We start from the raw sequence: 57,671 nt of genomic DNA, 5'->3' as shown, positions 1-57,671 counted from the left end.
AAGGCACACGAATTACTTCAACACCGCGGTTTGTGAAACAACGGATAATGTTATTTTTAACTCCACAGTCGATTAAAACAATTTTTACATCAGCACCTTCGTTGTAACGAATTACTTCTTTACAAGAAACTTGATCCACTAAATTATCTAAATCTGGATTGTAAAATTCTACGTCTGTATCTGCAACAATTTTTCCTAAAGTAGAACCTTGCTCACGTAATTTTTTTGTAATCATACGTGTATCAACTCCATAAATACCAGGAATGTTTTGACTTTCTAACCAAGCTCCTAATTTTTGAATAGCGTTCCAGTGCGAATAATCATCAGCATAGTAAGAAACAACTAATCCAGTCACTTGAATTTTGTTAGATTCCATCCAAGTTTCGATTGATTCGATCATTGCTTTATCATCAGGAACACCGTAGTTTCCGATCATTGGAGCTGTCATAACCATAATCTGACCTTTGTAAGAAGGGTCAGTCAAACTTTCATTGTATCCAACTAAAGCTGTGTTGAATACTACTTCTCCTGCGGCAGAAGTATATGCACCGAAAGATTTTCCTTCGATTTCTAATCCGTCTTGGAATACTAATTTTACTGTCTTATCCATTGATGATAATGTTAATTTCAGTTTCTAAAGCTGATATGAATTTATCTACGTATTGTTTTGTAATAGTAAGTGGTGGTAGTAATCTAATTACATTTGTTCCTGCGTATCCAACAAAAATGTTGTGTTTCGCTAGTAAGTTTTTCTTTAATTCCGCAATTGGGAAGTCGAACTCGATTCCGATCATTGATCCTCGACCACGAACTTCAGTTATTTTTGGGAATTTATTTAATTGAATACCGATGTATTCACCGATTTCTTTTGCGTTTTCGATTAAGTTTTCTTGCTCGATTACATCTAAAACAGCAACTGCAGCCGCACACGCTAAGTGGTTTCCTCCGAAAGTTGTTCCTAATAATCCGTAAGAAGCTTTAAATTCTGGAGAAATTAAAACTCCACCGATTGGGAATCCGTTCCCCATTCCTTTCGCCATCGTGATTAAATCAGCTTTGATGTTAGAATGTTGGTGAGCGAAGAATTTTCCTGAACGTCCGTATCCTGATTGAACTTCGTCTGCGATTAAAATCACTCCGTTTTCTGTACAAACAGTTCTTAATTCTTGGATAAATTCGTCTGAAGGTAAAATGATTCCTCCAACTCCTTGAATTGGTTCGTAAATGATAGCTGCAACATCTCCACCAGCGATAATTTCTTTGATTGCGTCGATGTTATAATCTACGAAAGAAACTTTGTGGTGTGCGTTGAATGGTGCAACAATTTTTGGGTTGTCTGTTAAAGCAACCGATCCTGATGTACGTCCGTGGAAAGCACCGTTAAATGCAATGATGCGATCTTTTCCTGTGTGAAAAGAAGCTAATTTTGTTGCATTTTCGTTAGCTTCTGCTCCAGAGTTACATAAGAATAATGTATAATCATCATATCCAGATAAACGTCCTAATTTTTCAGCTAATTCTGTTTGAATTGGAATTTGAACTGAATTAGAGTAAAATCCGATATTGTTGATCTGTTCTGTAATTTTTTGCACATAGTGTGGGTGTGCGTGCCCGATAGAAATCACTGCGTGACCTCCGTATAAGTCTAAATATTCTTTTCCGTTTTCGTCCCAAAGAATACAATCTTTGGCTTTAACCGGAGTTACGTTCATTAATGGATATACGTCGAATAGTTTCATATTAAAAGTTTTGAGTGATGAGTTTTGAGTAATGAGTTAGTTTTTTTCTCTAATTTTTTTAATTAGTGAAATTAACATGGCTTTTATTTCATTACACTCATCGGTTAATTTTGAATAATCTTCAATATTAATGTATTTTAAATCTTTGGCTAATAGAATAAAGTATGTAACTTCATTCAAAGAACCTAAAGCTATATTTAAGAATTGAGCAAAGTCTTTATTTGAGTTTCTACCACAACCTTCTGCAATATTTGCAGGCATGGAAGATACTGCTCTTTTGATTTGAGAAATTAGTCCAAATTGTTCTTCTTTAGGAAACAGATTTACAAGTTTATATAAATCTAATACTAATTGATGTGAACGATTCCAAACTGTTAATTTTCTGTAGTCTTGCATAATCTCAAAACTTATAACTCAATACTCATAACTTAATTAAAACGCTACCGTTTTAAGATTAAGTCCTAAATTCTCTTCCCATCCGAAGATGATGTTCATATTTTGAACCGCTTGACCTGATGCACCTTTTGTTAAGTTATCAATAATCGAAGTGATTAATAAAACGTCGTCTTGTTTTTGGATGTGTAATAAACACTTGTTTGTATTTACCACCTGTTTTAATGCAATTGGTGCATCTGAAACGTGTGTAAAAGGCTCGTCTTTGTAATATTCTTTGAATAATTGAATTGCTTTTTTTTCTGATAAATCAGATTTTAAATAAACACCAGCTAAAATTCCACGAGCAAAATCTCCACGCATTGGTAAGAAGTACACTTTGTTATTAAAACCAGGTTCTAATAATTTTAGAGTTTGATAAATTTCTCCTTCGTGTTGATGTGAAAACTCTTTGTAAAAAGAAACATTGTTATTTCTCCAGCTAAAGTGTGTAGAAGCAGCTAAAGCTTGTCCAGCTCCTGTTGAACCTGTTACAGCATTGATGTGAATATCTTCTGTGATTGATTTACTCGCAGCTAATGGTAACAAAGCTAATTGAATTGCAGTAGCAAAACATCCTGGGTTCGCAATGTTTTTTGCTTCTAAAATTGCAGCGCGGTTGTATTCTGGTAATCCGTAAACAAACGATCTTTCTTCATGTTCATTATTAGCATCTAATCGAAAATCGTTACTTAAATCGATCACAACAGTATGTTCAGCATATGTATTATTTGCTAAAAATTCTGCCGATTTACCATGGCCTAAACATAAAAAAACGACATCAGCATTTTCATCAATTTTGTCTGAAAATACGATATCGGTCTCACCTAATAAATCGTCGTGAACTTTAGAAACGGGGTTTCCAGCATTAGAAGTACTGTACACAGAAGAGATGTTTACATTCGGATGATAAATCAGAATGCGTAGTAATTCTCCTGCCGTGTAGCCAGCTCCACCTACGATACTAACGTTAATTTTATTTGTCATTTTTGTTTGTTGTGCGTGTTTATTGTAATCTATATTGAAATAAAGTGGATCCAAGTCAATGAACCCACTTTAACGAATCAATTAATCGAAACTATGAACAATCTTTAATTGATTACCAAATATTTTGATAAATCCTCTTGCATCTCTCGAATCCCAAGCATCGTTCTCTTCACCATATACAGCAACTTTAGACTGCATCATATCGTATGGAGATTCAATACCGATCATTGAGAAGTGGTAAGGGTTTAATTGCATTTTAACTTTACCAGTAACTCTTTCTTGAGAAGATTCTAAGAAGGCTTCAATATCACGCATTACAGGATCTAAATACTGCGCTTCGTGTAATAAAGTTCCGTACCAGTTAGATAAAGAATCTTTATGTAATAATTGCCATCTTGTTAAAGTGTGTTTTTCTAATAAGTGGTGGGCTTTGATTAAGATGTAAGCAGCAGGAGCTTCAAAACCAACACGTCCTTTGATACCTAAGATTGTATCACCAACGTGGATATCACGACCGATAGCATATTCACCACCGATTTCGTTTAATTTTTGGATTAAAGCAACTGGAGACATTTTTTCTCCATCTAAAGCAACTGGAATTCCTTTTTCAAATTCTACTTCGATTACAGAAGATTCCGTTCTTGATAATTGTGTTGGATAAGCATCCTCTGGTAAAGCTTCGTTAGAAGTTAATGTTTCAACACCTCCAACTGAAGTTCCCCAAATACCTCTGTTGATAGAGTATTTTGCTTTTTCCCAACTATAACTTACTCCATTCGCTTGTAAGTAATCTACTTCTTGTTGACGAGATAATTTTTCGTCACGAATTGGAGTGATAATTTTTGAATTTGGTGAGATCACAGCGAAAGCAACATCAAAACGAATTTGATCATTTCCTGCACCTGTCGATCCGTGTACGATGTATTCTGCATCTACATCTTTTGCGTACTGAGCAATAGCAATCGATTGGAACATACGTTCTGCACTTACAGATAATGGGTAAGTGTTGTTTTTTAAAACGTTTCCGTAGATTAAGTAGCGAACACAATCGTTATAATATTTATCTGTAATATCGATTGTTACGTGTTTAGAAGAACCTAACTCATATGCACGAGCTTCGATTTCTTTTAACTCTTCATCAGAAAATCCACCAGTATTTACAATTACTGTGTGTACTTCCATTCCTTGGTCTTTTGTTAAGTTAACTAAACAGTAAGATGTATCTAAACCTCCACTGTAAGCTAAAACTGCTTTGTTGCTCATCGTTGTTTGTTATTTGTTTATATTGGGAACTATTGTTCTTAATTCATGTGTTACTTCTTCTCTTGTGCTAGATTCTTTCATTATGATAAGTAACGTATCATCACCAGCAATTGTTCCGATTATACTTTTGAAAGCTGCATTATCAATTTCAAATGCTAAACTTGTAGCATAACCAGGTTTTGTTTTTATAACTCCTAAATTTTGTGAAAAAGTTAGAGTAATGTGATTACTATGCGTAACTGTTTGATGAGTAGGCTCAGCTTCTGTTAATTTGTAAATGTAATTTCCGTGATGATTTGGAAACTTAGAAACCTTTAATTCGCGTAAATCCCTCGATAAAGTTGCTTGAGTTACTACAATTTCGATGTCCATTAATTTTTTTAATAATTCATCTTGGCTACTTATTTCTTCTGTAGCGATTAAATCTTTAATGACTTGAAATCTGTATTTTTTATTACTCATTTTGAATATTTATTCGAATATTTTTGCAAATATACTCATTTTAGGCAAAAAAAAACCTTAGAACGAATAATTATTCATTCTTGTTATCATCATTGTTTTGTTGTCTTGCTTCCTTTGCATAATCATCATCTAAATTATCGTACACTAATCCTGTACAAATACATCTATCACGGTCGTTATCCATTAAGATGTGGTAATTTTTACAACTTTTACAACCATTCCAAAATTCATCTGATTGAGTTAATTCTGAAAAAGTTACTGGTTTGTACCCCAGTTTAGTATTCATTCTCATCACAGCAAGTGACGTTGTAATACTGAAAACTTTAGAATTAGGGAATTTCGTTCGAGATAATTTGAACACTGCATGTTTAATTTCTTTTCCGATTCCCGAACTCCTTAAATCAGTACGTACAATTAAACCTGAATTGACTACGAATTTTTCTTCTTCGTAGGTTTCGATGTAACTAAATCCTGCTACTTGATCATCGTCATCAAAAGCAATTACCGCATTCCCGTTTCGCATTTTGCGTTCCAGGTAAACCGGATTTCTTTTCGCGATACCAGTCTTTCTCATACGAGCGGATTCTTCATACCATTCGCACAAAAGCTCTGAATACTTGGCATCGTCTGCATTTGCTATTCTTACATACATAATTTAGGAGAGTTGATTAAGAAAATAGAGGTTAAAAAAAAGGATGACCAATAGCCATCATTACCATGAAAGTTTCTAAAAGTGTTAGAAACTTTTACATTAAAAGATTTTTTCTCAGAGAAGAGAAGAATGTTCTTAGAAATTTCTTCCATTAATCAACAAGATATTCAGTTATTATACTGAAGTGCAAAGTTAAATACTTTATTTTTGTCTTACCAAAAAAACACAATAAATTTTACATAATTATTAACATGCTTAAAATTATTAAGATAGGAGGCGGTATTATCGATAATCCGCAAGAGTTAACGCAATTTTTAAATGCGTTTTCTAAGATAGAAGGTCCTAAAGTATTAGTACATGGGGGAGGTAAAGGAGCTTCTAAGATGTTACAACAGTTAGGAATTGAACCAAAAATGGTGGATGGTCGTCGAATTACAGATCAACCAACACTTGACGTTGTGACAGGATTGTACGCAGGTAATTTAAACAAATCTATTGTTGCTAATTTACAAGAATTCGGAACTAATGCAGTTGGTTTATCTGGAGCTGATGGAAATGTAATTAAAGGAAATAAACGTCCAGTTAAAACGATTGATTATGGATTTGTAGGTGATATTACGTTGGACGGAATTAATGTTGATTTTTTACAATTGTTAATAGATAATGGATACACGCCTGTTTTATGTGCAATTACACACGACGGAAATTCTCAATTATTAAATACGAATGCAGATACAATTGCATCTACGGTTGCTGAAGCGTTAGCTGTGAAGAATGAAGTACAATTAAATTTCTGTTTTGATAAAATAGGAGTTCTACGTGATGTAAATGACGATTCTACTTTAATTCCAGTAATCAATAAAGAATTATACCAAGAGTTAAAAGCTGAAGGTGTAATTTTTGAAGGAATGATTCCGAAATTAGATAATGCATTCCGTGTAATTGACAATGGAGTGAAAGAAGTAACTCTAGTTCATGCAAATAATATTAACGGAGATATTAAAACTATTTTATGTTAGAATTAAGCGTTTTAAAACAAAAAGCAGTTGATTTATTGTGTACGTTAATCGAAACGCAATCATTTTCAAGTGAAGAACATGAAACTGCTGAGATTATTTTCAACTTCTTAAAAGAAAATGGAGCAGAACCAAAACGCCAAGATAATAATGTGTACGCAATACATCCTGGTTTTGATGAATCTAAGAAAACAATTTTATTAAATTCTCATCATGATACGGTAAAATTTGGATCTTCTTGGACATATAATGCATTACAAGCAACAATAGAAGGTGATCGATTAACAGGTTTAGGATCTAATGATGCAGGAGCATCGGCAGTTAGTTTATTGGCAACTTTTATTAATTATTTAAATGAAGATATTCCTTTCAATTTAATTGTAGCAATTACAGCAGAGGAGGAGAGTTCAGGAAAATTAAACGTTGGAAGTTTATTACCTTCTTTACCTAAAATTGATTTAGGAATTGTAGGAGAACCAACAAAAATGGATATGGCTATTGCTGAACGAGGTTTAATCGTTTTTGATGTTATTGCTAAAGGAAAAACTGGGCATGCAGCACGTGAAGAAGGTGTGAATGCAATTTATGAAGCTTTAGAAGTAATTAATTGGTTTAAAGAATTTCAGTTTGATAAAGTTTCTGATATGTTAGGACCAGTAAAAACTACTGTGACGCAAATCAATGCAGGAAAACAACATAATGTAGTTCCAGATGAATGTACAATGGTTGTTGATTGTCGTGTGAACGAAATGTACACAAACGAAGAAGTTGCTGATATAATAAAAACAGCTTTACCAAACGCTGAAGTTAAACCAAGATCATTACGTTTAAATTCGTCACGTATTTCAATTGATCATCCAATAGTTCAAAAAGGAATCTCATTAGGATGTTCTACTTATGGATCGCCAACAATGTCAGACCAAACGATGATGGCTTTTGATACAATTAAAATTGGACCAGGAGATTCAGCTCGTTCGCATACCCCTGATGAATATATTTTAATTTCAGAAATAGAACACGGAATTGATCGTTACATCAAATTATTAAAAGATTTCAATTTCTAATAAATAGATTTTAAAAAGGCGAATCGTAAGATTCGCCTTTTATTTTAAACAAAAAAAAATGGATATCAAATTGATATCCATTTTTTATATGATTACATCTGTTGGAAACGAACAGGGATATTAAAGTTTAAGATCGCTGGTCTACCATCATCTGATTCTGCAGGTTTAATTGTTTTACCTCTTCTTTGTTGTTTTTGCGTAATACGCTCTAAAGCTTTTTTAGCTTCAGGACCTAATTTCGCATCACCTTGTGGAGAGATTTTTACAATGTGTCCTTGTGTGTTGATTTGGAAGTTTAATTTAGCTACTGCATTAGTGATACCATCACGTTCTGCAATTTCAGCGAAATCTGCTAATTCATCTCCAATATCAGCACTTAAACGTTTAGACATACAATCAATTGCTTGTTGTTTACCTTTAGCTGCGTCTTTCTCACATCCTGGGTAAACTGCCATTACAGTTGCTGAACGAGCAGTTACTGTAGCTGGAGCAGCTGGTTTGTTGCTGTCACTATCGTTTTTAGGAGCTTGTGTTGTATTTTTAGGAGCCTCAGGATTTAAGTTAACTGGTCCACCACCAGTTTGTCCTGCTGACTCTTTACCTTCACGTTTTTCAAAAGATAAATCTTTACCTTTTAAATCTTCCGTTGGAGGAACCGTTTCCTGAACTTTAGGTTCTGGTTTTGGTTCTGGCATCACGAATTTCTCTTGTGCCGTTTCCTCTTGGTAGTGATTTTGTTCTGGTTCTGGTTCCGGCTCTTCCGGTTCTGGTTCTACTTCTTCTGGTTCTTCTACTTCAGGGATATCAATCTGAGATAAATCTACTTCAACAGAAATATCTTCATTTTTATTTCCTCCTGCTAAATCAGAAACAGAGAAAAGAATTCCACCAACCATCAATAAAATGATAAGACCTCCACGTAAAAGAGCGCGTAATAAAGAGTTTTTCTCAGTCATACGTAAATCGTACGCCCCATACTCTTTATTTCTGTTCTCGAATACGATATCGTCTAAAGATTTTATATTCTTATTGTTATCTGACATTTTAAAATTTCTTTTTTAATTAATCAATCTACGTTATTTACCTACTTTCTCGTCTAATGCAGCTTGCTCGTAAGGAGCTACTTCAACGATACCATATTTAGTAGATTTCGTAATTTCCATTTCATCTAAAACGTCAACTAAGTTTTTATAACTTGCTCCGTCTGTTGGTTTAATGATAACAGTAAACATTTCTTTTTGAGGTGCTTTCGCATAAGCATCAGTGATGGCTTTACGAATACCTTCAGCAGAATAATCTGTTTCATTTAAATCAGCTGCAGTTAAAGTTTGGTCCTTTTGATGCCAGAAGATTTTTCCTTCTTTTCCTAATACAACAGATAATGAGTTACGTAAATCAATTTCTGGTTTTACTTGTTTCTCAACCTGTTCATTTAATTTCGGAGGCATATTTAAGTTCATCACGTTCGGTTTGATTTGCGTCGCTGCGAACATAAAGAAAGTAATTAATAAGAAACCTAAGTCAACTAACGGTGCCATATCAACTTTCGTTGACTGCTTCTTGGAACGGACTTTTTTTCCGTCGCCACTATCGGCTGATGTATCTATTTGCGCCATTTCTTAAACTTCTTTTAATTATTCTTGTGATGTGATTAACTGAAACTTGTTCATGTTTTTCTCTTGCAATTGTTTGATTAAAGTCTTAAATTGTTTGTATTCAGATGCTTCATCACCTTTAATTGCTAAGAATAAATCAGGATTTGTTTCTTTTGCTTCAAAAATCCAATCAACTAATTCCACTTTAGCTCCACCAATAGTATCTAATGGAACACCTGGGTTATATGTTGCTTGTTTGTCCGCTGGAAGATTTAAGAATTGTCTCATTTCTGCCATTGGAACTCCAAATTCTGGTAAACTTTTGAATGCTTTCTTTTCAGCGTCTGTGAACTTAACACCATATTTCTCACCCATTCTTTCAAGAGCTGGAATTCTATCGTCTTCTTCGAAAGACATCAAGAAATTTCCTTTTCCATCAATTTTAGCGATCATCATGTTTTCTTCCGCCATTTTTTCGTTAGAAACAGATGTAGGAGTAACTACTGCTACAGTTTCTGGCTCACGGAAGTTAGATGTTAAGATAAAGAAAGATAACAAAAGCCAAGCCATGTCAGACATAGCTGTTAAGTCCATCGAAGGACCTCTTCTTTTCGGTTTTACTCTTGCCATTTTTCTCTGTATTTATATTAATATTCTAATTTGCTTTACTAAATCTCAAAGTGTAAACTTTGTGTCGATTTGTTGAATATTAATTGTGAGCAGAGAAAGATTGTTGGATACTCATACCTACTTCGTCAATTTTGAATGTTAAATCATCAATTTTAGAAGTAAAGAAAGCGTATGCCATAATTGCGAATGCAGATGCACCAATACCAATACCTGTGTTAATTAAGGCTTCCGCGATACCTACAGATAATGTAGCTGAATCCACAGATCCTCCACCTTCTCCTAATGCGAAGAAAGATTTAATCATACCTAATACTGTTCCCATTAAGGCAATTAATGTACCTACAGAAGCAATAGTAGAGATAATTGTCATATTTTTCTCTAAAGTTGGCATTTCTAAAGTAGTTGCCTCTTCTAAAGTTTTAGATAATTGCGCTAATTTTTGCTCTTTGTTTAAAGTTGTATCGTTTTCTAACGCTTTGTAAGTTGTTAAACCTTCTTTAACTACGTTACCGATAGAACCTTTTTGTTTGTCACATAATTCTAACGCTTTGTTAATTTCGTTTTTGTTTAATAATGCACGGATGTCATTTACAAATTTATCAGCACTTCCTGTTCCTTTCGCTTTGTTTAAAACGATAGCACGGTCAATTGAGAAAACAATTACCATAAAGAAGAATGAGATTAAGAATGGGATAATTACCCCTCCTTTAAAAATGATTCCTAACATGTTTAATGGGTGACCTTTAGCAGTGTCTCCTCCTTCGAAGTTTCCTTCAGCTCCAAATACACCGTAAAAAAGCCCCATTGCAGCGATGATTAATACGATAATAGTAATAACAGGATTTATACCTCCTTTTTTACCTTTAGCTGGTACTGATACATTCTTTTCCATTTACTAATTCTTTTAAATATTATGATTTTTATTAATGTGGGTGTAAATTAAGTGAAAATATTTTAAATCATCTATATTTTTTATTCACATATCACGTTAAATTTATAATAAATATGATTTTATATTCAATTATTATGAGAATGATAATGTGGTTAAATTATATGTATATTCGCTTTATTTTCATTTAAAATACTGATGTTTAATTATCTAAACATCTAATTTAGTTCTTTTTTCTATATGTTGTGTTTTTTAATTATTAGTTTTTAAAAAATATTTTATAATTAAATATTTTATCAGGAATTTTGTACTTCTTTAAATTAATCCCATGAAAGTTTGTATTGCAGAGAAACCAAGTGTTGCTAAAGATATCGCAAAAGTGATAGGAGCTCATCAAAAAAAAGATGGTTACTATGAAGGTAACGGGTATCAAGTGACATGGACTTTTGGGCATTTATGTACTTTAAAAGAACCTCAGGATTATGCGCCTGAATGGAAAAGTTGGGATTTAAACTATCTACCAATGATTCCATCATCCTTTGGTATTAAGGTGATAGAAAATGCAGGAGTAAAAAAACAGTTTAGAATAATTCAAGGTTTAGTAACTAATGATGCTGTAGAAGAAGTGATTAACTGTGGCGATGCTGGGCAGGAAGGAGAATTAATACAACGTTGGGTTTTATTAAAAGCTAAAAGTAAAGCACCATTACGCCGTTTATGGATTTCTTCATTAACTGAAGAAGCTATCAAAGAAGGTTTTGCTAATTTACGTTTAGGTGCGCAATACGAAAACCTTTTCGCAGCAGGGCAAGCTCGAGCAATTGGTGATTGGTTATTGGGTATGAATGCTACTCGTTTATTTACAAAGAAATTTGCTCCACCCAAAACAGTTTTATCTATAGGTCGTGTACAAACGCCAACTTTAGCGATGATTGTCAAACGACAGAAAGAAATCGACGCATTTAATTCTGAGGAGTACTGGGAATTAAAGACTATATATAAGTCAGTAGAATTTACGGCTGATATTCCACGTTTAAAATCAGAAGATAAAGCGCAAAGTGGTTTATCTTTTATTAATGATAGAGAGTTTGAGATTATCAACTTCGAAATTAAAGAAGGTAAAGAAAAAAATCCACGGTTATTTGATTTAACATCGTTACAAGTAGAAGCGAATAAGAAATATGCATATTCGGCAGAGAATACTTTAAAATATATTCAAAGTTTATATGAGAAGAAGTTTGTGACTTATCCGCGTGTAGATACAACTTATTTATCAGAAGATATTTATCCAAAAGTTCCGGGCATTTTACAGAAATTAGTTGCTTATCAACCATTGGTTGCTCCTTTATTAATGAAACCGATTCCGAAATCGAAAGCAGTTTTTGATGATGCTAAAGTAACGGATCACCATGCTATTATTCCAACAGAAATCTTCCCGCAAGGTTTAAATTTAGATGAAAAACGAATTTATGATTTAGTTGCTCGTCGATTTATTGCTGTTTTTTACCCAGAATGTAAAGTAGCCAACACGAATGTGGAGGGAAAAGTAGAGAATAATGGGAAAGATGGTAATTTATCGGCAATTAATTTTAAAGCATCTGGAAAGCAGATTCTTGAAATGGGTTGGAGAGAAGTTTACGCCAAAGACAAACAAGACGATAAAAAAGATGAGGAAGAAAAACTAATGCCAATTTTTACGATTGGTGAAAAAGGTCCTCATGAGCCATTTATCCATAAAGGAAAAACGACACCTCCAAAATTTTATTCAGAAGCAACTTTATTGCGTGCCATGGAAACAGCTGGACGACAAGTTGATGATGAAGAAATGCGCGAGTTAATGAAAGACAATGGAATAGGTCGTCCTTCAACACGTGCCAATATTATTGAAACGCTTTTTAAACGTAAGTACATCGAAAAGAAAAAACGTAATATTATTGCGACTCAAACGGGTATTGATTTGATTGATATGATTCAGGACGAATTACTAAAATCACCTGAATTGACAGGTGTTTGGGAACGTAAATTGCGTTTGATGGAAAAAGGTGAATATGAATTAGAAACCTTTAAGCAAGAATTGATTTTGATGGTAACTGAATTAACAAATTCTGTGAAGAAAAGTTATTTCCGTCCAATTGCTTCGCATACTACGAAAACGGTTGCGGAGAAAACGGTAAAACCTAAAAAGGAAAAAGAGAAAATCGTTATCGAAGATTCCACTTGTCCTAAATGTAAGGAGCATAAAATAATGAAAGGTAAAACGGCTTATGGTTGCGCTAACTTTAAGGCATGTGGTTTTATGATTCCATTTGAAATTGGTGGAAAGAAGTTAACTGACAACCAAATTCATCAATTATTAACGAAACAGAAAACAACTAAAATTAAAGGTTTTGTAGATGCAAATACGAACGAAAAATTTGATGCTAAGTTGATTTTAGATACGATGTTTAAATTAGATTTTGAACGATAATTAATTATAATATTCGTTCAAAACTCTAAGATGTGCTTTAATACGATCTTTTAAAATTTGAGGTTCAATTATTTTAATAAATTTACCCATTGATAATATTTCGCTGATAAAATCTGTTGTGATGTAGACCTTTAGTCCAAACACCATTTTATCAGCTGTTTTTTTAATTACTTTTTGAGAACTGTGCAGCGGTAGAGTTTCTAGATATGCGCCTTGTTTTAAATCTACTTCTAATTGAACATCAAAAGGTTCCTCAGAATTTGGCGCAATAATTCCGAAACAATGTTGATATTTTTCATCGTAATCAAATTCAATTTTTTTTCCAATTCGTTCATCAGAAATCAAAACTTTAGACATACGTTCAATTCCAAAGTTTTTAATTAAATTTTGTTCTTCCGCAATTAGATACCAACGATTATTGAATTCTTTAATTGCAATTGGATTTACTTTACGTGAAGATTCTTCAGTTTCTCCAAATTTTAAGTAACTAAATTCTAATTTTCGTTTCTTTTGAATTGCTTGAATTATATCTGGCAAATATTCGGCACGTTTTGGCTGACGTTTTTCTAAATAAACTACATTATCTAATGAGTTAGTTAGTTTTAATGCAGAAAAGCTATTTATTTCTTCGATTGTTTTTAAAAATAAATCAGAAGAATAGTCGTCTTGTTCGATATGATAACCTTTGTTCGATCGGCTATATACAATATCAATTCCAAGAATTGTTCTAATCTCACGGATGTCTCTTTGTAAAGTTCTTTTAGAAAAATTAAATTCTAGCGTATCATCATAGATTTGCATCATCTCGAATTGATCTTCTAAAAAAGAAGATAAATCTTCGAATGAACAATATTTTTGTTGAGATAATTTTCTTACAATATTAAAGTAACGCGCGATATATCCTTGTTTTGACATTGATTTCTGCTTTGAAACAAATTTAAAGAAATTAAAGTAAAAAAAAAGTAGTACCCAATTTTTGAGTACTACTTGAAAATAGTGTGGAATAAGAATGATAGTTAAACTATTCTACTTTTATATCTTTTTGGATAATTTCTGATTTATTTTCTTGATTCGAATTGGCTTGGTCTGAATCTACTTTCTTAATAAAGTCAGATAATGTCGAAACGATTTCTTTGTTAGATGATGAATCGTTTTTCGTTTCGATACTTACGAACAATGCTGGTGTTGCGTTATCTTGTACGTATTCCGAATCTGCTTGAAATACACCTTCGTTTTTAATAACAGCTTCGTTAAAAGAACTTGTTAATTCTTTTGCTGAAGTAAGTGAATGCTCAAAATGTTTATTTCCTTTAAAAACGACTGCTGTAACTGCATTATTCCCTTTTTCAGAATTTTTGAAATTTAGCGTTAATACAACATCTGGTTTTATACTGTCTAGTAAGACTTGCTTTTTATTTTCGTCTAATCCGCTTGTAATTTGCTTCCAATCTAAAACTTTAACTTCTTCTGTTTGGTTAATCGAATCAATAGACTTTTTAAATGAATCAGTTAAGTTTTGATTGTTTGTTGTTTCAATGTTATCAACAATATCAATAATTACAACTTTTGGATCTTTATCATCTAAAGAGGTAAATGAGAAGGAGACGATTCCTGCGATTGCTAACGCAGTTGATTTAATTAATGTTTTCATATGTTTCTTTTTTAGTTTATAACTAAGTATTTAAAAACATGAATTATTCCGTTAAATCTTAATTAATGACAAAAAATGTTATAATTATCTAAAAAAAAAGCACGCCTATTGGCATGCTTTCGAATATTTTAAAAGAGATGAAATATTTTATTTTACGATAGAGTTGAAGTAATCTTCTACTTTTTCTTTACCAGCTTCGTCAATGTTACTGTGTAATGCATCGTAAATAATTTCTAACTCGTCTTCAGAATATTGCTGTAAGATTGGTGTAGATAATTCTAAAAATCTTTCAATAGGTTCTAAGGCACGAGAACGTAAAAATTTTTCGTCTGTGTTTTTAACTTTGATGTAAATTTCTTTCAATAAATGAAACTGCTCTTTTGCTAATTCAAATTCTTCGACAGTAATTAAAGTAATCATGTAATGAAGAATTAATTGTACAGAAGGCATGTTTTTTTGTGTACCGTGGTGTGTATATTTTTCTAAAGCAACCTCAAAAAGAGCTTTACTACGGTCAAAGTTTTTATTTAATGCAGCAGAAATAACAGCATTAAAGTAATCATCAGAATTCGTAGAATTTATAGTTAAATCATAAAAAGCTTCATCTGCATTTGCATGGTCTTGCTTGCTGTAATAAGATAAAGCTATTAATTTTTTTGCATCGTATAATTGCTTAGGATCATTTGTGTCTAATAATCCTTTACAAATGTTAATACACATATCGAATGCTCCTTGACTAAACAAATCACGTGCAGAATTTAAAATTGAATTCGTAGCGTGTTTTTCATATGCTCTTTCATACATCTCACGGCGGGCGCGTAAGACATCATCGTACGTGATATAATCGTAGTTGATATTCATTTCTTAATGTGTTATGTTTTTTAAGGTCTCTAAAATAATAAAAACACTTCGTAAAATACGATATTATTGGTCCTTTTTTATTAAATGTTTGATGACAGTTTCTGCAGCATGTAATCCAAATAATGCAGGCATCCAACTATTCGTACCGTAAAAAGATTTTTTAAAGTTAGTTCCGTCCGTTAATTTAACTGAACTTTCATCTGGAACCTCAGTAGAAAAAACAGCTTTTACACCTTTAGAAATTCCAGCTTTTTTTAATCTCTTACGAACATTTTTAGCTAAAGGACAAACATCAGTTTTACTAATATCTTTAACTTGAACTTTGCTTGCTAAAAATTTTCCACCAGCTCCCATGTTACTAACAACTTTAATCTTTTTGCGCTTTGCTGCAATAATTAAGTTTAATTTTGGAGTAACCGAGTCAATACAATCCATCACATAGTCAAAATCTTCTGTAACTATTTCGTGTGTACGCTCTGGCGATAAAAATTCGTTGATACGAGTTAATTCTAATTCAGGATTAATATCCATTAAACGATCACCAACTACATCTACTTTATTCATTCCAACAGTAGAATGTAAAGCAGGTAATTGGCGATTAATGTTTGTAATGTCAACAGTGTCGCCATCTACAATTGTCATTTTACCAACTCCAGCACGAGCGATAAATTCTGCTGCAAACGATCCAACACCTCCTAAACCTACAACTAAAACGTTAGAATTTTTAAGGTTTTTTAAACCTTCTTCTTTAAATAATAACTCAGCTCTTTCTTGCCAAATTGCCATATGATAAATTTATTTTTTCTTACTTATTTTTTGAAAATACGATTGAAATTATTCTGAATAATATTCTGAATTTCATCAACAGACGTATTTCTAATTTCTGCTGCTTTCGAGTATATTTCTTCAATAGGGATTTGACTGTCATCATTTTCTAAAAAGAAATTTTCTTGCGAAAGGTTTGCAAATATAGTTTGTAAGTTTGGGTTTTGAAGTAAATTTTTTCCAAATGAAAGCAAGCAATTATTACTTATAATTTGTTGTGCTAATTGTTGATTTTTATTAAATCCATGAAAAATAAAAGGAACTGTCAATTTCATTTCATTTCGGATATGTAAAATTTCTTGATAAGCACGTACGCAATGTATAATAACCGGAATTTGATGCTGTTCTGCAATTTTAAGTTGATCTTTAAAAACTTTGGTTTGGGTTTCTAAATCTATAGGTGTTATTTTATCTAACCCAATTTCTCCAATTGCTAAACATTTTTCATCAAGAAGATGATGTTCTATTGTTAATAAATCTTTTTCAAGAGTTGATTGATCGATAAAAATAGGATGAATTCCAATTGAGTAATACGCATCGTTTTCTATAAAATTCCAAGGATATTGATTGTAAATGTCCAGAATTTTTTTAGAAGAATTTGTAAGATGATGTGTATGTGTATTGATTAACATCTACCAAAAATAATATTTTTATAAATACTTTTATAAGCTAGAAAGAGGAATAAAATTTGCGGCTATTAAATTATGAACTCAACAACTGAAGTAACACCAAAAATGTTGAAATTTTTGCCATGGTTAGCAGCTATGGCTATTTTTATGCATGCGTTGGATATTACGATTTTAAATACCTCATTGCCATCAATTGCGAAAGATTTAGGAAAATCGCCGTTAGAAATTCAATCCATTATAGTGGCTTATTCTGTAACTGTTGCGTTATTAATTCCACTCAGTGGTTGGTTATCGGATAAATATGGAACAAAAAAAATATTTCAATTAGCAATATTGGTTTTTACGTTAGGATCGGTGCTTTGTACATTTTCTACCTCATTAACATCTTTAATTATTTCAAGAGTAATTCAGGCAGTTGGAGGAGCGATGATGGTTCCGGTTTCGCGATTAGCTATTTTATATGCTTATCCCAAAAAAGAATTATTAAAAGTAATCAACTTTATTACAATTCCTGGTTTAATAGGACCTTTATTAGGACCAACAATAGGAGGTGTTTTGGTTGAAACTTTGTCGTGGCATTGGATTTTTTTAGTTAATATTCCATTCGGAATTATCGCCTTATGGATGACGAGTTTTGCAATTCCTAATTTCACCAATAAAGTATTTAAATTTGATATGATGGGATTGATTCTCTTTTCAGGAGCAGTGATTGTAATCACTCTGATGATGGAATTGGTTTCTTCTCATGGGATTAGTTGGTTATCAATATTAATTCTTTCGGTTATAGCTTTGATTTTGATTGTCTTTTATGTTTATCATGCAAGAAAAAAGAAACATCCTTTGATTGATTTGAATTTATTCAATATTAGAACTTTAAAAATTGGTATTATTGGGAATTTAATTACCCGATTAGGAATCGGAGGAATACCGTTTTTAATTCCGTTATTGCTACAAGTAGGGTATGGTTACACAGCGACAGTTGCAGGATTGATGATGATTCCGGCAGCAGCGAGTAACATAATTGCAAAATCTTTTGCTGTGCCAATTGTTAATAAATTTGGTTATCGTAATACATTAATTGGTAATACAATTATTTTAGGAATAATCATCTGTTCATTTGCTTTATTAAATTCAGAAACATCAATTACTTATTTGATTCCTTTAATGGTTTTAAATGGATTTTTTAGTTCTATTCAGTTTACCGCGATGAATACATTGTCACTTGCTGATTTGGATGAAAATACTTCAAGCGAAGGAAATAGTTTACTTTCTGTCACGCAACAATTATCACTAACTTTTGGGATATCTGTAGCGGCTTTGGTTTTAGGTATATTTAGAAAATTAGATTTTATAACGAATGGTGTCGATGTCCAAGCCTTTCGATATTCGTTTTTAACTTTAGGAATTTTAACTATTTTATCAACCTATATTTTCTTTTTGTTAAAAGCAAATGATGGTTCGTCAATGTCTGGAAAGATAGAAGAATAACAAAAAGGAGCTTATCAAAATGATAAGCTCCTTTTTGTTTTATTTAATTGTAAAAGTGATGTCTTAGTTCACCTTTTAAATTTGATTCGTATTGTGTGCGGAATTCATCTCTGGATAAATCTTGACCAAGTAGATAAATTGCTTTTGTAATGGCAGCTTCCATCGTTAAATCATAACTAGAAATTGCACCCATTTCTAACAACGCATCACTTGTTGCATAACGACCAATTTCTACCATTCCGCCTGAACATTGCGTATTAATAATTAAATGAATTCCTTGATTTACTTTTTCTTGTAATAAATCGATAAACCATTGATCGGTAAAAATATTTCCAGTCCCAAATGCTTCAATAATAAAAGCTTTTGTACAAGGAGCATTTAAAACACTTTCGATAAAACAACGATTCATACCAGGAAAAATCTTTAAAACGCCAACATCAGCACAAAGATTTTTATTGAATGATAAAGAACCAGTTATTTCTTTGTCTAATAATAAATTTTCTTTGATTTCTAGATGTACACCAGAAACACCAACGATTGGATAATTTGGAGACTCGAAAGCATCAAAGTTTTCAGCATTGATTTTTGTAGCTCTGTTCGCTCTAAATAATTTATACTCGAAGTAGATGCAAACTTCTTGAATAATAGGTTTATCATTCTTTTTGATTGCAGCTAATTGAATGGATGTAATTAAATTTTCTTTGGCATCAGTTCGTAAATCACCAATTGGTAATTGCGATCCAGTAAAGATGATAGGCTTCTCTAAATTTTCAACCATAAAACTTAATGCAGAAGCTGTATAAGCCATTGTATCAGTTCCATGTAAAACGACAAATCCATCATAATCGTTGTATTTATCTTCAATAGTATTAGCAATTTCAATCCAATATTCAGGTTTCATATCAGAAGAATCAATCGGTGTTTCAAAACTGTGATATTCAATTTTACAATCGATTAATGATAATTCAGGAATTTGTTTTATCAAATTATCAAAATTGAATGGTTTTAATGATTGGTCTCCATAATCTTTTGCCATTCCGATAGTTCCACCAGTATATACTAATAAAATTTTTGTTTGCATGTAGTCTGAAAATATGTATAAAAGTAATTATTAAAAAAAATCTGTACAACAATATTAACATTGTATGAAATTTGATTAAATTGTTTTTTGAAATAAGATTAATACATCAAGATTTAAAACAATGAGATATTTAGCTTTAGCAGTTTCGCTATTTTTTTCAGGAGTTAGTTTTGCACAAGAAAATGAAGGATTGTTTGCCGTGGAATATGAAATGAATGGAAGACAAATGAATTCGTATGCCTATTCGGTAGAAAATTGTTCGCAAACAACTGTTCATAATACTTGGCAAAACTGGGTATTAAACAAAGCGGGATCGTTTAATATTTTAAAGAAAAATGAAGCAAATAATCTTCAGTTTAAAAACTCTCAGGATAGTTATAAAATTATTTTAAGTATTGTTGAAGATTCGCCAACAAAGTTAACTTTGATTAATACATTACAAGATCAAAATGGAATGTATTTTTCTGAAAACAATCCAGATTATAATGAAATTTACGAGAAATTAAGAGATTTATCTTATCAATCAAGAAGAGCTTGTGTACGTAATAATTTGAGAGTTGCTAATGAATCTATGATTAGATTGAGTAAACAAAATGTAGAATTACAAACAAAGAAAGGTTCGTCTATAAAATCTTACTTAAAATCGAATAACGAATTATTAAAACTAGAGAATAAAAGAACTTTAGTTGGTGAAAAGTTAGAATTGATAGAAAATCAATTGGAGCGCGCTTCTGATGATAAACAAATTGATGTTTTGATGAAAAAGAAGACGAAGGAAGTGAATAAGTTTAAAACTTTGGAAGATAAAATTCAGGTTTTAACTGGTAAAGTAACAATGGCTGAAGAATATAATAACGTTTTAGATGGCCAAATAGATGTGGTTACATCGCAGTTACAAACACAAAGATCAGCAATTGATAATCTTAAATCAAAATTTGAATCTATAGAGCGTTAATAATTAGAAAAAAATCCTATATTTATAGTAACCAATATTTTAATTACATATTAACTACAAAAAAATAAAACTATGGGATTATTCTCTTTTATTAAAAACGCAGGAGAAAAAATTTTTGGAGGAGCAGATACTCCAGAAGAAAAAGCAGCTAAAGTGAAAGAACACGTAGCAAAATTTAATTTTGATTTATCTAATGTTTCTTTTTCAGCAAATGGAGATACTATTGTAGTTTCTGGACAAGCTTTAAATATTGATGAAAAACAAAAAATTTTAGCAACAGCTGGTAACGTTGATGGAGTAGAAGGAGTAGAGGATCAATTAACTTTAAAAACACCATTAAAAATTGAAATTCCAGATATTGCAGTTACTATGTATACTGTAAAAAGTGGAGATTCATTATCTAAAATTGCAAAAGAAGTTTATGGAGATCCAATGAAATATCCTGTTATTTTTGATGCAAATAAGCCAATGTTGTCTGATCCAGATAAAATTTATCCAGGACAAGTGTTATACATTCCGCAAGGATAGATTATAGAAAAATATAATTGTTAATAAAAAAGCTCTTCAATAACATGTTTTGGAGAGCTTTTTGTAATATATTAGCTTTAATAATATCATATTATAACTACATATGAAGTAATTTTACTAATTAGTATCACAACAAAATTTTAATGTATTATTCATTGCATAATGAATATATTAGACTTATTGTGATAAAGTTATAAATTCGTATTAATTAAATATTAGAATATTTATGAAAGTTTCAATTTTCCCACTAGTGTTAATCGCTGGGACAACTATGTTTAGTTGTGTGAGTCAAAAAAAGTATGACGAGTTATCAAACCGTTTTAATTCAGTTTATTCTGAAAACCAAGGATGTCAAACTGAATTAGCTGTAGCTAAATCTAAATTAGCTAATTTCGAGAACTCAAATAATCAATTCGAAAACACAGTTTCTAGCGAACGTGCACAAGTACGTGAATTACAAAAGGCTTTATCGAATTGTATTGAAGGTGGTAACAAAAATGTTGCTGAATTAGTAAAAGAAATTAACGAATCAAATAAATACATCAAGCATTTAGTTAATACTAAAAATAAGTCTGATAGTTTAAACATGGTTTTAACGAACAATTTAACTCGTTCTTTATCTCGTGAAGAAACTAAGGATGTTGATGTACAAGTATTAAAAGGTGTGGTTTATATTTCGTTATCAGATAACATGTTATACAAATCTGGTTCTTACGAAATTTCTCCAGCAGCTGGTGAGACTTTAAGTAAAATTGCAAAGATTATTAATGATTACAGAGATTACGATGTATTAATTGAAGGTAATACAGATAATGTGCCTATTAATAAAACTAATATCCGTAATAACTGGGATTTATCTGCATTACGTGCTTCATCTGTAGTACAAGCATTACAAAACCAATATGGTGTTGATGGAAAACGTATGACAGCTGGTGGACGTGGTGAATACAACCCATTAACTTCTAACGCATCAGAAGATGGACGTTCAAAAAACCGTCGTACACAAATTATTATCTTACCTAAGTTAGATCAATTTATGGAATTAATTGGTCAAGCTCCAAAAGATTAATGATTTCATAAAAATAGAATTTTATTTTTCTTTATAAATGTTAAAAGCCACTGAAAAGTGGCTTTTTTCGTATCTTTAGGCTTCATAAATTTTTAAACAATTATTTTTCAGCCAATGGAATTGTATTACTCTTTTTCTGCTTTGATTGTGCTTGCCTCGATTTTTGCTTACGTTAATCTGCGGTTTTTGAAACTTCCGGGAACAATCGGAATTATGATTATCGCTATGTTAGTTTCTGTTGTTATTCGTTTACTAGGAGATCAATTTTTTCCTGATGCAACTAAGGAATTGTACGAATTATTTACCGATTTAGATTTTAATGAAATCTTAATGGGTGCAATGCTTAATTTTTTATTATTTGCTGGGGCGCTCCATGTTAAGTTTAGTGATCTGAAAGATCAAAAATGGGCGATTATGACCTATGCAACTATTAGTGTTGTATTATCTGCATTTATAGTTTCTGGAATTTTGTATTACTTAGCACCTTATTTCGGAATTAACATTCCTTACATCTACTGTTTGTTATTTGGTACATTAATTTCACCAACAGATCCAATCGTTGTCTTAGGAATTTTAAAACAAGCTAAAGTCCCTAAATCAATTGAAACTAAGATTACAGGAGAATCTTTGTTTAATGATGGGGTTGCGGTAGTTATGTTTGCAGTTGTTTTACAAATTGCAACGAATCCAAACTTTGATGCTAATTTTGTTTCAGTTTCTAAATTATTTTTATTAGAAGCAGTCGGTGGAATTGCTTTAGGAGCATTCTTAGGATTAACAGCATCTAATTTAATGAAGAAGATAGATGACTATAAAGTTTCTGTTTTAATGACATTAGCTATTGTAATGGGAGGTTTCTTAATTGCAAAAGAAACGCATGTTTCTTCTCCATTAGCTATGGTAATTGCTGGTCTAATTATCGGGAATTATGGTAAATCGGTTGCAATGTCTAAAGAAACACAAGATTACTTAGGTAAATTTTGGGAGTTAATCGATGAGATTATGAATGCTATTTTATTCTTATTCATTGGATTCGAATTATTATTAATTGACGATTTATTAGATCAGATTTTATTAGGTGTAGCATCTATTTTTATTGTGTTATTCTCTCGTTTCTTATCAATTTTAATTCCTTTCAAGACATTGTTAAGAAGAAATCCATATTCTAAAGGTTCTCTACCAGTAATGGTTTGGGGAGGGATTAGAGGAGGTGTTTCAATTGCACTTGTAATGTCTTTGCCTAATGGTGAATGGAAAGATTTATTATTAGAAATCACATATATTGTCGTATTATTCTCAATTGTTGTACAAGGGTTAACAGTAGGAAAAGTAGCAAATAAACTTTTAAAAGATGATTCTGGTGAAGAATCTGAAGCAGAAACTTCACATTAGATAAAATAAAAAAGGCGAACCAATTGGTTCGCCTTTTTTATTTATATATTCTTCTCTTAGTTTTTAAACTTTAATAAAAGCATATTTCCTTTGTAAAAATATAATTCGTTTCCTTTGATTTCGTAACGATCAACAGATTTTAAAATACTTGTGAATGATTCTTCAGTTTTATTAGATGGACAAAGTATCTTTGTTCCTCCAATCAAATCAAATTTAATAGAAGAACCATTTAAAACACCTTCGGAAAATATTTGATTACATCCTGCATAACCATTTAATTTACCATCTTCAGTAATTGTTATATGTACATTATCTCCGTTAAAACCTTTTACGATTTCGTCTTCCTCAACTAAATTCCATTGTGTATCTGTTAATGAAGATTTACTTTTAGATAATACGTTATAGCCTGTTGATGCACCTGTTGATGTAGAACAAGCAGTTAATAGTAAACCTGATAAAGCGAAAACTGATAATACTTTTACTAATTTCATAAGCTTATATTTTATCTCAATTCAGCATTGAATTGTGTTTGGTAAACTTTGATTAATTTATTCATTACTCCATCAATTTCTTGATCGCTTAATGTTTTATTTTCATCCTGAATGATGAAGCTTAACGCGTATGATTTTTTACCTGCAGGTAATTTATCTCCTTCGTAAACGTCGAATAAATTAATATCTTTTAATAAGTTCGTTTTAACTGTACGAGCTGCATTATATAATTCTTCATATTTAACTGTATTATCTAATAATAAAGCTAAGTCACGACGAGACGATGGGAATTTAGCAATATCTTGGTATGTTAATTTTTGCTCATTAGCTAAAGTAAGAATCGCATCCCAATCTAATTGTGCGTAAAATACTTCTTGACTAACACCAATTTTCTTCGCTAATTTTTTATTGATGATTCCAACAGTTCCTAAAGAAACTTCGTTGTGGAAAACTTCAATTCCATCTGTGTAATTATCGTTATTAGCTGCTTTTTCAGCAGTGATTTCGATTTTTAAACGAACAAATAATTGTTGTACTAAACCTTTTAAATCTGCAAAAGAAGCTTTACGTAAGTTTCCTGTCCAAGATTCAGAAGTGTAGTTACCAGATAATGTAATTGCTAAACATCTTTTTTCTTCGTAAATACCATTTAATTTACGATAAATTTTTCCGAATTCGAATAATTTAACGTTTGTATTACGACGATTTACGTTGAATGCAACATTTTCTAATAATCCGTTTAATAATGTACGACGCATAACAGCTAAATCTGCTGATAATGGGTTTAACATTTCAACACTTTCTCCTTCTGGATAGAAGAATACATTTTCGTATTCTTTTTTAGTTAAAGAGTTGTTCATTGCTTCGTTGAAACCAGAAGCAGTTAATTGTCTTGCAACAAAATCTTCTGTTTTTTCAGGATCAATAGAAGTTGTAGGAACGTATGAGAATGAGAATTTAGAAGGAATCTCGATGTTATCGTATCCGTATATTCTTAAAATATCTTCGATGATATCTACCTCACGTTGTACGTCTACACGGTAAGCAGGAACTTCAATTGCTAATGTTCCTTCAGTTTCGTTTAAGATATTGATGTCTAATGCTGCTAAAATCGTTTTGATTGTTGCTTCAGGAATTTCAACACCTAATAATTCTTTAACTTTCGCTAAACGTAAATCGAATTTAAAGTTTTCGATTGTAGTTGGGTAAATATCTGTAATGTTAGAAGAGATTTCAGCATCTGCTAATTCTACTAACATCATTACAGCTTTCTTTAAAGCATCAACTGTAATTGTAGGATCAATTCCACGTTCGAAACGGAAAGAAGCATCCGTGTTTAAACCGTGCGCTTTTGCTCCTTTACGAATTGTTACAGGCTCGAAGTAAGCTGATTCTAAGAATACGTTTTTAGTAGTTTCTGAAATTCCAGAATCTTGTCCTCCAAAAACACCAGCCATACACATTGGCGCATTTTCGTTGCAGATCATTAATTCGTGACCTTTTAACGTACGCTCAACTCCGTCTAATGTTGTAAATTTAGTTCCTTCAGTTAATTTCTGAACTTTAACTTTATTTCCTTCGATTTTATCAGCATCAAATGCGTGTAAAGGTTGCCCTAAATCGTGTAAAATAAAGTTTGTAATATCTACTACGTTGTTAATTGGCGATAAACCAATAGTACGTAATTTGTATTTTAACCAATCTGGCGATTCTTTAACCGTAACATTTTTTAAGTAAATCCCAGCGTAACGAGGTGCAGCTTCTGTGTCTACAACTTCGATAGCGATTGGATTTGCTCCAAAATCTGTTGTTGGATAAGTATCAACATTGTAAGAAGTGAAAGATCCGTTGATTTCACGCGCTTTGAAAGCAGCATATAAATCACGAGCAACACCGAAGTGAGACATAGCATCTGCACGGTTTGGTGTTAAACCAATTTCAATTAAATGATCTTCTTCTTCAACAAAAACTGTTGCTAATGGAGTTCCTGCAACTAAGGCATCGTCCAATACTAAAATTCCAGAATTATCTTCTCCGATTCCTAACTCTACTTCAGAGCAAATCATTCCGAAAGATTCTTCTCCACGAATTTTAGATTTTTTAATTTTAAAATCACCAGGGAAAACAGTCCCAATTGTTGCAACAGGTACAGTTTGTCCTGCAGCTACGTTTGGCGCACCACATACGATTTGCGTTGCTTGTCCGTCACCTAAGTCGATTTTAGTAACTTTTAATTTATCAGCATTTGGATGAGGTTGAGTTTCTAACACTTTACCAACCACTACTGTTTCTAAGTATTCTTTAGCTCCACCTACTTTTTCTACACCTTCAACTTCAAGTCCGATATTTGTTAATACCGCTGAAATTTCGTCTAAAGAAACTTCAGTATCGATGTAGGTTTTAAGCCAATTATATGAAATTTTCATTGTTATTTGAAAAAAAGATTTTTATCTGTTTGATTATGCGTTTAACATTACAGGCATAACTAACATTAAGATTTCTTCACCATCTTCTAAACCATCAACTGGTTTAATGATTCCGGCACGATTAGGTTCAGACATTTCTAATGTAATCTCGTCTGATTGTAAATTGTTTAACATCTCAATTAAAAAACGAGAGTTGAAACCAATTTGTAAATCTGTACCGTTGTAATCGCAAGGTAAACGTTCTTCTGCTTTGTTAGCGAAGTCTACGTCTTCTGCTGAAATCGTTAATGAGTTTCCAATTAATTTTAAACGAACTTGATTTGTTGTTTTGTTAGAGAAAATTGCCACACGTTTTAACGATGTTAAGAATAAGTTTCTGTTAATTGTTAATACGTTTGGATTTTCTTTTGGGATTACCGCTTCATAATTTGGGTACTTTCCGTCGATTAAACGACAAGTTAAAACGATGTTTTGGAAAGAGAAACGAGTATTTGTTTTGTTGTATTCGATTGTTACATCATCATTATTTCCTCCTAAAATATTCTTTAATAAGTTTAAAGGTTTTTTAGGCATAATGTATTCAGAAGTTCCAGCGTTTTCTAAACCTGTACGTGTGTATTTCACTAAACGGTGCGCATCAGTTGCAACAAAACGGAAAATATCATTATCTGCTTGAAAGAATACACCTGTCATAATTGGGCGTAATTCGTCGTTTCCAGTAGCAAAAATTGTTTTTACGATAGCTTCAGATAAAATGCTTGCACCAACTGTTGTATTGCTTGCATCTTCGATATCTGGAGTTTGAGGATATTCATTAGCATCTTCAAATGCTAACTGATAGTTTCCTTGTTCTGACACAATTTCTAACGTGTGACCTTCTTTTTGGATAAAAGTTAAAGGCTGTGCAGGGAAAGTTTTTAACGTATCAGTTAAGATTTTAGATGGAATTGCAATTTTTCCACTGTCGTTTGATTCAACTTCTAAAGTTGTTGAAATTGTAGTTTCTAAATCAGATCCAGTAATTGTTAATTGATTTCCGTCTAATTCAAATAAAAAATTATCAAGGATAGGTAATGTGTTATTCGAGTTGATAACACCACCAATTAAGTTAACATTTTTTAATAGCGTGTTGCTTGATACAATAAATTTCATAAGAGAAGAATATTTTCCTAAATATATCTAACAAATGTAAGAAATATCGAACGAATAAAATCGCTTGTTATACATTATTTATATAACGATTTATAAACATATTGTTAATCAATGGTTTAATAAATTGTAAATTATTCGAAAAATTAACTCAAAATCATCATCATTTTTAAAATTTCGTGCGCTAAATTTGTTATGAAATTTTACAATTAAATTAATGCTTTTGGATAGATAATTGAATATTTTACTAACATATAAAAATTTAACTATGAATATTGAATTAAAATTGAACGGAAATAATGGTGTTTTTGAATTAATAGATGATCAAAAATTTGCAGTAGGTGAATTAACTTTTTTATTGAGAGATAAAGAAATGATCATTAATCATACAGGAGTTAATCCAAATCTTAGAGGACAAGGATTGGCTGAAAAATTGGTTTTAAAAGCTGTAGATTATGCAAGAGAAAATCAGCTTAAAATTCGTCCATTTTGTTCATATGTTAGTGTTTATATTGGGAATCATCCAGAGGTGCAAGACGTAGTTTAGATTATGAATATAGAAAAAATTTTTGAGCATAATAAAGAATGGATTGATAAGCGTTTAGCTCAGAATCCATCGTATTTTGATGAGTTATCTTCAGGTCAAAATCCTGAAGTTTTGTATATCGGTTGTTCGGACAGTCGCGTAACAGCTGAAGAGTTATTAGGTGCCGAACCAGGAGAAGTTTTTGTACACAGAAATATTGCCAATATGGTAATTGGTTTGGATATGAATACTACTTCTGTTTTAGATTATGCTGTAGAGCATTTAAAAGTAAAGCATATTATTGTTTGTGGACACTACAATTGTGGAGGTATAAAATCAGCAATGATACCTAAAGATTTAGGAATCATGAATCCATGGTTACGCAATATTCGTGATGTTTATCGTTTACATGCGGATGAATTAAATGCGATTGAAAATGAAGGTATGCGATATAATCGTTTAGTTGAATTAAACGTACAAGAACAATGCGTAAATGCGGTTAAAAATCCTTTTGTACAAAGAGCTATGTTAAACGGTGGTTTAGTTGTTCATGGATGGGTTTTTGATTTGTTTTCAGGTCAAATTATTGATTTAAAACTTGATTTTGATAAAATTTTGAAAGACATTAAAGAAATTTACGACATCACAGAGTAATTCGATTTAAATATTTGGATTAAAATTTGTTAGTATTTAGTTAATTAACTTTAACCTAATATGATAATAAAAAAATGGATAAAAATATTGGGTATCGCTTTGGCATCAGTCATTGCGATACTTTTTGTTTTAGGTTATTTAATATCCTTTCTTATTCATCAACGACTTCCAGGTATTATTGCAGAGAAAAATGATACACCTTATAATTTTGTTTATAAAGATGTTAATTTTTCTATTTTAAAAAGTTCACTTTCGTTAAGTGATGTAGAAGTTTCACCCAAAGATTCAGCTACAATTAAAGACTCAATAGAAGTTACTGGTAAGGTAAAAGAGATAAATGTAGTTGGTGTAAATTTTATAAAACTCTTTAAAAATAAAGAGCTCGCTGCTTTAAAAATTCAAATTAAAGAGCCAAATGTAAATTATTATCAACCTACTAACAAAGCTAAGAAAGACACAACGCAAGTAAAAGTAGGTCAAAGTATAGATATTAATTCATTAGAGATTAAAGGTGGTAATTTTAATCTATTTTCTCCTACAGGAAATGATAAGTTAGCTAACATACAAAATATTAATATTGATTTTGACGGTATAAGATTCAATAAACGTACTGTCGAAAAGAAAATTCCTTTTCAATTTTCAAGTTTTAATATTGAGGTTGATACAATGGTTTTTAGAATGAATAATCATCAATACATGGTTTCAAGTCATGTAAAATGGAGCGATGAAGAATTAATTCTGAATGATTATAGATTAAAACCGATTCAGAAAAATGGAAAAAAATATGCACCTAATGGATCCGATGCAGATATTTTTGATATAGAATCTCCGAAATTAGTTTTAACCAATACCGATTGGGGTTTTGATAATCATGATAAACTCTACTTTAAATCTGATTTAATAAAATTTACAAATCCAACGATAAATATTATTTCGGCAAAACCTGCGAATAAAACAGTAAAACCGACTAAAAATATAAAGCAACCTGAAGCTGAATTAATCAACGTAAAACGTTTTGAGATTGAAAATGGAAGTATTAAAATGTGGTATCCTGACGCATCTAGGCCTCGTTTTTATATCAATAATGTAATTTGTAATATTGATGGAATTCGATTGAATTCGATCACAAGAACTTCAGAAATTCCGATAGATTATAAAACCTTTAAAATTAAACTTGATTCAATGTATTATGAGTTGAATGAAGTACAATACCTATGTGCATCTAAATTAGATTTTACAACGAAAAATTTGGTTTTACAAGATTTCAAAATGAAACCATTGATATCTAATCAACAATTTGTTCATAATAGAACTTCGTCCAATACATTATTAGATATCGAAGCTCCGATTTTACGAATGACGAATAATGAATGGGGATTTAATCAATCACAATTTTATTTTAAAACGAATGCAATTAAATTGGATGATGTAAATGTTAGAATCATCAATCAAAAAAATGAAAAAACGATAGCTAAAAAAGCTGAAAATGCTACCAAGAAATTTTTAATTGATTTTGATTTGATTGTGGATACAATTCAAATTAAAAAATCTCGATTTATAGCCAACGAAAAGTTTGATTTTAACAATGTGAACATTACACTTCTTGGTTTAAAAAATTATTATTCAAAGGAATTGGTTGCAAATCATTTAATCGTAAGAAATCCACAATTTACAATATTTGGTCAACCAGAACGTGTAGCTCAGCGAGATGCAGTTACTCCAAATTCATTTAATGACATCATTAAAATAAAGAATACATCTGTGCAAAACGGAACTTTAAAAATGATTCCGTACGGTAAAACAAATCCGAATTTTACATTAAAAACTTTTGATTTAGGTTTTAGTAATATTAAAGTAGATCCATCGACAATTAAAAATTCAATTCCGTTTTTATACGATAAAGTATTATTACAATCGCAAGGATTAGATTTTGATATGAATGAAACTTATCGATTAAATACCAATTTGCTAAAATTTAGTAATGGAGATTTATTAGTTAAAAATTTAAAGTTAAATCCTAAAATTTCTCGTAGTGCTTTTGTGTCGAAATTAAAAAAAGAACAAGATTTATATTCGTTTTCTATCAATCAAATTACCGGAAAAGGAGTGAAGTGGAATATTGATGCTCAGAAAGATTTTAATCTTAACGCTAATAGATTTTCATTAAATGGACTTAACGCTAATATTTTTAGAAGCAAAATTCCGCCTGATGATACATCGCGAAAAACGATGTTTTCTGAAAAATTAAGAAAAATGAAATTTGGTTTAGCTGTTAAACAATTAGATATAATAAATTCTAAATTAGAGTATGCTGAAGAAGGACCAAATAGTATTGGGAGTGGAAAATTAACTTTTTCTAATATTAATGCGGTGGGCAAAAACATTAATTCTGGCTACAAAATGAAAACATTACCTGATTTAACTTTAGATTGGAAATCTAATTTTATGGGTGGAAATATGTATGCAAATTGGACTTTTAATCCAATGAACAAGAATGAAGATTTTAAAATTAAAGGCTACATAAAAAATCTTTCATTAAAAGACATGGATCCATTTTTAAAGCCTTATTTAAAGGTTTCGGCAGAAGGGAAATTTGATGAGGTTAATTTTGATATCTTAGGAAATGATAAAAAAGCAAAAGGAGAATTTGATATTAGGTACAATAATTTAAAAGTTAATTTACTTAAAGACGATGGGACGGAACGTAAATTTCTTTCCAAAATTGCTAATGTCGTGATTAAAGATAATAAAAAAGAAGAGGAGAAACAAACTGAAATAAAGGAGGTAGAGCGCGATCAAGAAAAATCGTTTTTTAATTTCTTTTTAGCTTGTTTACTTGACGGTTTAAAACAGACTTTGTTAATTTTTTAATCATAAATTTTGCTCGTAACTTAGTTGCTTAAAAGCAAACAATTCTTATTACATAATGAATATAAAAAGAACAGCCTTGATTACTGGTGCGTCATCAGGGATTGGAATGGCAACTGCCAAAAAAATAGCAAAAGATTTTCGTTTAATTTTATGTGGTAGAAGACAAAATAGGTTAGACGAATTGAAGGACGTTCTTGCTAATGAAACTGATGTTTTTACATTAAATTTTGATGTTCGCGATAAGGCTTCAGTTTTTAATGCAATTGAAAATTTACCAGAAGAATGGAAGTCAATTGACGTTTTAATAAATAACGCAGGAAACGCTCATGGTTTAGCAACATTTGATTCGGCTGAATTAGAAGATTTAGAAGCGATGATTGATATCAATGTAAAAGGTTTAATCTATGTTTCTAAAGCAGTAATTCCGTTGATAAAACAATCAGAAAATGGACATATTGTAAACATTTCTTCAATTGCAGGAAAAGAAGTGTATCCAAACGGAGCAACTTATTGTGCTTCAAAAGCTGCAGTTGAATCTTTGAGTAAAGGAATGCGTTATGATTTATTGCCTTATGGTGTAAAAGTGATGAACGTTGCACCTGGAGCGGTTGAAACTGAATTTTCTTTGGTTAGATTTAAGGGAGATCAAGATAAATCTGATAATGTATATGCAGGTTTTGAGCCCTTAGTTGCAGAAGATATTGCTGATACTATTGCCTATGCTTTAAATGCGCCAAAACATGTGCAGATTGCAGATGTTACTATTTTTCCGAAGGCACAAGCTGGAGGAGCGACGATTTATAAAAAATAGATTTTTTTAAAATAGGATATAAATCAGAAAGCCTCTAAAATAGAGGCTTTCTGATTTATATCCTATTTTGCTCTTCAGTTTGTTGAACTTTTTTTGCTTCTTTAACTTTCTGATTGCCAAAATTATATTTTACATTCAGCATGAAATATTGTGTGTCTTGGTAATCTTTAAAATATTGATTCTGGTCTGCATAATTGGTGCTAATTGTATTGCGGTCAGTTTTAAAAATATCATTAAAAACTAAACCAATATCCAATCGTTTATCCCAAAATTTTCGATTAATGATTACATACATATTTTGTGAAGAACTGATATCAAAAGATGCCTGAATCATTTTAGAATTGTAAACATATCCTGCCGAAACACTAAATGTTTTATCCGAATTCAAATCAATTTGTGTGTTTAAGTTGAGGTTATAAAATAAAATTTCATTTTTATATTGTTGCTGATCGGCACCTATATAATAATTCGAATTATATTCAGACATCGCAAAAATATTCACTTTCCACCAATTTTTAAGATCAATTTGTTTCGATAAATTTATTCCAACCGCTTCACCATTTTTGATATTTGTGAAGTGATAAACCGTTTCGAAAGTTTCGTTGTTTTGAATGGAAATTTCCATTGCTGGATTTTTTTCGTAACGATAATAAGCTTCAAAATTCGAGTTTTTATACGTGTAAGTCAGATTTAAATTATGAATGATTGTCGAAATAGCATTGGCGTCTCCCTGAAAATTATGCTGTTTTATATGCGATCATTGTTTTTGTATTGATTGGTTTGCAAGGGTATTATATTTTTAATTCGTTTCAATTAGAAGAAAAAGAATTAAAAAGTGATGCAGTTAAAATTGCTACAACAATTTTGACAGAAATGGATAATCTAGAAGATGAAAGTGAAGAGGATTTGATTAAGAATTTTAAGAAAATGTCTCATATTAATAATGAACAGTTTGGTGAATTAAATGTAATTAAATCCGAAGTAAATCTACGATTCAAAAAGTTATCGGAAAAATTAGATGCATTGTTGTTAAAAGCTTCTTCTGATTATGGGTATGAAATAGCTTTAGAAAAGAAGGTTAATTCTATTTATGATGAAATAAATTCGAAAGAAATCTTAGGGGATAAACCACTTTTAATCTATCAATCGAGTGCTAAAATAGTAGAGCCTAAAACGATAAATGAAGGTATTTGGGCGACGAATGATTTGAGTAATGAAACTGATACAGATTTAGGAATTAACAATAAAGAAGAACATAAATACCGTATAAAATCTTCTGTTGATTTTGAATTAAAAAATGTTCGTTTTTTAGTGTTTAAGAAGATTATTCCATTAATTGTTGTCAGTCTAATTATTCTTTTCTTTCTCATTTATTTATATATTCAAACACTAAAGAATGTTCATAGACAAGAGACTGTTAATAAACAATTATATTTGACAATAGATTCTATCGCACATGAATTAAATACGCCAATCACAACTCTAAAATTTGCAGCTCAACAAATTGATAAATCAGAAACGAAATCCATTGTTTTACGTCAAATTAATCGTTTAGAAAAAAGTGTACAGGCTATTTTTCAAGAACAAAATTCAAAAGAATATTTGGTTCAAAAAAAACATATAGATGATTATTTAGTAGAATTGAAAAACCAATATTCTACCGTTCAACTTTTGTCTTCTATTAATTTTGATGCTAACAATTATCTTACAAAAAATGATTTTGAATTGATTCTAAATAATTTAATAGAAAACGCAGCAAAATATGGCGCAAGTAGTATTAAGGTTGATTTGAATTTTAGTCAATCCATAAAAATTACCGTAACAGATAACGGAATAGGAATTCCTACCGAAGATTTGGAAAATATATTTCGTAAATATTATCGCGTAAACCGTGAGATTAACCAAAAAATAAGTGGAGTAGGACTAGGTTTGTATTTGGTAAAAAAATGTATTGAAAAATATAATGGCAATATTTTGGTTGTTAATCAAAAATCGAAAGGTGTAAAATTTGAAATATCGATTCCAAATGAAAAATAAAATTATTTTAGTTGAAGATGATTTGGATTTAGGTCAAGTTTTAAAACAATATCTTGAATTTTCTGATTTTGAAGTGAATTGGTTCAATCATCCAAATGATTTATTAAAGAAAATAGAGAAGATGAATCAATATCAATTAATTATTTTTGATGTGATGATGCCTGAAATAGATGGTTTTTCACTTTCTAAAATAGTTAGTCAAAAAGTTCAGATTCCATTTCTTTTTTTAACAGCGAAAGCGCAAGGTTTTGATCGTGTTTTAGGTTTAAAACTTGGCGCTGAAGATTATATTACAAAACCTTGTGATCCAGAAGAATTGGTCTTGAGAATTAAAAATATTTTAAAAAGATCAGCTTCAATCCAAAAGGATATTATTCAAATAGGTGATTACGAATATGATAAACTAAATTTGAGTTTATTATATCAAAATCAATTGATTCAATTAACCGAAAAAGAAGCAGATTTGTTGAATTTTTTTATTCAAAACAACCAAAGATTAATTCCAAGAAAAGATATTTTGGAATCGATTTGGGGAGAAAATGATTATTTTTTTGGACGTAGTTTGGATGTTTTTATGACAAGATTAAGAAAATATTTTCAAGATGATCAATCGATTAAGTTTGAATCTGTACGTGGTGTAGGTTATAGAATTAATTTGCCAATAAAATATTAAAGCTCGGTTTTAACCGAGCTTTTTTCATTTGAATTATCGAAAAATTACTTTTTGATAAATTTATGGTTAGTTGTTGTTCCATTTTCTGTTACAGAAATAACATAAGTTCCTTTAGTTAAGTTCTGAACATTAATTTTGTTATTTTTTACTTCTTCAGTTTTAACTTTTTGTCCTAAGATGTTTGTGATTTCAACTTTTGCTTCAGTTTTTAAACCACTAATATTTAATACATCAATTACAGGATTAGGGTAGATAGATACTTTGTTTTTAGATTCAGCAATATTTGAAGTATTTAAATAAGCTGATAAATCTAAATAGAATCCCATTTGTCCACCGTCTAGCGCTTTTGCTGTACCAGTAATTTTAGTTCCGTCAGGAGAAATTGCAAGAGGTAAAGCTAAAATGTAACCTTGCGTATCAATTCCTAAACTTTCAGCATATTCATTTAAATTTCTTCTACCGTTTTCAGCATCCCAGATAAATCCTTCACCGAAATGAGGTGCACCTGGCCATCCTCTGAAGTATCCAATAACAGTGTTACCATCTGCTGTAAGACTTGTTGCACCACCTCTGAAGAAAGTTCCAGATTGTGGGTGAGTAATTTCTGTATAAGATGTAGGTGTCCAGATGTATGGATATAATCCCATTAAACCAATAACAGTGTTACCATCTGCAGAAACTGCACCAGCTTCACCTAAAACATTTCCATTGTTATCCGTTAAAATTGTTTGTTCACCATTTACCCAACGAGCAGCTTGTCTTGCACCACTATCAGCATCTTGCCAACCAACAATTACAGTACCATCATCATTCACAGCATTTGCTCTACTGGCTCTATCTTCAGTAGTAGTACCCATATCTGTAACATTTCTTGCACCATCCCATTTAATAGCGTGTGCATCAGCGTTCGGAAAATATCCTAAACCTACAATATGGTTACCATCGTTACTAATTCCCCATGGAGAAGCAGAACTTGCATCCATATTTCCAGAGAAATCTGGTAAATAAACTAATTCTCCTGTACTAATTGTATATTCAGCGACTGTATTTGTTTCAGTTTCAGGATTAGTAGCGTAAACAATAACTTTGTCGTTATTTTCAGAAACTAACGTACGACCTGCTAAATAATTTACTCCTAATGTGTTGATTTGAGTTAATCCAGATTCAGCTGTCCAAAAATAACTAGAAACATTGTTCGCAGTAGCTCCAACTAAACCACTATTGTTTACATCAGAACCTTGAATTCCAATTCCTAATAAATGTAATTGTGCGTTAGCACTTTGACTCATGAATAATGAAGCACCTAATAATAAGCTAGGTAAAAAAGTATAATTTCTTCATAACTGTGTTAATTATTAATTTTTATCAATTTTAATGATTTAAATATTTTGAATGAAATAATAGTTTTTTTTAATTCGTGAAATTCGAAAGTCTAAAATTTTAATTCATTAATTATTAATGGATTAAGTTTTTTGATTTAAGAATTTAAATTCAATTTAACACTTGATGAATTATGTCTAAAAGACTGATTTTCGTTATTTTAATATGTTTTTTACACTTGTCTAATGTGTTGAAAGCAGAAAAAAATGACGATTTCTACACTTTGCTTGATAAAAGCATAGAAAAGCTATATCAAAATCCTGAAGAATGTATTGTCTTTACTCAGGGTATTATTTTAAATCAACAGAGTATAGAGCGTAGAAATTTACTTCAAAATGTTATTTCACAGGCTTATGCAATGAAGGGTGAGTATATTCAGTCAATTCGTGTTTCTTTAGATGTAGAGACATTAGATTCGTATAACACACCTTCTGATTTTGCTAAATTTTATTCAGACTATGTATTGGCAGAGCAGTATCAAAATCTACAATTATACAATCAATCTCAGAAGTTAATAGATCAATTGCTTAAAGAAGAACGTCCATCATTAAAAGATAATGCGAATTATTTGATCACGTTTGCAAAATTATATCAACTTCAGGCACTTAACTATTTAGTTTTAAAAGATTATACAAAAGCTTTAGAGTTTTTTAATAAAAGTGATGAGAGTTTAAAAATTTCTTCAAAGGAGAATAAAATTCTATTAATAGAAAATTCAATTTTTAGAGCATCTGTTTTTAGACAAATAGGGCATTTAGATGAATCAAAAGCTCAGTTGTTAAATATATTAAAGGATTTAGAGTCTAATCCGGATTATAATTTTCTTTTTGCTTTAGCTAGTCATCGATTGGCATATGTTTATTTTTTAGAAAATAATTATCAATTAGCTATAGATGTAAATGAAAAAGCATTAAATAGAATTGATAATTATGAGTATTTAGGAATGAAAAATGTGATTTATTCAAGTTTAGCCAAAAATTATTTAGCAATAAATAATAAAGAAAAATATAAAGAGAATAATACATTATTTTCAGAATCAAAAGTTGAATTAGAATCAAATCAAAAAGAAGGAATTAGATATTTATTAAAATTAACTGAAGCTCATGAAAGTAATTCTTTTTCATATTTAGCAGACTCAGAAAAATCTAAATCATTTTATATAGGTATTGCGTCTTGTATACTTGTTGTAGGTTTATTATTTTATTTAATATCAGAGAATAAAAGGAGTATTGAAGCAAAGAAACAATTTGTTTTTTTTGAGAAGCAAAATAAAAAATTAGATCAAGCTATTAATAGTTATCAACAAGATAAATTAGAAGAAATTGTTGATGAAATTCAAATTAAAGAAACGAAACGAAATTTAATAATTGGAAAAGAAACTGAAGATGAGATTTTAGAGAAGTTAAAAGATTTTGAAAAATCGAATCGATTCTTAAGTAAAGAAATGTCTTTGGCTGTTTTAGCTGGACAGTTTGAGACAAATACAAAATATTTGTCTGAAGTAATTAACAAATACAAAGGCAAAAATTTCAATTCTTATATTAATGAATTAAGGGTGAATTATATCGCATATTTAATGAAAGAAAATCCAGAATTTTTGAATTATAAAGTGAGTTATTTGGCCGAAGTTTCAGGTTTTTCGTCACACAGCTCCTTTACAACAGTTTTTAAATCCATTACAGGAATGTCTCCAAATGTATATATTCAACAACTTAATCAGATGAGAAATGAAGAGGTTTGAAAAATATTTTTTATTGATAACATTTTCATGTTTTTGTTTTGTTTTTGGAGCAGATAAGTTGGATTCTATTTATGTTTTGGCTGAAAAAAATCTGTATAAAAATCCAGATTACAGTATACAGTTATCAAATGAGGTGCTAAAACAAAATGTTTCTATTGATGAGAAAATAAATTTTTACATTTTATTATCAACAGCTTATTTGGCGAAACGAGATTACGAAACTTCATTAAATGTAATTTTAAAAGCAAAAGGATTATTGAATTCTGTAACCAATGATAAAAATAAAACAAATGTTTTACTTCAGATTGCGATTCAATATCAACAAATGCAATTATACAATAAGAGTTTAGAAACGTTAAATGAAGCAGAACTTTTAGCGCCACAAGTTGAAAATAATAACGCTAAATATTCTATACTTGGTAGGATTTACGCTGTACGTGGGATTATTTATAAAAGTCAATCAAATCCTGAATTAGCTCTTGCGAAATTCAAAGAATCTATAGAGTATTTTAATAGATTAACACATAAAGCAAGTCCAAATCAAAGTGTAGTTTATTACAATATTGGTTATTCTTATATTAATTTAAATGAATTAGATAATGCAAAAAAAGCATTTGAAAAATCTTCTGAATTTGCGAAAGTTGGCAATGCAAAAAGTTTATTAGCATTCGCGAATAAAGGAATGGCAGAAGTATATTTTTCTGAACGTAATTATAAAAAAGCTTTAGAACTTTTAGATGAAGCAGAAGTATTGTCTACAGAAATTGGTGATTTAGTGTTGAATGAAGGAATTTATGAAGAAAAATCAAAAAATTATTTGGCTTTAAATGAATTTGAAAATTATAAAATCTATAATCAAAAATTTCAGAAAATTACTTTTGAGCGTAATCAGAATGAGTTGCAGTCTATAAGTAAATCAATTGATTATCAGTTTGAATCTAATTTAGAAGAAACTCGTAAATTAAAAGAAACTCATAATCGAATGAATATGATTTTTATAATTTCAGCAATTTTAATTAGTGGAATTTTAGGATTTTTTATCTATAATAAAAGAAGAAAAACTATTGCAATTCAACAAAAAATTAAGGAAATTTTAAACTAATTTTTTTTAATAAAATAGCCAAATCGTAGATTTGGCTATAAAAGAATTAAATATTTGGAAAAAACTATACTCCTTGAGCAAGCATTGCATCTGCGACTTTTACAAATCCTGCAATATTTGCGCCTTTATAGTAGTTAATGTTTTTCTGGTAGGGTTCAGTTCCGTAAGTTTTACATTGTTCATGTATTTTTATCATGATTTCTTTTAAGTATGAATCAACTTTATTTCTACTCCAATTCTGACGAATTGAATTCTGAGACATTTCTAGTCCAGATGTAGCAACGCCACCTGCATTTGTAGCTTTTCCTGGTCCATATAGTATATCATTTGCAATGAAATAATGAACAGCGTCTGGCGTAGTTGGCATATTTGCACCTTCTGCAATTAATTTACATCCATTACTATGTAGTATAATCGCGTCTTCTAAATTTAGTTCGTTTTGAGTGGCACAAGGTAAAGCAATATCACAAGCTATGTTCCAAGGTTTTTCATTGGGATAATATTCTGCTTCAGGATGATATTCTAAATATTTAGAAATACGCTCGTAATTTTCATTTTTGATCTTGAAAATTGTTTTTAATTTTTCAGAAGTAAAACCTTTTTCATCGTATATAAATCCAGACGAATCTGATAATGTTACAACTTTTCCACCTAATTCTACAGCTTTTTCTGCAGCATATTGTGCAACATTTCCAGATCCAGAAATTGTAATTACTTTATCGGCTAATGTATCTGCATTTTCATTTAACATGCATTCTACAAAATATAATAATCCATAACCTGTTGCTTCTGGTCTGATTAATGATCCGCCAAATTCTAATCCTTTACCAGTTAAAACACCTGTAAATTCGTTTTTTAATTTTTTATATTGACCAAATAAGTAACCAATTTCGCGACCACCAACTCCAATATCTCCTGCGGGTACATCTGTATCAGCTCCAATATGTTTACTAAGTTCTGTCATAAATGCTTGACAAAAACGCATAATTTCCATATCAGATTTACCTTTTGGATCAAAGTCAGAACCTCCTTTTCCTCCGCCCATAGGCAATGTTGTTAAAGAGTTTTTAAAGACCTGTTCAAAAGCTAAGAATTTTAAGATGGATAGATTTACAGTTGGATGAAATCGTAAACCACCTTTATAAGGTCCAATTGCTGAATTCATTTGAACGCGATAACCTTTGTTGATTTGGATTTCGCCTTTATCATCAACCCAAGTAACTCTAAATTGAATTACTCTTTCGGGTTCTGTAATTCGTTCTAAAATTTTAAATTTTTTATATCTAGGATTTTCCTCAATAAATGGTAAAATATTTTCAGAAACTTCAGTTACTGCTTGAATAAACTCCGATTCATTCGGATTTTTAGAAGCTATTTGTTCAATAAATTCTGTGCAATGGTCTATTGTGTTCATTTTATGTTTAATGTGTAGGCTAAATTTAATAAAAAGTAAAATTTGTAGTTGTTTTATCCATTGCAATTTAATTCAGAATGGTTTAAATTTATTAATCAAAGTTGAAAAGTCTTTTTTTATTGCGAAGTTGAAAAAATAATAGACAAAAAAATGCGAGTTTGAATAAACTCGCATGATATATTAAAATTGTATTAGATTTATTTTTTGAAGAAACCTCCTAATAATCCCATTACATCTCCAGCATCTAATTTACCGTCACCGTCTTGATCTAATAATTTTTCAAAACCACCTAAATTTATACCACCAGAAGCTTGATTTGTTCCACCAACTAATCCGCCTAATAATCCAGCGATACCGTCAGATTTAACTCCTTGAGCTTGTTTTTGTTTTCCTAAAAATCCCATTACGATTGGAGCAACCAAAGCTAAAATTTTAATCATTTGTCCTGAATCTAATCCAGATTGTTTTCCAATATTATTTGCAACAGTTTGTTGGTTTCCTCCTAAAACGTGTCCTAAGATTCCTAAACCATCTTGCATATTTCCTCCTTGTCCTAAAAATCCAGAAAGATTATCTAAGACGCTACCATCGTGCTGGTTTAATGCATTTTCAATTCCATTAGCTCCTCCACTTTGTGCATTTTTATTTAAAGCAGATAATAAAAAAGGAATAGCAGCCCCAACAGCAGTTTGCGCCTGAGATTCGTTAATACCTAATTGTTGGGCAGCAGCACCTACAATTTTTTGTCCCATTTCGCCTTGTAATAATGTTGATAAGTCCATAGTATTTAAATTTCTTTATCTCTAAAAATAATCTTTTTTGTTGAAATATTTTTATGTCAGTTGATAAATATATATCGAAATGGTAAATTTGTACATTATAACATAATAATGAAGCAAATAAATATATTTTTAATCGTTTTGGTTTTTTTGTTTGTTCTTTTTCCATTCTTCTTATCTAATAAGGTTGATGAAAAATTAACTTATGAGATTGAAGCTCCAATAGGATTAGTTTACGATGAATTTTTAGACTTAAGAAAATTCTCGAAATGGGAACAATTTACAGGGCAAGATTCTACAGTTATAAAGACTTTTAGTGAAGAGGAAATCGAGAAAGAATTCTCTGAATGGAAAAGTACAAAATCAGATGTAGGAAATGGAAAAATAAAAATCGATAATTTTGAAATGAATCAATCGATTGACTATATTTTTAAATACGAAGGTTGGGAAGATGAAGATACTTTATCGATAGATTTTGAACAAACTTCATCAGGAAATACGTTATTAAATGTACATTACACTAGTCAAGAAGTTCCATTCTATTACCGTTATTTTTTATTCTTCAAATCTCCATTAAAAAAGGTAGAAAAATCTATTGAAAATTTTAATGAACTAGTTAAAGTTAGATTAGATAAAGAAAGAAAAGAAGGTAAATTAAATTATGGAGAATTCAGATTAATTAAATTGAATAAACAAGTGCTTATGGCTATAAAAAAATCGAGTTCTTTAGATGATAACGACGCGATGGAAAAAGTAGATGAAGCATTTGAGGTGATTTATAAATCATTAATTAATGAAGAAGATTCTTATGATTTTGATTTAGGTTTTCCAACAGTTTATACAACTGAAATTGACTCTGAAAAAAAGAAAAAAACATTATTTGCCGGAATTAATTTTGTAGAAGGATTAACGTTGCAAAAAGGAATGCAAAGAGTTATAGTTCCTGAAGGTGAATATTTATTGACAATGCATCAAGGTTCTCGTAACAAGAAGAAACATACGCTGCAATTGATGAGGAATTATGCTAAAAGTAAAAAAATAGAATTAGGAGATAGAGAATTAGAAGTATTTTTAAACGATCCGAAGGAAACGGATTCACTACAATTAAAAACACGAATTTATATTCCGATAATAACAAATTAAGATAATTTAACGTCTTTAAAGCCACAGAAATGTGGCTTTTTTATTGTAATTTTGCCACTTATCAAAAAATTGCAATGGATAAAGATTTTATTGAAGTTTACGGAGCCAGAGAACACAATTTAAAAAATATTGATGTTAAAATACCTCGTAACGAATTAGTAGTAATAACTGGTTTAAGTGGTAGTGGTAAATCTTCTTTAGCGTTTGATACGATTTATGCGGAAGGGCAACGTCGTTACATTGAAACTTTTTCGGCTTATGCGCGTCAATTTCTTGGAGGTTTAGAGCGTCCAGATGTTGATAAAATTGATGGATTATCTCCTGTTATTGCAATAGAGCAAAAAACGACTTCTAAAAATCCACGTTCAACGGTTGGTACAATTACCGAGATTTACGATTTTCTTCGTTTATTATTCGCTCGTGTTTCTACGGCTTATTCTACAGAAACAAACGAAGCAATGGTTTCTTATACAGAAGAACAAATCATTAATTTAATCCGAACTAATTTCAATGATCAAAAAATTGCAATTTTAGCACCGCTGGTTCGATCACGCAAAGGTCATTACCGCGAACTTTTTTCGCAATATTCTCGAAAAGGATTTTTGGAGATGCGCATCAATGGAGAAGTAAAAGAAATTTCTCCAGGAATGATGTTAGATCGATACAAAACGCATGATATCGAGTTGGTGATTGATAAATTAAAATTAAACGATAAAATTTCTGACGAGCGTTTACAATCTTCGATTACGCAAGCAATGTATCAAGGTAGCGGAATCATCATGATTCTGAATTACGAAACAAATGAGGCCAAATTTTATTCTAAAAATTTAATGTGTCCTACAACTGGTTCGTCTTATGCTTTACCAGAACCAAATACTTTTTCATTTAACTCGCCAAAAGGTGCTTGTCCAACTTGTGCTGGTTTAGGGGAGTTGAAAGAAGTAAATATGGAAAAATTATTTACAGATCCTAAAAAATCCTTAAATGATAACTTGGAAGAAGTGTTTGAAATTATCAAAAATACATCAAGAGTTGAAAAACAATTGGAAGCTATTTTTGTAAAGCACAATACAGATCAGAAAACAAAATTTAAGGATCTTTCAAAAGAATTATTACATGATGTTTTACACGGATTGGTAGAAACTTTAAATGTTGATTTAAAATTCGCTTCTGTTAAAAAAACTTATAAAATTGATTTTGAAGGTTTATTGCCTTATTTACAAGATATAATTGATGATAAAACAAACTCAAATTCTAATGCAGTTTCAAAATTATTATCAAGAAAGGTCGAATGTCCATCTTGTCATGGGTATCGATTAAATAATGAATCTTTACATTTTCGTATCGATGAAAAACACATCGGTGAAGTTGCAAATTTAGATTTAAAAACACTTTTTGATTGGATAGATAATGTTCCGAATACGTTAAGTTCTACGCAACAACAAATAGGTTTTGAGATTTTGAAAGAAATTTCGACTCGTTTAATGTTTTTGTTAGATGTTGGATTGGAATATTTATCATTAAATCGTTCATCAAAAACTTTATCTGGAGGAGAAGCGCAGCGTATTCGTTTAGCAACGCAAATCGGTTCTCAATTAGTTAATGTACTTTATATTATGGATGAGCCAAGTATTGGATTGCATCAGCGTGATAATGTAAAATTAATTGATTCTTTAAAGAAATTACGTGATATTGGAAATTCAGTTTTAGTGGTAGAACACGATAAAGATATGATTTTAGAAGCCGATCACGTAATTGATGTTGGTCCAAAAGCGGGTAGAAATGGAGGTCAAATCGTTTGGGAAGGAACACCAGATGAGATGTTGAAATCTGACACATTAACTTCTCAATATTTAAATAAACAAAAGAATATTGAAATTCCGGCTGAACGCAGAAAAGGAAATGGACAATTCTTAACCTTAAAAGGAGCGAAAGGTAATAATTTAAAAAATGTAGATATTTCTATTCCTTTAGGAACATTAACAGTTGTTTCTGGAGTTTCTGGATCAGGAAAATCAACATTGATTAACGAAACACTTTATCGCATCTTAAATCAGCATTTCTTTAGAGCTGAAAAAGAACCAATGCCATATAAAAAATTAGAAGGTTTAGAGTATTTAGATAAAGTAATAGAAGTGGATCAGTCGCCAATTGGTCGTACGCCAAGATCTAATCCTGCAACTTATACTGGAATTTTTTCTGATATAAGAACGTTATTTACAAATCTACCTGAAGCTAAAATTCGTGGTTATAAACCAGGTCGATTCTCTTTTAATGTAAAAGGTGGTCGTTGTGAAACTTGCCAAGGAGCAGGTCTACGAGTGATTGAAATGAATTTCTTGCCTGATATTCATGTAAATTGTGAAACATGTAATGGAAAACGATTTAACCGAGAAACATTAGAAATTCGTTACAAAGGAAAATCAATTGCTGATGTTTTAGATATGACTGTAAACGAAGCTGTTGAGTTTTTTGATCCAATTCCGAAGATTTTCCGAGTAGTAAAAATGTTACAAGATGTTGGTTTAGGATACATCACATTAGGTCAACAATCTACAACTTTAAGTGGTGGAGAAGCGCAGCGTGTAAAATTAGCAACAGAGCTGTCTAAAAAGCAAACAGGTAAAACAATATATATATTAGATGAGCCAACCACGGGGTTACATTTTGAAGATATAAGAATTTTGATGAATGTAATAAATACAATAGTTGAGTTTGGAAATACTGTAATTATTATTGAACATAACTTGGATGTTATTAAGTTAGCCGATCATGTTATTGATATAGGTCCAGAAGGAGGAAGAAATGGAGGTAAAGTTGTTGCAGAGGGTACGCCTGAAGAAATTGCAAAAAATAAAAAAAGTGTAACAGGTAAGTATTTAATAAACGAGCTTTAAACATATAGAAAAAAGTTCCTCTTCTCTTTATGTTTTCTTAAAATTTATTTAAAATTTAACTAAATCAACTCGTAATAAATAAATATTTACCCGAATATTTATTGTTTTGTAGAAATTATTTTCGAATTTATAAAAGTTATATTTTTATATATTATTGTTAGTCAGTGTAATGTGGTATGTTTATTGTGAAGGTAATATATAATGAAAAAGATTTAATGAATTTTAATCTTTATTTAACGTAAAATTTGTTTTATTTCAGAGAATCTGCGTTAACTTTGTCCTATAAGAATACCGAATTAAAGGTATTATTTACAAGAGACGTTCTATAAGATTTATTTATTACTTGATTAGATTTTAATTTGAAAAATCTATAACAATATGATAAGTTGGTTCTATATTTGCACTAGAAATAATCAAACAAGAATCTAAATAAACTATATCATGAATTTTTTAACGAAAGATCAAATAAACAAAATCGCGAATATTTTAAAACAATTATTAGCTGACGAAACAATTTTATATTTAAAAACACGTAATGCGCACTGGAACGTAGAAGGACCAGATTTTCAAACAGCACACGTGTATTTCGAAACTCAGTATAACGAGTTACAGTTAATAATTGATGAGGTTGCAGAAAAAATCAGAACAAAAGATGTTTATGCGCCTGCTACAATGAGTGAGTATTTGCAGTTAACTCATTTACAAGAAAACAAAATCGAAGAGTATAATAGTTTATCATTTATGAAAGAATTATTAAACGATTACGAAATTATTATTGCTTTCTTAAACGAATCTATCAAGGAAATTGAAGATTTAAATGATGTATCTACATCGGACTATTTAGTTGGTCTATTAGAGCAACATCAAAAAACTGCTTGGATGCTTAGATCGCATCTTAAATAAAGTGAACATTATTTTACTTCATAAGTTTTTAGTGTTAATTCATATTAGTGTTAATTAGGTTGAGCCTTGGACTTTGTTCAAGGCTTCAGCTTTTTATAAAGGTTTGTGATTTATCCTTTTACTTCTATAACTTCAGCTTCTGGAGCATTCTTCATTACAGATTCAATCCCATTTTTACATCCATTCTCAGACTCGTAATTTTGACTTGTACCAATAATTTGTCCATTAGCAGCTTTTAAATTAAATCGGTATTTACCAGATTCAGTTGTTTTAGTTTCAAATTTTGATTCGTCTTTAGCGTTAGTTTTTACAGATTCAATTCCGTTAAGACAACCTTGCTTTTGTGCGTAGCCTTCACTTGCTAAAATGTTTTGTCCATTTTTAGCTTTTAAACGAAATCTGTATTCTCCAGCTTTGTCAATATATACTTCAAACATAGTATTGTAATTTAAGGTTTATTAAATATAAGTATTTATTTAATACGCTGTAAATCAATTTTGTTTTTAGAATGTAAATAAAGTGGAACCTGTTCTATAATTACATCATTTTTCTCTAATCCAAAGCTTTTGGAAATATTATATTCTATTTTTTTAATTAATGCATATACTTTTAGTATAGTGGCTTCTTTTAATGTGAAATGACTTTCTATTGAAGGGAATTTTTGTAATAAAATAAACTTCATATCAGGTTCTGAATTGTATCTTTTTAAAGTTGGCTGAAGATATTTTAGTTCTAATTCTCCAGATTGGTATAAATCACTAATAATTCTTTTTATATATAATTCAGTTTTTGGTTGTACTCGAAACCCGATTTTAAATATAATTTTGTAAATCTTCTTTGGTTCAATTTCTATTAATTCATAAGATAAAGTATATGGTTGATTTGTTCTTTCTACATTTATAAACCAGTACATGTCGGCACGTTTTGGGCGTTTTGCTAAAATAGAATTGATGATATTTTTCTCTATTTTATTCTTTTTTGTTGATTTCGTAAAATAGAATAATAAAGTAGAGTATTTATTGATACTTTTATCCTCGCTTAATTCAGATAAAATGCACTTATAATTATTGAAATTGACAAATTCAAGATTTCTTTCATTTAGAATTTTACCATAGTAATTACAATACATTAAAATAATAAATATCAAGCTTATCGTAAGTGCAACATAACCACCTTCGTGGAATTTTAAAATATTAGCAGTAAAAAAAGATACTTCTATAATAGTAAAAATTGTAATGATTATTGCAATCGCTACTTTAGGAATCTTTTTATATAGATATAAATAGTAGGCTAATAAATAAGTAGTCATTAACATGGTTACAGTGATGGCTAATCCGTAAGCAGCTTCCATGTGTTCTGAACTTTGAAAATATAAAACTACGAAAACACATCCTGCCCAAAGTAATACATTAATTGTAGGAATGTAAATTTGACTTTTTTCTTCATTAGGTTGTACAACCATTGTACGTGGCCATAATCCGATATTTATAGCTTCATTTACTAAGGTAAATGATCCTGTGATTAAAGCTTGTGAAGCAATAATAGCAGCACATGTAGAAATGATAATTCCAGGAATTAATAAAAAATCAGGTAACATGGCGAAAAATGGATTCTTTCCGTTTAAGTATTCTTGTCCAGAATGCATCAACCAAGCCGCTTGTCCAAGGTAATTGATGATTAATGCAATTTTTACATAAATCCAACTGATTCTGATGTTGTTTTTACCACAATGTCCTAAATCTGAATACAAAGCTTCAGCTCCTGTTGTACACAAAAATACAGCTCCAAGTAGCCAAAAACCTTGTGGATAATTAACTAATAAATTGTATGCGTAATAAGGGTTCAAACTTTTTATGATTTCAGGATATTTTGTCAACATGTATATTCCAATTCCCATTAAGAAAGTGAACCAAATAAACATCATTGGGCCAAATATTTTACCAACTTTAGATGTTCCAGATCGTTGTACAAGAAATAAAATTGTAATTATTGTAAGTACGATTGGTATAATTGGTATTTCTTCCAATCCTTTTATAAATCTTAAACCTTCTACGGCTGAGGTTACTGAGACTGGAGGTGTAATTATTCCATCAGCAAATAACATGGCTGCTCCAATAATTGTAGGTATAATTAGTTTTTTACCTTTTTTGTTAATTAATGAGTAAAGTGAAATTATTCCACCTTCGCCATTATTATCAGCTTGAAGGGTCAGCCAAATGTATTTTATTGTAGTTTGAAAAAATAGTGTCCAAAAAATACAAGAAACTCCTCCGTAAACGATGTCTTCTGTAATTTGTCTATCCTTTCCTATGATAGCTTTCATTACGTAAAGTGGACTGGTTCCGATATCTCCGAATATTATTCCAAATGTAATAAGTAGGGAAGCGTAAGTAACTTTTGAGTGAGTTGAATTTGTACTCATATAATTTTAATTATTAAAAAGATTTCTATTGAAATCTTTTACGAATGTACTTCTTAGCTAAATTCAATTTAATACTTATTATTTATAATTCAGGCTATTTTATTGTTGATAAAATCTATTTATTAGTGTAGAAGTACACTATATTTATTTATATAGTCTTTAATAATTAAATTTTTTAAAATTTATCTAAATAAGTACAGTTTGTGGTAATTTAAATTGTATTTAAATAAGTATAATTAAATGATATATGAATAAATTGTAAAAAAGGTTAAAAATTTATTTTTTATTATGCTTGCATAATAAAAAATAATATATATTTGTCATATATACACTGAGTGATATGCTGAGAGATGATTTAACGATAGACTACTTATTACGATCAACATGGTTGGCCGTTCAAAAAATGTATAATGAACAAGCAAGCGAGTATGACTCGACAATGGTATATGCATTTACATTATTGTCTATTGATCCAAAAACAGGTACGCCAAGTACATCTTTGGGGCCTAAAATGGGAATTGAACCCACAAGTTTATCAAGAACTTTAAAAAATCTTGAAGATAGAAAATTTATTGTACGTAAACCTAATCCGGAAGATGGTAGAAGTGTTTTAATCACATTAACTAATGAAGGTTTAAAAATGAGGGATACATCTAAAAGATTCGTAGTTCAATTTAATAGTGCAATTAATGAAAATATAGAACCAGAAAAGATGAAGATATTCTTTGAGGTAATGGTAAAGATTAATCAATTAATATCCGATAGAAAAATATTTAAAAAATAATTATGAGAAGACACATTAAACATGTTACTGTATTAGGGTCAGGAGTGATGGGATCTGGTATTGCATGTCATTTTGCAAATATCGGTGTCGAAGTTCTGATGTTAGATATGGTGCCTCGCGAGCTTACACCACAAGAGCAAGCGAAAGGGTTAACTTTAGAGAGTAAAGTAGTTCGTAATAGAACAGCTCAATCTCATCTAGATTTCGCTCTTAAAAGCAATCCTTCCCCAATTTATGATAAAGCATTTGCTTCACGTATAACTGTTGGTAACTTTGATGATGATTTAGATAAAATCAAAAACTCGGATTGGGTTATCGAAGTAATTATAGAAAGATTAGATATTAAACAATCAATGTTCGAAAAGGTTGATGCATTACGCAAGCCAGGAACATTAGTTACTTCTAATACTTCAGGAATTCCAATTCATTTAATGTCTGAAGATAGATCAGAAGATTTCCAAAAACATTTCTGTGGAACGCACTTTTTCAATCCTCCACGTTATTTAAAATTATTCGAAGTAATTCCAGGTCCAAAAACAGAACAATCTGTTTTAGATTTCTTTATGAATTATGCAGGTTTATTCTTAGGAAAAACAGCAGTTTTATGTAAAGATACTCCAGGTTTCATCGGAAATAGAGTAGGTGTTTATTCGATGGCGAAAGTGATGGAATTAACGCAAGAGTTAGGTTTAACGATTGAAGAAGCAGATACTTTAACTGGTTCTATACTTGGTCGTCCTAAAACTGGAACTTTCAAATTAGGTGATTTAGTTGGTTTAGATACGGCTTACAACGTAACTAAAGGTTTGCAACAAAACACGACAGGTGATCAAATGATTCAAGATTTAAAAGAATCTAAATTTTTAGAATTCTTAATCGAGAATAAATTCTTAGGAGATAAAACAAAGAAAGGTTTCTATTATAAGGAAGTTGATAAAGAAGGAAACACAAATCGTTTCGCTTTAAATTTAGATACATTAGAATATCGTTCAATGGAACGTGCAAAAGTTGGTGCAGTTGAAGCAGCAAAACAAGCAGGTTCTACAAAAAATAAATTAGCGACTTTATTAAAAGCTGATGGTAAACATGGAGATTTAATTCGTAAACATTTTGCATCATTATTTGCTTATGTTTCTCAGCGAGTTCCAGAGATTTCTGATATTTTCTATCCAATTGATGATGCGATACGTACAGGTTATGCATGGAAATATGGTCCTTTCGAAACTTGGGATTATGTTGGTTTAGCAAAAGGAATCGAATTAGTAGAATCTGAAGGATATGTAGTAGCTGAATGGGTAAAAGAATTAGCAGCTACTGGAGCGGATTCTTTCTACAAAGTTGAAGGTGGTAAAAAATTATTCTACAATCAAAATTCAAAACAATTCGAACCGATTCCAGGTCAAGATGCGTTCATTATTTTAGATAATATTCGTAAAACGAATGAAATTTGGTCAAATAAAGAAGCTTCTATACAAGATTTAGGTGATGGAATTATCAATGTTGAATTCCGTTCTAAAATGAATTCTTTAGGAGGAGGAGTTTTACAAGGAATCAACAAAGGAATTGAATTAGCTGAAAAAGACTATAGAGGTTTAGTTATCGGAAATCAAGCAGATAATTTCTCAGTTGGAGCAAATTTAGCTATGATTATGATGATGGCTGCCGAACAAGATTGGTGGGATTTAAATATGGCCATCAAAATGTTCCAAGATACAATGATGAGAGTTCGTTATTCTGATATTCCAGTAGTTGTTGCTCCTCACGGAATGACGTTAGGTGGAGGTTGTGAGATGACAATGCATGCTGATAAAGTTGTTGCAGCTGCAGAAACTTACATTGGTTTAGTTGAGGTTGGAGTTGGTCTTATCCCTGGTGGAGGTGGATCTAAAGAGTTTGCTTTGCGTGCAGCACAAAATGTGATTGCTGATGACGTGAAAACAAATCACTTAAGAGATGCGTTTATGAATATCGCAATGGCAAAAGTAGCTACTTCTGCTTACGAAGCGAAAAACATGGGAATTATTCGTAATCAAGATATTATCGTTGTAGATAAAGATCGTCAAATTGCCGAAGCGAAGAAACATGCAATCATTATGGCTGAAGCTGGATATACACGTCCAATCAAGCAAAAAGTGAAAGTATTAGGACGCGAAGCACAAGGGATGTTCTATGTAGGAACTGATCAATTAGTTGCTGGTCGTTACGCATCGGATCACGATCGTTTAATCGCGAATAAATTAGGATATGTAATGACAGGTGGAAACTTATCTGAAGCTACTGAAGTATCAGAACAATACTTATTAGACTTAGAAAGAGAAGTATTCTTATCATTATGTGGTGAGCGTAAAACCTTAGAACGTATCCAACACATGTTAAAAACAGGTAAACCATTACGTAACTAAGAATAGTAGTTAGATGTTAGTAAATAGTAATTAGAGGAAGATGAATAATCTAAATGATTTAAAAGTTTGGAATAAAGCAGTTGAGTTATCTGTAGAAATTTACAGTTTAACGACTCACTTTCCTGAAATTGAAAAATTTGGATTGATTAATCAAATGAGAAGAGCATCGGTTTCAATAGCATCTAACATTGCTGAAGGCGCTGGAAGAAATTCGAAAAAAGAATTCAAACAATTTTTAGCGATTTCTCATGGTTCAAGTTATGAATTACTAACACAATTAGAAATTTCGTTTATGTTGAAATTTTGTTCAGAGGATGAATTTCTACATCTAAAAAATAAAATTATTGAAATTCAAAAAATGAATTTCGCATTACAACAAAAACTAATTACTAAGGACTAATTACTAAAAACTAAATTAAAAAAAAATGAAACAAGCATATATTGTTACAGGATATAGAACAGCTGTAGGAAAAGCACCAAAAGGAACTTTACGTTTTACTCGTCCAGACGAAATGGCTGCTACAGTGTTAAAAAGATTAATGGAAGATTATCCAACTTTAGATCCAGCACGTATCGACGATTTAATCGTAGGATGTGCAATGCCAGAAGCTGAACAAGGGTTGAATATGGCACGTTTAATCTCGTTAATGGGATTAAGCACAGATAAAGTTCCAGGAGTTACAGTAAACCGTTACTGTGCATCTGGTTCAGAAGCTATCGCTTTAGCAGCTGCTAAAATTCGTACAGGAATGGCAGAGTGTATTATTGCGGGTGGAGCAGAGTCAATGTCGTACATTCCGATGGGAGGTTATAAACCAATTCCAGAAACGGATATGGCAAAAGATCATCCAGATTACTACTGGGGTATGGGACTAACTGCAGAAGCAGTAGCAAATGAATACAAAGTTTCTCGTGAAGATCAAGATTTATTTGCATTCAATTCTCATCAAAAAGCATTAAAAGCTTTAGCTGAAGGGAAATTCGATTCTCAAATCGTTCCATTAGATGTTGAGTATAATTTCTTAGATGCGAATGAAAAAATCCAAACTAAGAAAATGACTTTCAAACAAGACGAAGGTCCACGTGCGGATACTTCTATCGAAGGTTTAGCAAAATTACGTCCAGTATTCGCTAACGGAGGTTCAGTTACAGCTGGTAACTCATCTCAAATGTCAGACGGAGCTGCTTTCGTAATGGTAATGTCAGAGGATATGGTAAAAGAATTAGGTTTAGAGCCAGTTGCTCGTCTAGTTTCTTATGCTACTGTTGGTTTAGCGCCACGTATTATGGGAATGGGACCTTTATATGCTATTCCAAAAGCATTAGAGCAAGCAGGTTTAAAATTAGATGATATTAATTTATTCGAGTTAAATGAAGCGTTCGCATCTCAATCAGTTGCAATTATGCGTGAGTTAAACTTAAATCCAGATATCGTGAATGTGAATGGTGGTGCGATTGCATTAGGTCACCCACTTGGATGTTCAGGAACAAAATTAACAGTTCAATTATTGAACGAAATGGAAGCGCGTAAAGCAAAATATGGAATGGTAACAATGTGTGTCGGTACCGGACAAGGAGCTGCTTCTGTTTTCGAATACTTAAAATAATGCGGTAGTGAGGTCTGTTGGTGATCTTGGTCTAATTCAGATCTCACTTTTTTCAAAACTATATTACAAAATCATAAAAAAATTATTACAATGTCTACAAATCCAAATAGATTAATCGGAGGTCAATACCTAATTAAAGATGCTACACATAATGATATCTTCACTTACGAAGACTTGTCAGAAGAGCAAAGAATGATTCTTGAGTCAGCGAAAGAATTCATTGATAAAGAAGTTGTTCCAAATAAACACAGGATTGAGAAAAAAGATTATGCTTTAATTGAAGAGTTAATGCGTAAGATTGGTGAATTAGGTTTATTAGGAATTTCAGTTCCTGAAGAATATGGTGGAATGGGAATGGGATTTGTAACTACGATGCTAGTTTGTGATTACATTTCTGGTGCAACAGGTTCTTTAGCAACAGCATTTGGTGCGCATACTGGTATTGGTACAATGCCGATTACTTTATATGGAACTGAAGAGCAAAAACAAAAATATTTACCAAAATTAGCTTCAGGAGAAGTTTTCGCTTCTTATTGTTTAACTGAGCCAGAGGCTGGTTCTGATGCCAATTCAGGAAAAACAAAAGCTGTATTATCAGAAGATGGTAAAGAATATATCATCACAGGTCAAAAAATGTGGATAACGAATGCAGGTTTCGCAGATATCTTTATCGTTTTCGCTCGTATTGATGATGATAAAAATATTACAGGTTTCATCGTAGAAAAGGATAAAGCGGGAGCTGGATTTACTTTAGGTGAAGAAGAGGATAAATTGGGAATTGTATCTTCATCTACTCGCCAAGTTTTCTTAAATGAAGTTCGTGTACCTGTTGAAAATTTATTAGGTGAAAGAAATGGAGGGTTCAAAATCGCGATGAATGCCTTAAACGTAGGTCGTATTAAATTAGGTGCTGCTTGTTTAGATGCTCAACGTCGTGTATTAGATAACTCTTTACAATATGCATCTGAAAGAAAACAATTCAATGTTTCTATCAATACTTTTGGTGCAATCAAAGAAAAATTAGCTGATATGGCTGTTGCTACTTTTACATCAGAAGCGGGTGCTTATCGTGCTGCGAAAGATGTTCAAGATGCTATTGAAGATAATGTAGCGAAAGGAATGTCGCATGCTGAAGCTGAATTAAAAGGTATTGAAGAGTATGCTATCGAAGCTTCTATTTTAAAAGTTTGGATTTCTGAGGCGGCACAAGTTGCATCGGATCAAGGAATTCAAATTTACGGTGGTATGGGATATTCTAAAGAGATGCCAATGGAATCTGCTTGGAGAGATGCTCGTATTTCTCGTATTTATGAAGGAACGAACGAAATCAATACATTATTATGTGTATCGATGTTAGTGAAACGTGCGTTCAAAGGAAAATTAGATTTAATGACGCCAGCAATGGGAATTGCAAACGAATTAATGTCTATTCCATCTTTCGATGTTCCTGATTATTCAGAATTATTCGCTCAAGAAAAAGAAATCATCGCCAACTTAAAGAAAGTATTCTTTATGGTTGCTGGAGCTGCATTACAAAAATTTGGTGCTGAATTAGAGCAACACCAACAATTAATTATTGCAGCGTCTCGTATCATGCAAGAAATTTATATGGTTGAATCTGCAATGTTACGCGCAGAGAAATTAGCAAACGCTAATGGAGTTGATGCTGTTAAAAATGCAGAGAAATTAGTGCAATTACAATTATTTAAATCTGTAGAGATTGTTAAGACAGAAGCAACTCGTGGTATTATTTCTTTCACAGAAGGTGATGAGCAACGTATGATGTTATCTGGTTTAAGAAGATTTACTCGTTACAACGAATATCCAAATGTTGTAAACTTAAAAACTGAAATCGCAGATTTATTAATCGCTGAAAATAAATATACATTCTAATAAAAGAACGTATTTATTTGTGATAATTATCAAAAGCAGCCTTATTTAAGGCTGCTTTTTTGTTTTATTTAACAAGTTGGTTGTTAGTTTGGTACAACCTTTGGTTATATAAATATTAAGTACTAGTCTTTTATATAAGTTAGTTGAGTTTTCATGGTACTTAAGTTTTAGTAGAGAAAAAGACCTCAGGTAAGTAATTATCTGAGGTTTTTATTTTTATTATATAACTTGTTGAATTTCAGTATTTTTTTTGTAAATTTATATAGAGATAGGTATTAATCATAAAACAAATTGTTATGGAACCACTTAATGTAATTTTATTATCAGTTGTCGGTTGTTTATCTTTAATCTATGCATTTTATGTGTATGACGATATCTTATAATTTATTAACAACATACAATTGAGAAGTCGAATTAATTAAAAGAATTGATTCGACTTTTTTGTGTCTAATTAATATCTTTAACTAATTATTTTATTTGATTTGATGAAAAAAATTGTAGTATTAACCGGAGCTGGAATCAGTGCAGAAAGTGGAATCTCAACTTTCAGAGATGCCAATGGGTTATGGGAAAATCACGATATAATGGAAGTGGCATCTATTGAAGGCTGGAATGCAAATCCTCAATTAGTTTTAGATTTTTATAATGTTCGCAGAGCACAACTAAAATCGGTAAAACCAAATTCGGCGCATTATTTTCTTGCTAATTTAGATAGTAATCATGATGTAACAATTATTACTCAAAATGTAGACGATCTTCACGAGCGTGGAGGGTCATCAAAAATTATCCATTTGCATGGCGAATTGAATAAAGTAAGAAGTGTACGTAATGATGAGGTTACTTTCGACTGTACAGAAAATATTTTTCTTGGAGATTTAGCTAAAGATGGAGGTCAACTTCGTCCGCACATCGTTTGGTTTGGCGAAATGGTTCCAATGATGGATGCAGCAATCGAGGAAACTCTTCAAGCTGATATTTTTATAATAATAGGTACCTCACTTCAAGTTTATCCTGCTGCTTCACTCCTGGATTATACAAAAACAGACGCAAAAGTAATTTGTATTGATCCAAACGAACTACCTATTAATAATAATGTCATTCATATCAAAAAATCCGCTACTGAAGGAGTAAATGATTTAGTTCAATACATAAAATAGTTTTTTTTTGAATATTGTTTTGACTAGTTATTGAGAGAGGAGTTGCTTCGTAACTCATTTTCCCGAGTCCTTTCATCAAAGTATTTCGTAACACCTGCTTTTTAATAAGCAGGCATTACAAAATAATCAATCTCGGCTGTCACTTCCATTTTTTCTTTATAAAATATTTTCCGGTTCGTCATTCCTAAGTGTTTTATTCAACTGTCCTCCTGAACTCGTTTCAGAATCGCATCATTATTTTTATCCATAATCTGTCCTTCCAGTATTCAGGGATCTAAAAATTTGTCATGCTTAGCTTGTCGAATCGTTTTATATATAATAAACCGACATTTAAATCTAAGACGTTAAAAAATTAAATAGAATGAAGGATAAAAATGAATTAGTGACTGAAAGGAAACATTTAATTCATTTCCGAAATGAGATTTAATTTTAGTCTAATAGATTTACAGTCTTGATTTTTTGGTTCGTTTTGGATTAAACCAAAAATGAACATAATATAAATAGAATAAAAAAAAATAGTTTAATTAATCAAAAATCTAAAATCGTCAATCAGCAATATCCTCCGCAGCCTGTCGAAGCATCTTATATATAATAAACCGACATTTAAATCTAAGACGTTAAAAAATTAAATAGAATGAAGTATAAAAATGAATTAGTGACTGAAAGGAAATATTTAATTCATTTCCGAAATGATATTTAATTTTAGTCTAATAGATTTACAGTCTTGATTTTTT

51 protein-coding genes (1 of these 51 running past the window's edge) are annotated in these 57,671 nt (G+C 30.9%); 25 read left to right on the top strand and 26 right to left on the bottom strand.

Translation table 11 applies throughout. The features are described 5' to 3' along the window. The 7 genes from carA to EAH69_RS11655 all read right to left on the bottom strand — a co-directional run. Positions 1-610, bottom strand: partial view of a glutamine-hydrolyzing carbamoyl-phosphate synthase small subunit gene (gene carA, locus EAH69_RS11685; RefSeq protein ID WP_121935391.1) — the 5' portion only. It extends 479 nt beyond the left edge of the window; only the first 610 of its 1,089 coding nucleotides appear in the window; it begins with the start codon at positions 608-610; its stop codon lies off the left edge, out of view. After that, positions 603-1,739 (bottom strand): aspartate aminotransferase family protein, encoded by a 1,137-nt coding sequence (locus EAH69_RS11680; RefSeq protein WP_121935390.1) that lies wholly within the window; start codon positions 1,737-1,739, stop codon positions 603-605. The genes carA and EAH69_RS11680 overlap by 8 nt, the downstream gene beginning before the upstream one ends. Positions 1,740-1,775: 36 nt before the next feature. Next, the gene (locus EAH69_RS11675; protein ID WP_121935389.1) at positions 1,776-2,135 is read right to left on the bottom strand and encodes a four helix bundle protein; all 360 of its coding nucleotides are present in this window, start codon (positions 2,133-2,135) and stop codon (positions 1,776-1,778) included. Positions 2,136-2,171: 36 nt separating this feature from the next. After that, positions 2,172-3,158, bottom strand: a complete 987-nt coding sequence (gene argC / locus EAH69_RS11670) for an N-acetyl-gamma-glutamyl-phosphate reductase (RefSeq protein WP_121935396.1) — start codon at positions 3,156-3,158, stop codon at positions 2,172-2,174. Positions 3,159-3,239: 81 nt separating this feature from the next. Then, positions 3,240-4,421, bottom strand: coding sequence for an argininosuccinate synthase (argG, locus tag EAH69_RS11665; RefSeq protein ID WP_121935388.1), 1,182 nt, complete (start codon positions 4,419-4,421; stop codon positions 3,240-3,242). Between the two features lie 9 nt (positions 4,422-4,430). After that, positions 4,431-4,883: an arginine repressor gene (locus tag EAH69_RS11660; RefSeq protein WP_121935387.1), complete on the bottom strand. Its 453-nt coding sequence runs from the start codon at positions 4,881-4,883 to the stop codon at positions 4,431-4,433. 70 nt (positions 4,884-4,953) lie between these two features. Then, positions 4,954-5,535: a GNAT family N-acetyltransferase gene (locus tag EAH69_RS11655; protein WP_121935386.1), complete on the bottom strand. Its 582-nt coding sequence runs from the start codon at positions 5,533-5,535 to the stop codon at positions 4,954-4,956. A 251-nt stretch (positions 5,536-5,786) separates the two neighbouring features. Here EAH69_RS11655 and argB point away from each other — a divergent pair, with 251 nt between their 5' ends. Continuing rightward, positions 5,787-6,554, top strand: coding sequence for an acetylglutamate kinase (gene argB, locus EAH69_RS11650; RefSeq protein WP_121935385.1), 768 nt, complete (start codon positions 5,787-5,789; stop codon positions 6,552-6,554). Next, a complete protein-coding gene (locus tag EAH69_RS11645) occupies positions 6,548-7,615 on the top strand; it encodes a M20 family metallo-hydrolase (RefSeq protein WP_121935384.1) in 1,068 nt (355 codons plus the stop codon). The genes argB and EAH69_RS11645 overlap by 7 nt, the downstream gene beginning before the upstream one ends. A gap of 92 nt (positions 7,616-7,707) precedes the next feature. Here EAH69_RS11645 and EAH69_RS11640 read toward each other — a convergent pair whose 3' ends face one another. The 4 genes from EAH69_RS11640 to EAH69_RS11625 all read right to left on the bottom strand — a co-directional run bounded on the left by EAH69_RS11640 (position 7,708) and on the right by EAH69_RS11625 (position 10,732). Then, complete coding sequence (locus tag EAH69_RS11640; protein ID WP_121935383.1) at positions 7,708-8,658, bottom strand: hypothetical protein; 951 nt, start codon at positions 8,656-8,658, stop codon at positions 7,708-7,710. 33 nt (positions 8,659-8,691) lie between these two features. Next, positions 8,692-9,231 carry an ExbD/TolR family protein gene (locus tag EAH69_RS11635; protein WP_121935382.1) on the bottom strand — a complete coding sequence of 180 codons (540 nt, stop codon included), beginning with the start codon at positions 9,229-9,231 and terminating at the stop codon, positions 8,692-8,694. A gap of 18 nt (positions 9,232-9,249) precedes the next feature. Continuing rightward, the gene (locus EAH69_RS11630; RefSeq protein ID WP_121935381.1) at positions 9,250-9,840 is read right to left on the bottom strand and encodes a biopolymer transporter ExbD; all 591 of its coding nucleotides are present in this window, start codon (positions 9,838-9,840) and stop codon (positions 9,250-9,252) included. Between the two features lie 79 nt (positions 9,841-9,919). Beyond that, positions 9,920-10,732, bottom strand: coding sequence for a MotA/TolQ/ExbB proton channel family protein (locus tag EAH69_RS11625; RefSeq protein ID WP_121935380.1), 813 nt, complete (start codon positions 10,730-10,732; stop codon positions 9,920-9,922). 325 nt (positions 10,733-11,057) lie between these two features. On the opposite strand from EAH69_RS11625, the gene EAH69_RS11620 reads away from it, so the two are divergent. Continuing rightward, positions 11,058-13,196, top strand: a complete 2,139-nt coding sequence (locus EAH69_RS11620) for a type IA DNA topoisomerase (protein WP_121935379.1) — start codon at positions 11,058-11,060, stop codon at positions 13,194-13,196. Here EAH69_RS11620 and EAH69_RS11615 read toward each other — a convergent pair whose 3' ends face one another. The 5 genes from EAH69_RS11615 to EAH69_RS11595 form a co-directional block, all read right to left on the bottom strand. Beyond that, the gene (locus tag EAH69_RS11615; RefSeq protein WP_121935378.1) at positions 13,197-14,111 is read right to left on the bottom strand and encodes a helix-turn-helix transcriptional regulator; all 915 of its coding nucleotides are present in this window, start codon (positions 14,109-14,111) and stop codon (positions 13,197-13,199) included. A gap of 106 nt (positions 14,112-14,217) precedes the next feature. Further along, positions 14,218-14,847, bottom strand: a complete 630-nt coding sequence (locus EAH69_RS11610; RefSeq protein WP_121935377.1) for a hypothetical protein — start codon at positions 14,845-14,847, stop codon at positions 14,218-14,220. A gap of 147 nt (positions 14,848-14,994) precedes the next feature. After that, positions 14,995-15,708, bottom strand: a complete 714-nt coding sequence (locus EAH69_RS11605) for a hypothetical protein (protein WP_121935376.1) — start codon at positions 15,706-15,708, stop codon at positions 14,995-14,997. 63 nt (positions 15,709-15,771) lie between these two features. Beyond that, positions 15,772-16,494, bottom strand: coding sequence for a tRNA threonylcarbamoyladenosine dehydratase (locus EAH69_RS11600; protein ID WP_121935375.1), 723 nt, complete (start codon positions 16,492-16,494; stop codon positions 15,772-15,774). A gap of 23 nt (positions 16,495-16,517) precedes the next feature. Next, on the bottom strand, positions 16,518-17,165 hold the full coding sequence (locus tag EAH69_RS11595; protein ID WP_121935374.1) for a TatD family hydrolase: 648 nt from the start codon (positions 17,163-17,165) through the stop codon (positions 16,518-16,520). 72 nt (positions 17,166-17,237) lie between these two features. Between EAH69_RS11595 and mdtD the strand changes: the two genes are divergently transcribed. Beyond that, positions 17,238-18,650, top strand: coding sequence for a multidrug transporter subunit MdtD (gene mdtD / locus EAH69_RS11590; protein WP_121935373.1), 1,413 nt, complete (start codon positions 17,238-17,240; stop codon positions 18,648-18,650). Between the two features lie 43 nt (positions 18,651-18,693). Here mdtD and EAH69_RS11585 read toward each other — a convergent pair whose 3' ends face one another. Then, on the bottom strand, positions 18,694-19,731 hold the full coding sequence (locus EAH69_RS11585) for an asparaginase (protein ID WP_121935372.1): 1,038 nt from the start codon (positions 19,729-19,731) through the stop codon (positions 18,694-18,696). A 121-nt stretch (positions 19,732-19,852) separates the two neighbouring features. On the opposite strand from EAH69_RS11585, the gene EAH69_RS11580 reads away from it, so the two are divergent. From EAH69_RS11580 to EAH69_RS11565, 4 genes are all read left to right on the top strand, one after another. Beyond that, positions 19,853-20,686, top strand: a complete 834-nt coding sequence (locus EAH69_RS11580) for a hypothetical protein (protein WP_121935371.1) — start codon at positions 19,853-19,855, stop codon at positions 20,684-20,686. A gap of 72 nt (positions 20,687-20,758) precedes the next feature. Continuing rightward, positions 20,759-21,214 (top strand): peptidoglycan-binding protein LysM, encoded by a 456-nt coding sequence (lysM, locus tag EAH69_RS11575; RefSeq protein WP_121935370.1) that lies wholly within the window; start codon positions 20,759-20,761, stop codon positions 21,212-21,214. Positions 21,215-21,440: 226 nt separating this feature from the next. Further along, positions 21,441-22,283, top strand: coding sequence for an OmpA/MotB family protein (locus EAH69_RS11570; protein ID WP_121935369.1), 843 nt, complete (start codon positions 21,441-21,443; stop codon positions 22,281-22,283). Positions 22,284-22,397: 114 nt separating this feature from the next. After that, positions 22,398-23,675, top strand: coding sequence for a cation:proton antiporter (locus tag EAH69_RS11565; RefSeq protein ID WP_121935368.1), 1,278 nt, complete (start codon positions 22,398-22,400; stop codon positions 23,673-23,675). Positions 23,676-23,731: 56 nt separating this feature from the next. Here EAH69_RS11565 and EAH69_RS11560 read toward each other — a convergent pair whose 3' ends face one another. From EAH69_RS11560 to dnaN, 3 genes are read right to left on the bottom strand one after another with little or no spacing between them, the layout of a single operon-like run. Beyond that, positions 23,732-24,166 carry an META domain-containing protein gene (locus EAH69_RS11560; RefSeq protein ID WP_121935367.1) on the bottom strand — a complete coding sequence of 145 codons (435 nt, stop codon included), beginning with the start codon at positions 24,164-24,166 and terminating at the stop codon, positions 23,732-23,734. Between the two features lie 11 nt (positions 24,167-24,177). Then, positions 24,178-26,592: a phenylalanine--tRNA ligase subunit beta gene (gene pheT / locus EAH69_RS11555; protein ID WP_121935366.1), complete on the bottom strand. Its 2,415-nt coding sequence runs from the start codon at positions 26,590-26,592 to the stop codon at positions 24,178-24,180. Positions 26,593-26,625: 33 nt separating this feature from the next. After that, positions 26,626-27,744: a DNA polymerase III subunit beta gene (gene dnaN / locus EAH69_RS11550; protein ID WP_121935365.1), complete on the bottom strand. Its 1,119-nt coding sequence runs from the start codon at positions 27,742-27,744 to the stop codon at positions 26,626-26,628. A 265-nt stretch (positions 27,745-28,009) separates the two neighbouring features. Between dnaN and EAH69_RS11545 the strand changes: the two genes are divergently transcribed. From EAH69_RS11545 to EAH69_RS11530, 4 genes are read left to right on the top strand one after another with little or no spacing between them, the layout of a single operon-like run. Continuing rightward, on the top strand, positions 28,010-28,288 hold the full coding sequence (locus tag EAH69_RS11545; RefSeq protein WP_121935364.1) for a GNAT family N-acetyltransferase: 279 nt from the start codon (positions 28,010-28,012) through the stop codon (positions 28,286-28,288). A 3-nt stretch (positions 28,289-28,291) separates the two neighbouring features. Then, positions 28,292-28,921, top strand: a complete 630-nt coding sequence (locus EAH69_RS11540; protein ID WP_121935363.1) for a carbonic anhydrase — start codon at positions 28,292-28,294, stop codon at positions 28,919-28,921. Between the two features lie 60 nt (positions 28,922-28,981). Beyond that, positions 28,982-31,792, top strand: a complete 2,811-nt coding sequence (locus tag EAH69_RS11535; RefSeq protein ID WP_121935362.1) for a hypothetical protein — start codon at positions 28,982-28,984, stop codon at positions 31,790-31,792. 55 nt (positions 31,793-31,847) lie between these two features. Then, positions 31,848-32,603, top strand: coding sequence for an SDR family NAD(P)-dependent oxidoreductase (locus EAH69_RS11530; RefSeq protein WP_121935361.1), 756 nt, complete (start codon positions 31,848-31,850; stop codon positions 32,601-32,603). 55 nt (positions 32,604-32,658) lie between these two features. Here EAH69_RS11530 and EAH69_RS11525 read toward each other — a convergent pair whose 3' ends face one another. Further along, positions 32,659-33,354 (bottom strand): outer membrane beta-barrel protein, encoded by a 696-nt coding sequence (locus EAH69_RS11525; RefSeq protein WP_121935360.1) that lies wholly within the window; start codon positions 33,352-33,354, stop codon positions 32,659-32,661. A gap of 20 nt (positions 33,355-33,374) precedes the next feature. Here EAH69_RS11525 and EAH69_RS11520 point away from each other — a divergent pair, with 20 nt between their 5' ends. Together EAH69_RS11520 and EAH69_RS11515 are read left to right on the top strand one after the other, a co-directional pair. Continuing rightward, positions 33,375-34,640 carry a sensor histidine kinase gene (locus tag EAH69_RS11520; RefSeq protein WP_121935359.1) on the top strand — a complete coding sequence of 422 codons (1,266 nt, stop codon included), beginning with the start codon at positions 33,375-33,377 and terminating at the stop codon, positions 34,638-34,640. Next, positions 34,630-35,313 carry a response regulator transcription factor gene (locus tag EAH69_RS11515; protein ID WP_121935358.1) on the top strand — a complete coding sequence of 228 codons (684 nt, stop codon included), beginning with the start codon at positions 34,630-34,632 and terminating at the stop codon, positions 35,311-35,313. The genes EAH69_RS11520 and EAH69_RS11515 overlap by 11 nt, the downstream gene beginning before the upstream one ends. A 44-nt stretch (positions 35,314-35,357) precedes the next feature. On the opposite strand, the gene EAH69_RS11510 is transcribed toward EAH69_RS11515, so the two are convergent. Then, positions 35,358-36,602 carry a T9SS type A sorting domain-containing protein gene (locus tag EAH69_RS11510; protein WP_121935357.1) on the bottom strand — a complete coding sequence of 415 codons (1,245 nt, stop codon included), beginning with the start codon at positions 36,600-36,602 and terminating at the stop codon, positions 35,358-35,360. Between the two features lie 278 nt (positions 36,603-36,880). Between EAH69_RS11510 and EAH69_RS11505 the strand changes: the two genes are divergently transcribed. Beyond that, entirely contained in the window at positions 36,881-38,434 is a 1,554-nt protein-coding gene (locus EAH69_RS11505) for a helix-turn-helix domain-containing protein (RefSeq protein WP_230466798.1), read from the top strand. After that, positions 38,421-39,536 carry a tetratricopeptide repeat protein gene (locus EAH69_RS11500; RefSeq protein WP_121935355.1) on the top strand — a complete coding sequence of 372 codons (1,116 nt, stop codon included), beginning with the start codon at positions 38,421-38,423 and terminating at the stop codon, positions 39,534-39,536. Before EAH69_RS11505 ends, EAH69_RS11500 begins: the two co-directional genes overlap by 14 nt. Before the next feature lie 64 nt (positions 39,537-39,600). On the opposite strand, the gene gdhA is transcribed toward EAH69_RS11500, so the two are convergent. After that, positions 39,601-40,950: an NADP-specific glutamate dehydrogenase gene (gene gdhA / locus EAH69_RS11495; protein WP_121935354.1), complete on the bottom strand. Its 1,350-nt coding sequence runs from the start codon at positions 40,948-40,950 to the stop codon at positions 39,601-39,603. Between the two features lie 197 nt (positions 40,951-41,147). Further along, a complete protein-coding gene (locus tag EAH69_RS11490; RefSeq protein WP_121935353.1) occupies positions 41,148-41,732 on the bottom strand; it encodes a DUF937 domain-containing protein in 585 nt (194 codons plus the stop codon). Between the two features lie 108 nt (positions 41,733-41,840). Between EAH69_RS11490 and EAH69_RS11485 the strand changes: the two genes are divergently transcribed. The 3 genes from EAH69_RS11485 to EAH69_RS11475 all read left to right on the top strand — a co-directional run bounded on the left by EAH69_RS11485 (position 41,841) and on the right by EAH69_RS11475 (position 46,672). Next, complete coding sequence (locus EAH69_RS11485) at positions 41,841-42,872, top strand: GyrI-like domain-containing protein (RefSeq protein ID WP_121935352.1); 1,032 nt, start codon at positions 41,841-41,843, stop codon at positions 42,870-42,872. Between the two features lie 74 nt (positions 42,873-42,946). Continuing rightward, complete coding sequence (gene uvrA / locus EAH69_RS11480) at positions 42,947-45,769, top strand: excinuclease ABC subunit UvrA (RefSeq protein ID WP_121935351.1); 2,823 nt, start codon at positions 42,947-42,949, stop codon at positions 45,767-45,769. 441 nt (positions 45,770-46,210) lie between these two features. Next, positions 46,211-46,672 carry a Dps family protein gene (locus EAH69_RS11475; RefSeq protein WP_121935350.1) on the top strand — a complete coding sequence of 154 codons (462 nt, stop codon included), beginning with the start codon at positions 46,211-46,213 and terminating at the stop codon, positions 46,670-46,672. 110 nt (positions 46,673-46,782) lie between these two features. On the opposite strand, the gene EAH69_RS11470 is transcribed toward EAH69_RS11475, so the two are convergent. Then, entirely contained in the window at positions 46,783-47,109 is a 327-nt protein-coding gene (locus EAH69_RS11470; protein ID WP_121935349.1) for a YegP family protein, read from the bottom strand. Between the two features lie 35 nt (positions 47,110-47,144). After that, positions 47,145-49,094: a KUP/HAK/KT family potassium transporter gene (locus tag EAH69_RS11465; RefSeq protein WP_121935348.1), complete on the bottom strand. Its 1,950-nt coding sequence runs from the start codon at positions 49,092-49,094 to the stop codon at positions 47,145-47,147. 340 nt (positions 49,095-49,434) lie between these two features. On the opposite strand from EAH69_RS11465, the gene EAH69_RS11460 reads away from it, so the two are divergent. From EAH69_RS11460 to EAH69_RS11435, 6 genes are all read left to right on the top strand, one after another. Next, complete coding sequence (locus EAH69_RS11460; protein ID WP_121935347.1) at positions 49,435-49,878, top strand: MarR family winged helix-turn-helix transcriptional regulator; 444 nt, start codon at positions 49,435-49,437, stop codon at positions 49,876-49,878. Positions 49,879-49,880: 2 nt separating this feature from the next. Continuing rightward, entirely contained in the window at positions 49,881-52,280 is a 2,400-nt protein-coding gene (locus EAH69_RS11455; RefSeq protein ID WP_121935346.1) for a 3-hydroxyacyl-CoA dehydrogenase/enoyl-CoA hydratase family protein, read from the top strand. A 40-nt stretch (positions 52,281-52,320) separates the two neighbouring features. After that, positions 52,321-52,680 (top strand): four helix bundle protein, encoded by a 360-nt coding sequence (locus tag EAH69_RS11450; RefSeq protein ID WP_121935345.1) that lies wholly within the window; start codon positions 52,321-52,323, stop codon positions 52,678-52,680. A 25-nt stretch (positions 52,681-52,705) separates the two neighbouring features. Further along, positions 52,706-53,887 carry an acetyl-CoA C-acyltransferase gene (locus tag EAH69_RS11445; protein ID WP_121935344.1) on the top strand — a complete coding sequence of 394 codons (1,182 nt, stop codon included), beginning with the start codon at positions 52,706-52,708 and terminating at the stop codon, positions 53,885-53,887. Positions 53,888-53,977: 90 nt separating this feature from the next. Continuing rightward, complete coding sequence (locus tag EAH69_RS11440) at positions 53,978-55,780, top strand: acyl-CoA dehydrogenase family protein (RefSeq protein WP_121935343.1); 1,803 nt, start codon at positions 53,978-53,980, stop codon at positions 55,778-55,780. A gap of 485 nt (positions 55,781-56,265) precedes the next feature. Beyond that, complete coding sequence (locus EAH69_RS11435) at positions 56,266-56,937, top strand: SIR2 family NAD-dependent protein deacylase (protein WP_121935342.1); 672 nt, start codon at positions 56,266-56,268, stop codon at positions 56,935-56,937. Positions 56,938-57,671 lie beyond the last annotated feature (734 nt).

Source organism: Faecalibacter macacae (genome assembly GCF_003687725.1).
GTDB classification, from domain to species: domain Bacteria; phylum Bacteroidota; class Bacteroidia; order Flavobacteriales; family Weeksellaceae; genus Empedobacter; species Empedobacter macacae.
This window is presented reverse-complemented; position numbering and strand designations above follow the sequence as displayed.

What these genes read in the sequence shown, in the direction of transcription:
- EAH69_RS11680 (WP_121935390.1), bottom strand. Translation starts at nt 1,739, where the DNA reads ATGAAACTATTCGACGTATATCCATTAATGAACGTAACTCCGGTTAAA.
- EAH69_RS11570 (WP_121935369.1), top strand. Translation starts at nt 21,441, where the DNA reads ATGAAAGTTTCAATTTTCCCACTAGTGTTAATCGCTGGGACAACTATG.
- EAH69_RS11585 (WP_121935372.1), bottom strand. Translation starts at nt 19,731, where the DNA reads ATGCAAACAAAAATTTTATTAGTATATACTGGTGGAACTATCGGAATG.
- gdhA (WP_121935354.1), bottom strand. Translation starts at nt 40,950, where the DNA reads ATGAACACAATAGACCATTGCACAGAATTTATTGAACAAATAGCTTCT.
- EAH69_RS11605 (WP_121935376.1), bottom strand. Translation starts at nt 15,708, where the DNA reads ATGAATATCAACTACGATTATATCACGTACGATGATGTCTTACGCGCC.
- EAH69_RS11640 (WP_121935383.1), bottom strand. Translation starts at nt 8,658, where the DNA reads ATGTCAGATAACAATAAGAATATAAAATCTTTAGACGATATCGTATTC.
- EAH69_RS11580 (WP_121935371.1), top strand. Translation starts at nt 19,853, where the DNA reads ATGAGATATTTAGCTTTAGCAGTTTCGCTATTTTTTTCAGGAGTTAGT.
- EAH69_RS11625 (WP_121935380.1), bottom strand. Translation starts at nt 10,732, where the DNA reads ATGGAAAAGAATGTATCAGTACCAGCTAAAGGTAAAAAAGGAGGTATA.
- EAH69_RS11615 (WP_121935378.1), bottom strand. Translation starts at nt 14,111, where the DNA reads ATGTCAAAACAAGGATATATCGCGCGTTACTTTAATATTGTAAGAAAA.
- EAH69_RS11485 (WP_121935352.1), top strand. Translation starts at nt 41,841, where the DNA reads ATGAAGCAAATAAATATATTTTTAATCGTTTTGGTTTTTTTGTTTGTT.
- dnaN (WP_121935365.1), bottom strand. Translation starts at nt 27,744, where the DNA reads ATGAAATTTATTGTATCAAGCAACACGCTATTAAAAAATGTTAACTTA.
- EAH69_RS11540 (WP_121935363.1), top strand. Translation starts at nt 28,292, where the DNA reads ATGAATATAGAAAAAATTTTTGAGCATAATAAAGAATGGATTGATAAG.
- EAH69_RS11450 (WP_121935345.1), top strand. Translation starts at nt 52,321, where the DNA reads ATGAATAATCTAAATGATTTAAAAGTTTGGAATAAAGCAGTTGAGTTA.
- EAH69_RS11630 (WP_121935381.1), bottom strand. Translation starts at nt 9,840, where the DNA reads ATGGCAAGAGTAAAACCGAAAAGAAGAGGTCCTTCGATGGACTTAACA.
- EAH69_RS11460 (WP_121935347.1), top strand. Translation starts at nt 49,435, where the DNA reads ATGCTGAGAGATGATTTAACGATAGACTACTTATTACGATCAACATGG.
- EAH69_RS11470 (WP_121935349.1), bottom strand. Translation starts at nt 47,109, where the DNA reads ATGTTTGAAGTATATATTGACAAAGCTGGAGAATACAGATTTCGTTTA.
- EAH69_RS11510 (WP_121935357.1), bottom strand. Translation starts at nt 36,602, where the DNA reads ATGAGTCAAAGTGCTAACGCACAATTACATTTATTAGGAATTGGAATT.
- EAH69_RS11675 (WP_121935389.1), bottom strand. Translation starts at nt 2,135, where the DNA reads ATGCAAGACTACAGAAAATTAACAGTTTGGAATCGTTCACATCAATTA.
- EAH69_RS11645 (WP_121935384.1), top strand. Translation starts at nt 6,548, where the DNA reads ATGTTAGAATTAAGCGTTTTAAAACAAAAAGCAGTTGATTTATTGTGT.
- EAH69_RS11490 (WP_121935353.1), bottom strand. Translation starts at nt 41,732, where the DNA reads ATGGACTTATCAACATTATTACAAGGCGAAATGGGACAAAAAATTGTA.
- EAH69_RS11620 (WP_121935379.1), top strand. Translation starts at nt 11,058, where the DNA reads ATGAAAGTTTGTATTGCAGAGAAACCAAGTGTTGCTAAAGATATCGCA.
- EAH69_RS11600 (WP_121935375.1), bottom strand. Translation starts at nt 16,494, where the DNA reads ATGGCAATTTGGCAAGAAAGAGCTGAGTTATTATTTAAAGAAGAAGGT.
- EAH69_RS11595 (WP_121935374.1), bottom strand. Translation starts at nt 17,165, where the DNA reads ATGTTAATCAATACACATACACATCATCTTACAAATTCTTCTAAAAAA.
- argG (WP_121935388.1), bottom strand. Translation starts at nt 4,421, where the DNA reads ATGAGCAACAAAGCAGTTTTAGCTTACAGTGGAGGTTTAGATACATCT.
- EAH69_RS11565 (WP_121935368.1), top strand. Translation starts at nt 22,398, where the DNA reads ATGGAATTGTATTACTCTTTTTCTGCTTTGATTGTGCTTGCCTCGATT.
- mdtD (WP_121935373.1), top strand. Translation starts at nt 17,238, where the DNA reads ATGAACTCAACAACTGAAGTAACACCAAAAATGTTGAAATTTTTGCCA.
- EAH69_RS11560 (WP_121935367.1), bottom strand. Translation starts at nt 24,166, where the DNA reads ATGAAATTAGTAAAAGTATTATCAGTTTTCGCTTTATCAGGTTTACTA.
- EAH69_RS11440 (WP_121935343.1), top strand. Translation starts at nt 53,978, where the DNA reads ATGTCTACAAATCCAAATAGATTAATCGGAGGTCAATACCTAATTAAA.
- EAH69_RS11530 (WP_121935361.1), top strand. Translation starts at nt 31,848, where the DNA reads ATGAATATAAAAAGAACAGCCTTGATTACTGGTGCGTCATCAGGGATT.
- EAH69_RS11465 (WP_121935348.1), bottom strand. Translation starts at nt 49,094, where the DNA reads ATGAGTACAAATTCAACTCACTCAAAAGTTACTTACGCTTCCCTACTT.
- EAH69_RS11610 (WP_121935377.1), bottom strand. Translation starts at nt 14,847, where the DNA reads ATGAAAACATTAATTAAATCAACTGCGTTAGCAATCGCAGGAATCGTC.
- EAH69_RS11635 (WP_121935382.1), bottom strand. Translation starts at nt 9,231, where the DNA reads ATGGCGCAAATAGATACATCAGCCGATAGTGGCGACGGAAAAAAAGTC.
- argB (WP_121935385.1), top strand. Translation starts at nt 5,787, where the DNA reads ATGCTTAAAATTATTAAGATAGGAGGCGGTATTATCGATAATCCGCAA.
- EAH69_RS11435 (WP_121935342.1), top strand. Translation starts at nt 56,266, where the DNA reads ATGAAAAAAATTGTAGTATTAACCGGAGCTGGAATCAGTGCAGAAAGT.
- uvrA (WP_121935351.1), top strand. Translation starts at nt 42,947, where the DNA reads ATGGATAAAGATTTTATTGAAGTTTACGGAGCCAGAGAACACAATTTA.
- argC (WP_121935396.1), bottom strand. Translation starts at nt 3,158, where the DNA reads ATGACAAATAAAATTAACGTTAGTATCGTAGGTGGAGCTGGCTACACG.
- EAH69_RS11535 (WP_121935362.1), top strand. Translation starts at nt 28,982, where the DNA reads ATGATAATAAAAAAATGGATAAAAATATTGGGTATCGCTTTGGCATCA.
- EAH69_RS11475 (WP_121935350.1), top strand. Translation starts at nt 46,211, where the DNA reads ATGAATTTTTTAACGAAAGATCAAATAAACAAAATCGCGAATATTTTA.
- EAH69_RS11545 (WP_121935364.1), top strand. Translation starts at nt 28,010, where the DNA reads ATGAATATTGAATTAAAATTGAACGGAAATAATGGTGTTTTTGAATTA.
- EAH69_RS11660 (WP_121935387.1), bottom strand. Translation starts at nt 4,883, where the DNA reads ATGAGTAATAAAAAATACAGATTTCAAGTCATTAAAGATTTAATCGCT.
- EAH69_RS11500 (WP_121935355.1), top strand. Translation starts at nt 38,421, where the DNA reads ATGAAGAGGTTTGAAAAATATTTTTTATTGATAACATTTTCATGTTTT.
- EAH69_RS11515 (WP_121935358.1), top strand. Translation starts at nt 34,630, where the DNA reads ATGAAAAATAAAATTATTTTAGTTGAAGATGATTTGGATTTAGGTCAA.
- EAH69_RS11655 (WP_121935386.1), bottom strand. Translation starts at nt 5,535, where the DNA reads ATGTATGTAAGAATAGCAAATGCAGACGATGCCAAGTATTCAGAGCTT.
- lysM (WP_121935370.1), top strand. Translation starts at nt 20,759, where the DNA reads ATGGGATTATTCTCTTTTATTAAAAACGCAGGAGAAAAAATTTTTGGA.
- EAH69_RS11445 (WP_121935344.1), top strand. Translation starts at nt 52,706, where the DNA reads ATGAAACAAGCATATATTGTTACAGGATATAGAACAGCTGTAGGAAAA.
- pheT (WP_121935366.1), bottom strand. Translation starts at nt 26,592, where the DNA reads ATGAAAATTTCATATAATTGGCTTAAAACCTACATCGATACTGAAGTT.
- EAH69_RS11455 (WP_121935346.1), top strand. Translation starts at nt 49,881, where the DNA reads ATGAGAAGACACATTAAACATGTTACTGTATTAGGGTCAGGAGTGATG.